Here is a 57671-nt window from a genome sequence, read left to right as displayed (position 1 = left end):
GCGTCTGGCCAGGCGGTCGATCGTGCGCGTGACTTCGGTGAACTCCTGCGCCAGCTTTTCGAGGCCCTGGCCCTGAATCGGCGGCACGCCCTCGCTGGTGAACAGTTGCGCCTTGTCCAGCGCCTGCTGGATCAGATACTCGTTCAAGTTGGCGTCATCCTTCACATAATGCTCCTGTTTGCCTTTTTTGACCTTGTACAGCGGCGGCTGGGCGATGTAGATGTAGCCTTTTTCGATGATCTCGGGCAGTTGCCGGTAGAAAAAGGTCAGCAGCAGGGTGCGGATGTGCGAGCCGTCCACGTCCGCATCGGTCATGATGATGATGCGGTGGTAGCGCAGTTTTTCCAGGTTGTATTCTTCCTTGCCGATGCCGCAGCCGAGCGCGGTGATCAAGGTGCCGACTTCCTCGGAGGAGATCATCTTGTCGAAGCGTGCCTTTTCGACGTTCAGGATCTTGCCTTTTAAGGGCAGGATAGCCTGAGTGCGGCGGTCGCGGCCCTGTTTGGCGGAGCCGCCTGCGGAGTCCCCTTCGACGAGGAACAGTTCGGACAGGGCGGGGTCCTTTTCCTGGCAGTCGGCCAGTTTTCCGGGGAGTCCCGCGATGTCGAGCGTGGTCTTGCGGCGCGTCATTTCACGGGCCTTACGTGCCGCTTCGCGCGCCCGCGCCGCATCGACGATCTTCATCGTAATCGTTTTTGCGACTTGCGGATTTTCAAGTAAAAATTCCTGTAATTTCTCGTTCATCGCCGATTCGACGATCGGTTTGACTTCGGATGAGACCAGCTTGTCTTTCGTTTGCGAGGAAAACTTCGGGTCCGGCACCTTGACCGACAATACCGCGGTCAAGCCTTCGCGGGCGTCGTCGCCGGTCGTCGCGACCTTTTCCTTCTTCGCGAGTCCGCTGGTTTCTATGTATTGATTGATCGTGCGGGTCAGGGCACTGCGAAATCCGGCCAGATGGCTGCCGCCGTCGCGTTGCGGGATGTTGTTCGTGTAGCAGAATACGTTTTCCTGATACGAATCGTTCCACTGCATCGCCACTTCAACCGCTACGCCGTCTTTTTCGGTCACGAAATGAAAGACTTCCGGGAACAGCGGGGTTTTGTTCTTGTTCAGATGCTCGACAAAGGCCGAGATGCCGCCTTCGAACTCGAACACGTCGCGCTTGTCGCTGCGTTCGTCCTCGAGGATGATGCGCACCCCGGAATTCAGGAACGACAGTTCGCGCAGGCGTTTGGCCAGGATGTCGTAATGAAACTCGACATCGGCAAAGGTCTGCGCGCTCGGTTTGAACTTGATCTTGGTGCCGGTACCTTCGGCCGGGCCGGCCGCGGCGAGCGGCGCGACCGGTTCGCCCATCTTATAGGTTTGTTTGTGCAGTTTGCCGTTCTTGCGGATTTCGAGTTCCAGCTCTTCGGACAAGGCATTCACGACCGAAACCCCGACGCCGTGCAGGCCGCCCGAGACCTTGTAGGCGTTGTCGTCGAATTTGCCGCCCGCATGCAGCACGGTCATGATCACTTCCGCAGCCGAGCGGCCTTCTTCTTCATGAATGTCGACCGGAATGCCGCGGCCGTCGTCCTTGACCGACACGAAGCCGTTGTTGTGAATGACCACATGCACTTCCTTGCAATAGCCGGCCAACGCCTCGTCGATCGAGTTGTCCACGACCTCGAAAACCATGTGATGCAGGCCGGTGCCGTCATCGGTGTCGCCGATGTACATGCCGGGGCGCTTTCTGACCGCGTCGAGCCCCTTCAACACCTGGATGTTGGTGCTATCGTACTGATCCTTAATGTTTTCCTGACCGTTTTCTTGACTCATCTTTGTACCTGCTTCTGGTTTTTCGTATGTTTCACATGGAACAATCGGCCGGATTGATCCTGCCATGTTCCACATGGAACATTTTATGGTTGTGACTGGTGGATAAATCGCCAAAATCGTTTGGCGAGGTGGCGGTAATGAAGGCCTGGCACTGCATGCCGGTTAAATACTCCAATACCTTGGCGCGATTCGCCACATCGAGTTCGGCGGCAAAATCATCGAAGAGGATGCAGGCCGCGTCCTGCTCGGTTAAGTTTAATCGCTGGACCTGCGCGAGCTTCAGGCTGATGACCAATAGTTTCAGCTGGCCGCGTGAAACAATGTCCCTTGCGGGCAGGCGGTCCAGGGTCAACAGCAGATCGGCGCGGTGTGGGCCGCTTTGCGTGAAACCGTAGCGCAAGTCTTTCTCGGCGTCGGCGGTCAAGGCGTGCAGCAGGGATTCGCTGTCGTCCCAGCCGGGCGACAAAGACAGCGTCATCGAAGGAAGGCCCAGCAACTGGCCGGCGATGCTCTGAAAAACAGGGATAAAAGCCTCCAGATAGCGGCGCCGGCAATCAGTGACTATTGTACCGTAATACGATAACTCCTGGCTCCATACTTTCAGGTGCTCGGGCTGGCGGTTTTTCAGCAAGGCATTGCGCTGGGCGAGGGCCTTTTTATAGTGGCGCCAGGCCGGCAAAAAGGCCGGATCGTGATGAAAAACGCCCCAGTCCAGAAACTCCCGGCGCGCCTGGGGGCCGCCATCGAGAAGCTCGTAACTCTTCGGGTAGATCAACTGCAACGGCAGGGCATAGGCGAGGCTCGATTTGTTCGGCAGCGTCTGTTGGTTGATGCGAATCTCGCAAGCCTTGTTGTCGAGCCTGACGCCGACGTGCTGGTGCGCGCCGCCCGCGAACACGGTTTGCGCGGTAACCAACAAATGATCGTGGGAGAAATGAATGACGGGTTTGATGGAGGAGGAGCGGAACGAGCGGGCGCGGCCGAGCAGGAAAATGGCCTCCAGCAGGGCGCTTTTGCCGGAGGCATTGGCGCCGTAGATGAAGTTCAGCGTCGGCGCGGGATACAGGGTGGCGTGTTGGATATTTCTGACCGAAGCAATATCCAGTCTTGTTACTGTCATTGCGCGCGCATCATAACCGCATCGGCATCACGATGAATTTGTAAGTCTGCTGTTCGGGTTCGTTGATGAAGCAACTGCTCAGGTTTGAGGCGATCGTCAATTCGGCGGTATCCGCGTCGAGATTCGATACCGCGTCGAGCATGTATTGCGCATTGAACGAGATGCTGAATTCATCGCCGCCGTAGGTGATCGGCAGTTCTTCCTCGGCTTCCTCGTGTTCGGGGTTGTGCGCGTTGATGTGGAGCAGGTCCGCCGCGAAGCGGAAGGTCACGCCGCGAAATTTTTCATTGGCCAGAATCGAGGCGCGGGTCAGCGCTTCGCGGAGCAGCGGTTTTTGAATCGCCAGCGGGGGCAGGAAGGCTTGCTGAAAGACCTTGCCGAAGTCGGGATATTTGGAATCGACCAATTTCGCCGAAAACACGCTGTTATGCACCGCAACCTTGATATGGTTGCTCGAAAAACTGACCTGGAGCTGGGCGTCGCTGTCGTCGAGCAGGCGCGACAATTCCTGTACGCCTTTGCGCGGTACGATGATACGCGCTTCGAGGCCGGTCGGCGTTTCGAGTGCGTCTTCGTAAATCGCCAGGCGGTGGCCGTCCGATGCGACCAGTTTGAGCGCATTGTTCGAGATATGCAGCAGCAGGCCATTCAGGTAATAGCGCACATCCTGGTTGGCCATGCAGAACATCGTTTTTTCGAGCGCTTTTTTGAGCTTGCCCGCGCCGATCTGAAAACTGTTCTCCATCTGCGATTCGGCGAATTCGGGATAGTTTTCGGCCGGCAGGCAGGACAACGAAAAGCGGCTGCGCGAGGTGGCCAGTTTGACCATGTCGTCATGTTGCTCGATGCGTATCTCGGTATTCGGCGGCAACAGGCGGCAAATGTCGAGGAATTTGCGGGCGGGCAGGGTGATCGCGCCGGGTTGGGCGCCGATCACGGCCAGCCGGGAAACGATCTGGATTTCAAGATCGGTGCCGGTCAGGGTCAGCGTGTCCGCATCGATTACCATCAGCACGTTCGAAAGAATCGGCATCGTCTGCTTTTTTTCGATCACGCTGACGATTTGTTGCAAAGGAGGGAGCAGGGTGTCTCGATTGATACTGAATTTCATAGGCGAAGGCAAATAAAAGGGCAGTGGTAGATGTTACAGGCTCAAAAGGTACTCTTTAATAGATTAAGAAGCGATATCGAGTGTCAAAGGTGGCAATCGCGGCTCAAATCCTTGTGTTGCCGCATTGTCCACAAAAAACACGAAAGGCACGAAAAATTTCATAACTCAATCCGGTCAGTCGTTGCTTTCGGATAATGGTCAAAGTTGAGCGGCAAGCTCAGATGCTTTCTGTCGCTTCCTGGTAATTCAGCGCTGCGCCTTATGCGCTCACGGTACAGCGAAAAGCGCTTTTATTTCAACAAGGATGGCGGCGTAACAGGTTTTGTAACCGCCTTCTTTGCACCCAATTTCCTTATACATTTTTTCGTGCTTTTTGAGTTTTTCGTGGATATTTAATCGCGCGTAACATCAGTTACATAATTTTGGCACGCCCCGACACGCAAAGATCAATGCGACAAGGACCGCAACAGGTTCGCATAATCTTCCGCGACCTTGACGTCCGATTCTTTCAGCTCGACGATGCGTTTGCAGGCATTGATCACGGTCGTATGGTCGCGGCCGCCGAAGGCCTCGCCGATCTCGGGCAGGCTGTGCGAAGTCAGCTCGCGGGCGAGGCTCATCGCGATTTGCCGGGGCCGGGTAACCGACTGGCGGCGGTTTTTCGAGGACAGATCGGCAATCCGGATCTTGTAATAGTCGGCGACCGTTTTCTGGATGTTGTCGATATTGACCAGCTTGTCCTGCAGCGAAATCAGGTCGTGCAAAGCCTCCTTGGTGAACTCGACGGTGATCTTCTGGCCGGTGAACTGCGCATTCGCGATCACGCGCCGCAGCGCGCCTTCCAGGTCGCGCACATTGGACGGAATCCTTTTCGCGATGAAAAACGCGACTTCCTGCGGCAGTTCGACATGCGCGATGTCCGCCTTTTTCATCAGAATCGCGGCGCGGGTTTCCATGTCGGGCGGCTCGATCGACACCGGCAGCCCCCAGCCGAAACGCGATTTCAGGCGGTCTTCGAGGCCGTCGATCTCCTTCGGGTATTTGTCGCAAGTCAATACGACCTGGTGTTTCTTTTCGAGCAGGGTATTGAAGGTGTGGAAGAATTCTTCCTGCGAACGCTCCTTGCCGGCAAAAAACTGAATGTCGTCGATCAGCAGCACATCGAGGCCGCGGTAATATTCCTTGAAACTGTTGATCTGGTTTTGCTGCAAGGCCTTGACCATGTCCTGCACGAATTTTTCCGAATGCAGGTAGACGATCGAGGCGGCCGGATTCTTTTGCAGCACCGCGTTGCCGATCGCGTGCATCAAGTGCGTCTTGCCGAGGCCGGAACTGCCGTAGATCAGCAAAGGATTGTAGGCCTTGCCGATATTCTCGGCAACCTGGGTCGAGGCCGCGCGCGCGAGCTGGTTCGATTTACCTTCGACAAAATTGTCGAAGGTGAAGGATTTGTTCAGGAAGTTGGGATGCTGTTTTTTGGTTTCCGCAGGTTGCAGGTTTTTTACCGCGGCCGGCGCTTCCGGTTTTTTCGAGCCGATTTCGAGAACCAGCGTGATCGAGCCTTCCGCGAACTGATGGATCGTTTCCTCGATCTTCGCGAAATGATGTTCCTTGATCCAGTCGAGCACAAAACGGTTAGGGGCCAACAATCTGATCCGTCCTTCGCTCTCGACGGCCTGCAACGGCCGAATCCAGGTGCTGAAATCTGAGCTGGAAATTTCGTTTTCAAGCTTGGCGAGACAGTTGCTCCAAATCGAACTCATGAGGTTTTTGATAAAGATAAGATGGTAAAACAAATAAGACAGGGGCCTGTCATCGGGTTAATGCAATAAAAACAAAGCGTAATAGAATTGACAGGTTAAGCGGATTATTCTATCATCCTAAGGCTTTTTTATCTGTATTTCTTAAAATTATTTCGATCGGGCAACACTAATGAAAAGAACATATCAACCTAGCAAAATTAAACGTGTAAGAACCCACGGCTTTCGCGCCAGAATGGCAACCGTCGGTGGCCGCAAGGTCCTCAGCGCGCGCAGAGCGAAAGGCCGCGCCAAATTGACAGTGTAGTCGGCAACCGGGTGACTGAGAACAGTTTAAGTTTTCCTTCAGCGTTGCGTCTGAACAAGCCGGATGATTACAAAAAAGTTTTTGCCAAACCGGTAAAGTCCGGCGACCAATATTTTACCTTATTAGCCATCAGGAATGATCTCGATCATCCCCGGCTGGGTTTGGCAATCGCCAAGAAACAAATTAAAAAGGCCGTGCACCGGAACGCGATCAAACGGGCTGTCAGGGAAAATTTCAGAATGCGGCAGCATAGTTTGGGCAGTATGGATATCGTGGTGCTGGCGCGCAGGGAAGCGATCGACGCACCCTTGGAGACATTGAGTCATTCCTTGGAAAAGCATTGGTCAAGACTGGTATCCCGATGCGCTTCGTGCTCATAGCGGTCATCAAGTTTTACAAATACTTCATAAGTCCCCTGCTTGGAAATCGATGCCGGTTTTATCCAAGCTGCTCAACTTATGCCATCGAAGCGCTTCGTCTCCACGGTTTCATGGCTGGCTCCTACCTCACCCTGCGCAGACTATTGAAATGCCACCCTTTCCACGAGGGCGGCATTGACCCCGTCCCGGAAAAATTTGGTAATAATAAGAATGGATAATATAAGATTTCTTCTCATCTTTAGCTTTGGCCTGCTGGTCTTCATGCTGTACCAGCAATGGCAGATCGATTACGGCCCGAAACCGGCCGTGCCGGCGGCGGTAGAAAGCGCCGCGGCGACCCTCAAAGAAGACTTGCCGACCGTGAACGGCGAGGCGGCTTCTGCGGCTGCAAATGCGCCGGCGCAGGCCAGCGCGGCCGCTGTAGCGAGCGCGCCCGCCGCCACCAAGACCGTCAGGATCAAAACCGACGTGCTGGCGCTCGAAATCGACCTCGTGGGCGGCACGATCCAGAACCTGGACCTGCTCGCTTACCCGGTTCAGCAAAGCAATACGATCGTCGATGCGGCGCGCCGTTTGATCGGCTTCGAAGCGGAAACGATCGACCGCAGCCCGGTGCGCCTCTTCAATGCCGCACAGGATAAATACTTTATCGCGCAAAGCGGCCTGATCTCCAGCCCCGGCTCCGCTTCGGCGGCGAACCATCTGACCGTCTTTACGAGCGCCCAGGACAGCTATACGCTGCAAGACGGGCAGGACAGCCTGACCGTGCCGTTGACCTGGACCGACAGCAACGGTCTGACCGTGACCAAGGCGTTTACTTTTACGCGCGGCAGCTACGAAATCAAACTCGCGCAAAAGATAGACAACGCGTCCGCCCAACCCTGGAATGGGAGACAGTACAGCCAGTTGCTCAGAACGCCGATCAAGGAAAACAGCGGCAGTGCGCTGGCCGGCGGCATGCGCGCCTATAACGGCGGCGTGGTCTACACCGAAAAAGAGAAATATCAAAAGATCGATTTCGACGACATGCGGGAAGAAGTGCTCGACGCCAGCACCAAGGGCGGCTGGGCGGCGTTCATCCAGCATTATTTCGCCTCGGCCTGGGTTCCGCCTGCCGAGCAGGACAATCATTTCTACACCAAATGGCTGCAGCAAGACGACCGTTATGTGATCGGCTCGTATTCGCCGGCGGTGACCGTGCCGGCAAACGGCTCGGCAAATCTGACCGCGAGCCTGTATGCCGGTCCGAAGATTCAGCCGGTGATGGAAAAGGTCGCCAAAGGCTTGGAATTGACCGTCGATTACAGCGTGCTGACTTTCATCGGCAAGCCGATCTACTCGTTGTTGAACTGGATTCACAGTTTCACCCACAACTGGGGCCTCGCGATCATCGGCGTGACCTTCTGTATCAAACTGTTGATGTTCCCGCTGACCCAGGCCAGTTTCCGCTCGATGGCGAAGCTGCGCAAGGTGCAGCCGCGCCTGAAAGAACTGCAAGAGCGCTTCGCGGACGACCGCATGCGCCTGAACCAGGAAATGATGGCGCTGTACAAGAAGGAGCAGGTCAATCCGCTCGGCGGCTGCTTGCCGCTGTTGTTGCAGATTCCGGTGTTCATGTGTCTGTACTGGGTACTCGGCGAAACGGTCGAATTCCGGCAGGCGCCGTTCGCGCTCTGGTTGCAGGATTTGTCGGTGCAGGATCCTTTCTACATCCTGCCTCTGATCATGGGCGTCACGATGAAGATCCAGCAGGGTCTGAACCCGGCCCCGGTCGATCCGGTGCAGGCGAAGGTGATCAAACTGTTTCCGATCGTCTTCACGATCTTCTTCCTGTTCTTCCCGGCGGGTCTGGTGCTGTACTGGGTGGTCAACAATACCTTGTCGATCTGCCAACAAATGTACATCACCAAGCAAATCGAAAAAGCAGGGCTTGCATCATAAGTGCAAATCGACTTTAAAGACACCATCGCTGCGATTGCGACACCGCCGGGCAACGGCGGTGTCGGCATCGTCCGCATTTCCGGCAGTCTCGTCAGCGAGATTGCCAGTCATCTGCTCGCCAAACCCCTGACGCCGCGACTGGCGCAATACACCCCCTTCCTGGATGCCGACCGGACCCTCATCGATTCCGGCATCGCGCTGTATTTTCCGGGCCCCCATTCCTATACCGGCGAAGACGTGCTCGAACTTCAGGGCCACGGCGGCTCGGTCGTGCTCGACATGGTGCTGCGCCGCGTGCTGTCTCTCGGTGTTCGGGTCGCAAATCCCGGCGAATTCACCGAACGCGCGTTTTTGAACAACAAGCTCGATCTGGCCCAGGCCGAAGCGGTCGCCGACCTGATCGAAAGCAGCACCGAGCAATCGGCGCGTTCCGCGCAAATGTCGATGCAGGGCGTCTTCTCGACGCTGATCAACGACCTGGTCGAAGAATTGACGGAGCTGCGCACCTATGTCGAGGCCGCGATCGATTTCGTCGAGGAAGAAATCGATTTTCTGAGCGACGGCGTCGTCGAGAACCGTATCACCGCCTTACTCGGCCGGATCGAGCAAATCCAGCAGACCGCGAAGCAGGGGCGCCTGCTCCGCGACGGCATGACGGTCGTATTGGCCGGCAAACCGAACGCCGGAAAATCGAGCCTGTTGAATGCACTGGCCGGCTTCGAGGCAGCGATCGTGACCGACATCGCCGGCACCACCCGTGACGTGCTCCGCGAAAGGATACAACTGGACGGCATGCCGCTGCACATCATCGATACCGCGGGGCTTCGGGATAGCGACAATCCGGTCGAGCAGGAAGGCATCCGCCGCGCTCACGCCGAAATCCGCAAGGCCGACCTGATCCTGCTGTTGATCGACGCCCGCGACCCGGATGACGAAGCGATCCGGCAAACCCTGCCGGACAACATCCCGATCACCGAAGTCTACAATAAGATCGACCTGCTCGGCCGCGCGCCGGAAATGATCGAAACGGCCGCCGGCACGCAAATTTATCTGTCGATAAAAACGGGCGAAGGCATGGATTTCCTGGTCCGCCACCTCAAACAAAGCGTCGGTTTCAACGACCGGGCCGAACACGTCTTCATCGCCCGTCGCCGCCACCTCGAAGCGCTTAGCCAGGGCCACGCCTTCGTCGAAAGCGCGCTCTACCAACTGCAAGCCAACCACGCCGGCGAACTGGTCGCCGAAGACCTGAGACAGGCGCAAAACGCCTTGGCCGAAATCACCGGGCAATTTACGTCCGATGATTTGCTTGGCAAGATTTTTTCCAGTTTCTGCATCGGAAAATAAGCATCCTTTTGCAGGACATTCCAGCTACGCTGTTAGAATGACCTGCAAATCAACCTGGAAATCAAGAACCGGAGTGAAAGGATGAATCAGCAACAAAAGCAAATACTGCTCGATCTGGCGAAAAACTCGATCCTTCACGGCCTGCAATCCGGCAAGCCGTTGACGGTTGATCCGTCCGCTTTGCCATCGGAATTGCTGGAGCCGCGCGCGACCTTCGTGACCCTGCATAAAGATCACGAATTGAGAGGCTGCATCGGCACGCTGAAGGCGGTGCGGCCGCTGGCCGAAGATATTGCCGAAAATGCGTTTGCGGCCGCGTTCAGGGATTACCGCTTTCCGCCGTTGACCGCCGACGAGTTCGAGCAGCTGGAAATTCATTTGTCGATCCTGACGCCGCCCGCGCCGATCGCGTTCAGTTCGGAAGAGGATTTGCTCAGGCAGCTTCGGCCCGGCGTGGACGGCTTGATCATCGAGGAAGGCCCGCGGCGCGGGACTTTCCTGCCGTCGGTCTGGGAACTCTTGCCCGATGCGCGGCAGTTTCTTCGGCATCTGAAGCAAAAGGCGGGGCTGCCGGCGGATTATTGGTCGGATACCGTGCGGGTATATCGTTATCAGGCAGAAGGGATTGGTTGATTTGTAAAAGTCTGAGTTTGATCTGACATGTTCAGAAATAGGGTTAGAATTTACACTGTAACAAGGAAAGGCTCACTAAAATTGATCGGCTCATATCGGCTAAAACCAGTCTGTAAGAAGTTTCTAATGTATATCTGATGAAACTTCGAAAGCGTATAACGCCTACGGTGATGCCGCCGCCCCTAAAAATCCATTGAATCCATCTTCTGGTAGCAACTCAGATTTGTTGGGTTGAATCTTCCATTCGCGGAAAGATTCGTCAAACATTGGCTTAAAGTCAGTGCTGTAGCGTTCAACCCAGTCCCTTTTGGCAGTGGCAACATCAAACTTAACTAGTTGGCATGTTGAAAGCCACTTTTGAAGGTTTTCCTGATTTTTTAACCGCGCCGATATTGGCTGCAGACCGCCAACAAAACCGCCAAAATAAGTATCTCCAATATTAATAGATAGATAATAGACTTTATTAGGTGCCAACTCAGTCTCGATAAACCTAAATCTCAGCTTAGGAATACTCCCCACTGATCCTGTCCCTGCAATGAATGAGAGACCGAGGGTATGCTTGCCAGCAGAAGTTTCGTAAATATGGCATAAATTACTCCCTTGTCCCGCAGAGATCATCTCTTCACCATCATATAGTTGATACGGTACTTGAATAAAAGCTCCTGCGGGGCGGACTAAGACTAAATAAGTTTTATTAGTAATATTACTACTATTAACAACCGAAGAATATAAATCCGGAGTAATTTTAAAAGGAGGTAAAGCTACTGAACATCCTGATATAGAAAAAGCAACTCCAGCGACAGTAAATGCTGCAACAAACACTCTAAGTAATCTGCGAATTTGCATCTTCATCTTTTGGTTTGAATTGGATGGCGCGGCCAACTTCACTTAGTAATTGGTTTCTGAAAATCATGCCTGATTGGTTAATTCTTGGCATAAACCAAGTTTAAAGGTCGACAAGCTCGGTTAAAACGCTTTACTATCCATTAAGATGACAGAATACCGTAATTTTAATGAATCTCGTTTAAACAAAATTCAGCCCCATTGCTGTGGTTGTAGAAGACTCCCGGCTAGCAACTCCATCGTCAGCCGGGAATTTTTTTCATGAGCTTTTGGCCTTCATCATGGGCAACGCCTCAAGCGTTATTCGTCTCCTTAGAATCCGGTTACGGCAAACCAAACATCACCTTCAGCAGAGTCACCATTTAGAATCATGACGACCGGTGCTAAACAGGGGGATGGGAAATTTTCAAGCTGAACTTTTATATTAGCATTGCCCTTGCCAATAGGTTTGTGGACAGGAATGGGATCGGTAATAACGTTAGAGAAAGGGATGTCTGTAGTGCTGTCGGGAGCCGTCTGACAACTTAGTAGTGCCCGAAAATGGTCTTCATCATTGGGACTTCCGTTACCAAAAATGAGTCCCTTAATGTTAATAATAAGCTTGCCGTCTGAAAACAATTTCCCATCGACAGATTTGGCAATTTTCCATGATTGATAATCGCCGAGAACATCCCGGACCTTAGGATCGGAATCAAGAGGGCCATTCCCAGGAGGATTAGCATCAGGGGGAGGGGTTGACAAGAATGGGGCATCCACACCAAACATAGATTTAAAGTGCAGAATAATTTTTGCCCCCTTAGGGTGATCTTCAGATTTTGCGGAACTCGCTGCTAAAGCTGGTATTGCCAATATAGACAGTATTAGGACAAGGCTGTATTTTCTAAACATAACAACTTCCTCGCGCATTTGATGGATAATAATTGTTTACGAACTTTTTGCATTTCCCTTGTATGAGTTAATAAACAGTGGTCCCCCTTACTCTCTTTCTCTTGTCTCGGTAAAACCCGGTGTGCGTCTTATGCTCCATATGGCTACACAGGTATAGATTCCTTAAACTGTTAAAAAGGTTCAATAGAATGCTAGGCTAGACCACATTTTCCTGCTAATAAAGGCGAGATAATGCAATGATTGCAACAATTGAGCAGATGTTATTTTGATCATCCCGCAGGTAGAAACCATGCGCGGCTGATTTCTCCATGCACCTGATCGAGTGCGATCTGCACTTGGTCGATGAAGTTATGCAGCGGCGCGCATTTCATTTTTTCGACCTGCGTCGACAGAATTTGGGTCTTGATTTGATACAAAATGCGGACCGCCGGTTCGTGGTTCGGCAGGGTCTTCAGGCTGCGTTCTATGTTGCACAGGTTATGCCGGATCGAGCGCGGAAAATCCTGGCTTTGAAATAAAAAGATCAGCACGTCGCCGCGCCGGACCCGGGCCTGCATGCTGCGGCGGTACATTTGATACGCGCTGAGGGATTTCAGCAGGCTGACCCACTGAATCGTTTCGAACGGGCGCAGTTCGGTATCGATGGGCAAGAGGCCGTCCGTGCGCACATCGATGATGCGCGAGGTCATATCGGCGCGTTCGATATTGCGGCCGAGCAGCAGGAAGTGATAGCCCTGGTCGTGGTTCATCGTGCCCGCGAGCATCCCGTTCAGCGTTTGCGAATTGAGGATGATGCGTTTCAGATACTCGTGCCGCCCGCGTTGGGACAGGCCTTCGTTGAGCTGCTCGCCGGCGTCGAGATGGTGTTTGTTGATCAGTTCCCAGGCTTCGCGCGGCAGATAGTCGCGGATCGTGCGCGCGTTTTCGCGCGCCGCGCGCAAGGAACTCAGGATAGAGCTGGGATTTCTCTCGCAGCCGATCATGAATCTGACGACTTCCTTTTCGCTGTAACCGGGATGCTGCCGTTCGAACAGTTCGCGCGCGCCGGCCATCGCGACCAAAGGCTCCCATGCCGGCGTGATGCCGCGCGGCAGGTCGAGATGCAGCGCGGCGTTGGCGGCCAACAGGCGGGCGGTGTTTTCGGCGCGTTCCAGATAACGCGCCAGCCAGTAAATATTTTCAGCGACTCGCGATAACATCTTTTTGCTCCATATCGATCGGTACGATCCAGGTATCCTTGCTGCCGCCTCCCTGCGACGAATTGACGACCAATGAACCTTTACGCAGCGCGACGCGGGTCAGGCCGCCCATCGTGACTTGCTGTTGTTCGGCGCTCAAGATGAACGGGCGCAGATCGACGTGGCGCGGCTCCACCTGTTTCTCGACGATGGTCGGCACGGTCGAAAGCCCGAGCACCGGCTGCGCGATGTAGTTGCGCGGGTCTGCCTTCAGTCGCCTCGCGAATTCCTCGCGCTCTGCCTTGGTCGAGGCGCTGCCCACCAGCATGCCGTAGCCGCCCGATTCGTTGGCCGGTTTGACTACCCGGTTTTCGAGGTTGGCCAGGGTGTCGGCGAGCGCCTCGGGCTCCATGCAGCGCCAGGTCGGCACGTTCGGCAGGATCGGTTTTTCGCCGAGATAGAATTCGATGATGTCCGGCACATACGAATAGACCACCTTGTCGTCGGCGACTCCCGCGCCGGGCGCGTTCGCGAGCGCGACCTTGCCGGCCTTCCAGGCGCGCACTAGCCCCGGCACGCCGAGCATCGAGTCGGAGTGAAAGGCTTCCGGGTCGAGAAACAGGTCGTCGACTCGGCGGTAGATCACGTCGACGCGGGCCGGGCCGCCGACCGTGCGCATGTACACGCAGTCGTCGCGGTCCACATACAGATCGCGGCCTTCGACCAGCTCGCAGCCCATCTGCTGGGCGAGGTAGCTGTGCTCGAAATAGGCCGAGTTGTAGATGCCCGGCGTCAACACGACCACTTCCGGGTATTCGATGTCGCGCGGCGACAGCGCGGCCAGCGTGTCGTAAAGCTGCGAGGGATAGTCGTCGACCGGCAGCGGCGCGTAATCCTCGAACAGTTCGGGAAACACGCGCTTGGTGACCAGGCGGTTTTCGAGCATGTACGAGACGCCGGACGGCACCCGCAGGTTGTCTTCGAGCACATAGACCGTGCCGTCACGGTCGCGCACCAGGTCGGAGCCGCAGATATGCGCCCAGATCCCGAAACGGGGCGATATGCCGACGCATTGCGGGCGGAAGTTACTCGAACTGGCCAGGATTTCCTTCGGGATGATGCCGGCCCTGATGACGTCCCGGTCATGGTATAGATCGTCGATGAAGCGGTTCAGCGCCATGACGCGCTGCTTGAGGCCTTCTTCTATCCTGTCCCATTCGGCTTTCGCGATGATGCGCGGCACGATGTCGAACGGCCAGGTGCGGTCGATCGCGTCCTGGGTTTCGTCCGAATAGACCGTAAAGGTGATGCCCATTTCCTTCAACGCCAGATCGGCCGCGGCCTGCCGGGACGCCAGATCGTCAGCGTCCATGCCGGCCAGCAATTTGGCCAGTTGTTCGCCGTGCGGGCGGGGCCGGCCCTGAGGATCGACCAATTCGTCCCAGACCTTATCGGCGTCGTAAGTTTTCCAATCGATGTGTTTCATGCGCCATTCCTCGCTGTTGACTGGCGGTCCAAGATGATTAAGTCCTTAAGTCCAGGGTATAAGGGCATTCGTCGTTGATCTCTTCGCCCGGCACCGCGATCGGCCCCGGCGTATGCCCGTGTGGCCAAAACCGCGCCAGCCGCCGGGCTTCCGCTTCGTTCGCGTTGACCGGAAAGGTTTCATAATTGCGTCCGGCCGGATGCGAAACATGGTAAGTGCAGCCGCCGAGCGCGCGGTCGTTCCTGGTGTCGACCAAATCGAACACCAGAGGCGCATGGCTTGGAAGCGTCGGATGCAGGCCGGACGCCGGCTTCCAGGCCTTGTAGCGCACACCGGCGACCCATTCGTCGCGGCGCGCGGTGCGGCGCAGCGGCACCCTGCGGCCGTTGCAGGTCACCACATGGCGGCCTTCGGTCAAGCCCCGGGCCTTGATTTCGAGACGTTCGACCGACGAATCGACAAAACGGGAGGTGCCAAGCGCTGTAACTTCCTCGCCGAGTACATGCCAAGGCTCGATCGCAAAACGCAGTTCCAATTCCGCATCGCCGATTTGCGCTCTGCCATAGTGCGGGAACCTGAATTCCAAAAACGGCGCCAGCCAGTCCATCGCAAAGCCGAAGCCCCAGCGCTGCAGCGTTTCGATCACATCCTTCAGGTCGCCGGCGACATAATGCGGCAGCAGAAAGCGGTCGTGCAGTTCGGTGCCCCAGCGTACCGGTTCGAGTTCGTACGGATGATCCCAAAAGCGCGCCACTAATGAACGAAGAAGCAACATCTGTACCAGGCTCATTTGATGATGCGGCGGCATTTCGAAAGCCCGGAATTCGACCAGGCCGAGACGGCCGCCCGGGCCGTCCGGCGAATACAGCTTGTCGATGCAGAATTCGGCGCGGTGGGTATTGCCGGTCATGTCGGTCAACAGGTTGCGCAGCACCCGATCGACCAGCCAGGGGTTAGGGGAGGGATGTTGCGCAAGCTGCTTGAGCGCGATCGACAATTCATACAGCGAATCGTCGCGCGCCTCGTCGACGCGCGGCGCCTGTGAGGTCGGACCGACGAACAGCCCCGAAAACAGATACGACAGGCCGGGATGATGCTGCCAAAAGCGCAGCAGGCTGGACAGCAGGTGCGGCCGGCGCAAAAATGGCGAGTCGGCGGCGGTATGGCCGCCCAGGGTCACATGATTGCCGCCGCCGGTGCCGGTATGGCGGCCGTCGAGCATGAATTTTTCGGCGCCGAGGCGTGCGAGTCGCGCTTCCTCGTACAAACTCTCGGTCAGTGCGGACAATTCCGCCCAATCGGCCGATGGCGGCACATTCACCTCGATTACGCCGGGGTCCGGGGTGATGTTGAAGCGCTTCAGGCGTTCGTCGCGCGGCGGCTCGTAGCCTTCCAGCAGGATCGGGATGTTCAGGTCGGCCGCGGTATTTTCGACCGCGGCGATCAGACGCAGCCAGTGCGTAAGGTCGGTCAGCGGCGGCAGAAACACATGCAGCCGGTTGTCGCGCATTTCGACGCAGAGTGCGGTGCGGATCAGGTGGCTCTCCCCCTCCTGATGGTTCGCATCCGCAAAACCTTGCGCGCTGATGCCCTGATGTGGCGCGTTTGCACCAGCGCGGTGCGCAAAACGGCTTTGTAATTCGCCGTGACCGGCGGGCAGCGGAGACTTTGGTGCGAAAGGGTCGATCGGGATCAACTGCTGGCGCAAGTCTTCCGGCTCCCACCATAAACTTTCCAGCGGCAGCCGGTAACCCATCGGCGAATCGCCGGGCAACAGAAACATGTGTTCGCGGCGGAAATTCCAGCGGGACGAGCGCCAGCCGTCTGTGCCGTAATCCCAGGCGATCGGCAGGGCGTAGCCCACCACATAATCCGTGCCCAAGCCTTGCTGGAATATCTTCCGGAGGCGCGCGCGCTCGAGCGGGTCGCGAAGCTTAGAACACTGCACATCCACATTGGCCGGCAGGCTGCCTTCTTTCCAGAGATAGTAGATGCCGTCCTCGAAGCCCGGCACCGCAAAGTGACCCGGAACGCCGAGGAAGCCGGCGAGGCGCTTGATAAAACGCTTCGATACATTGCCCTGGTTGTGCAGGCGATCGTGATAGGAAGCGAGCAGGGCAGGATTGCGCCACACCGGTACGCCGTCCGCGCGCCAGAACACACCCAGCGCCCAACGCGGCAGTTGCTCGCCCGGATACCATTTGCCCTGACCGTGATGCAGCACGCCGCCCTCGGCCCAGCGCTGATAGAGCCGGCGCAGCAGATCCTCGGCGCGTTCGCGCTTGTGTTCGCCGAGCGCTTCGGTGTTCCACTGCGGCGAGTCCATGTCGTCGATCGAGACGAAGGTCGGTTCGCCGCCCTGGGTCAGGCGCACGTTGCCGAGGTTTAACAACGCGTCGACTTCGCCGCCCAGTTGCTGGATCCGCGCCCATTGTTCGGCGCTGTAGGGTTTGGTCACGCGCGGGTCTTCGTGGATGCGGGTCACCCGGTTTTCGAAATGAAAGGTCACCTCGCATTTGCCGACCGCGCCGGTGATCGGCGCCGCGCTGACCGGATCGGGCGTGCAGGACAAGGGAATATGGCCTTCGCCGGCGAACAGGCCGGAGGTCGGATCGATGCCGACCCAGCCCGCGCCGGGCAGGTAGACCTCGGTCCAGGCATGCAGGTCGGTGAAATCCTGCGCCGGCCCCGACGGGCCGTCCAGGCTCTTCTGATCGGCGCTCAACTGCACCAGATAGCCCGACACGAAGCGCGCGGCCAGTCCCAGATGGCGCATGATCTGCACCAAAAGCCAGGCGCTGTCGCGGCAGGAGCCGGTGCCGAGTAAAAGCGTTTCCTCGCAGTCCTGGATGCCGGGTTCCATCCGCAGGGTATAGCCGATGTCCTGTTGCAGGCGGCTGTTCAGCGCGACGATGAAGTTGACCGTATTGTCCGGCCGCTTCGGTACGGCTTGCAGCCATTTTTGCAGCCGTGGACCCGATTCCTTGATTTCGAAATAGGGCGCCAGTTCCTTGGCCAGCTGGTCTTCGTATTTGAATGGAAAGCTGTCGGCGTATTCCTCGATGAAAAAATCGAACGGATTGACCGTGACCAACTCGGCGACCAGATCGACTTCGACCGACAGTTTTTGCGTGGTTTCGGGAAACACGTAGCGGGCGACATAATTGCCGAAAGGGTCCTGCTGCCAGTTTACGAAATGCTTGGCGGGTTCGACTTTCAAAGAGTAATGGTGCACCGGCGTGCGCGTATGCGGGGCCGGGCGCAGGCGGACCAGATGCGGCGACAGCGTGGTCGGGCGGTCGTATTCGTAAACGGTCAGGTGATGGATCGCAATCTTGAGAGACATGGACGTACTCGAAATAGGCCTGTTGAAAGGCAAGCGTCGGCACCGGCATCGGCGCGCGTTTTGCCGTTGTACAAAATTACCAAGCAATAATTGCACCAATACAAAACGGCAGCTCGCGTGCGAAGCAGAAATCAGCTTGGCAACCGCTGAAGACATTGCGATGGCAGGAAAAAGATCGCTTTAAACCAAGCCATCTTCTAAAATGGTGCTGTTTGATTTCAGGATTATCGAGGGAATTGCAATGACGTATTGTGTGGGCCTGTTGCTTAACGACGGTTTGGTGTTCGCGTCCGATTCACGCACGAACGCCGGCGTCGATTATGTAACTTCGTTCAGCAAACTGCATATCTTTACGCCGGCCCCGGACCGCTTCTTCGTGCTGTTGTCGGCGGGCAATCTGGCGACCACGCAGGGGGTGTTGAACCGTATTGTGCGCGATCTGGAATATCCTTCGGAAAGGGGAAGCCTGTTGACCGCCCGCTATTTATTCGAAGCCGCCGACTACATCGGCAAAGTCAGCCAGGAAACGCAACGGGAGCATGGGCCGGCCTTGCAGTCGTCCGGCGTCAGCGTCGAGACCACGTTGATTTTGGGCGGGCAAATACAGGGGCAGAATCCGGGCTTGCTGTTGATCTATCCCCAAGGCAACTATTTCGAGGCGACGCCCGAGACGCCGTATTTGCAGATCGGTGAAACCAAATACGGCAAGCCGGTACTGGACCGCGCGGTCGGCGCGTTGACCGGCCTGGAGGAAGGCGCGCGGCTGTTGCTGGTGTCGCTCGATGCGACCTCGCGTTCGAATGCCGCGGTCGGTCCGCCGTTCGAGGTGGCGATCTACCGGCGCGACGACATGAAGATCAGCCATCATCTGAAGCTGGCCGCCAACGATCCGTATCTGACGCGCTTGCAGCAGCGCTGGAACGAAGGGCTTTGCGCCACGCTGCATAGCCTTCCGGCATTCGACTGGGAAGCGCCGGCGGAATTATTGTAGAGGATGTGCTCTGCCTAAGACGCCTGTTCGGAGTCTTTCTGCTTCCCGGCGTTTACGTTGGGAATCGGGTTTTTCCAGGTAGACCCATTTAACCAGTCTTTGAGTCTCTCCATAAAAAAAGCCGCACTGTCACAAAACAGTGCGGCTTTTGCTTGTCTATCACCCACTTTAGGATCGTTGGTTTGGCTTGGGGATGAAACCAAACCTAACGAGCCTGATATAGCCGTTACCAATCGAGTTGGACACGCGTTTCAATAACATCCAGATCCGAGTTATTAAAGGCTTTACTGCGAGCATTTGCAACGTCGAAGGTATTTATATCCAGCGCATGAACATAGTCAGCCATCACGCGGACATGCGAGTTAGGATACCAGTTGATGCCGAACTTCGCGGTCTGGGCTTTTCCACCATGAATCGGGCCACTATTCAGGTCGATCGAATCGTAACCTGCGGCAAGTTCCCATGCGCCCCAGCCGCCTTTCATATCAAAGTTATGATTAGGCTTTATCCGATCCCAGGCGCCGGTTTTGGCTTTGTAAGCGCGCGACTCACCGGTTAAGAAATAGGTTCCATAGGCGTAGAAACCGTCGAGAGCATCACCGCTATAGCCTTTACCTGAAACATTCGTGGCAATATATTCGCTTTGTACGGAAAAAGGTCCGTAAACCACAGCGGTTTCTGCGCCAAAGCGGGTAAGATGATCTGCTTCACGCCAAGTCGCTGTCCCCCGGGTGCCTGAAGTCAAGTTGCCCGTATTCAATATATTGGTTCGGTCTACGTTATTATCCAGGCCGCGGGCGAACGAAATACCGCCGTTGCTAAAGTTGCCATTAGCTAAGTAATTGTTGTTCACATTAATATACGATCCTGAGGCTCCCACATGCCAGAATTTGGTTTTGCTTTCCATCCAAGGCAGACCGCTGACGCGCCCGTTGACTTCCCAATTGGTATCGCCGGAGCCGCCAGAACGATTGACACCGCCATTGGGGTTGGTTCCGTTAAAGGTCGCACTGTTGCTGGCACCGTTGTTGCCGACGGGTTCGGTTTGCAGCGATGTGGCGACCTGCCAGCGCTCGGCCGAGTAATTGGCGCCAATACCCACTTTATAGGTATTGAGGTCGTCGACAAAGGCATTGGTGATCATGTTACGTTCGATGAACGTAATGTAGCGGTTACTGGTCGCTTCTTCCAAGCTGAACGGCTCTTTAAAGGCGCCGAATTTAACCGAAAACGGCTTGGAAAAATTATAACGGATGAACGCATCGGTAACCCCGGCAGCAGTCGTGCCGTTGCCCCGAGTGAAATCGTACTCAAACTTATAATCGGTATTTTTGAAAAAAGTACCTTCAATGCCCAGACGCGCGCGACGAAGAGTTACGCCATCATTCAAATCATTCGACGTATTTGCTCCGGTAGCAGGGGCGACATTATTGTTAAAATTAGTCTGCGAATCCACCTGCATGCGTCCGTTAATGCCGGCGGTAAAATTGCCATCCTTGGTTGCAAAATGTATCCCGTCATCGAGTTTGACATGAACCGATTCAGGCGCCGAAGCTTCCTTGGCATGTTCTTCGAGTGCCTTGATTTGGTTGTCTTTTAGTTCCAATTCTTCGCGAATGGATGCGATTTCCGCAGCGTTGCGCGATGGCTCAGCTGTTTTCGCGGAGGCATCCTCGACTCTTTCGAACGAGCCCATTTTTTGCCGGTGCGGACCGGGTTCGGCATAAATCTGTTTGGTTTTGACATCGACGTAAAGATCGATCGCAAAAGCAGATGAAGAGGCTCCGGCGCCGAGGACTGTTGCCACGGCCAAAGTCAGTTTGGAAATGTTCATGCGTTGCTCACAGTGATGATAGAAACTGCGGCAAGGATAGGGAATTCAAGTGACAGAAAAATGACAGAATTGTTACGAAATGATGACAGCGCAACAAATCAGTGGGATCGAAGCGAATTTACAACAGGCGGTCAGAAATCCGGGAAAGGATAATTGAAATATGCGGCTTAGTAACTATGTTAGATTGATCGATTCATGGTTGGCCTACTCAACAAGTATTGAAAAACATACCTTTAGAAGAATAGAGTCGAGTTTCGATGTGAGGCAGGTGCTTCGGTGCAACAACGCTTAGGCTCATACACAACAATGCAACGAGTAGCTCATGGCCGATGGTTTCGCTAAGCGGGGCAATGTTGGGGCCATCAGCCAAGTCTTTCCTGGATATGGCCCTCTGTCTTTAACTTTTTTATTGCGATTGTGGCTGCTGTAGCGACAAACGATTCACCGCGTCGATGTCGTGCTCGGCCTCCTTGATCGCTCGCGACAGTTCCGCGCGCTGTTTGTCCAGCACTAGCCATTCGATTTGCCGGTGCAGGTAGGCGTCCTTGTTTTTGGTCACTTCGACGCGCAGTTCCAGTTCCTTGATCTCGGCTTGCAACTGCATTTCCTTCAGGCGGGTCTGATGCTCGATGCGCTCGGCCTCGAGCTGTTCCTCGTATTTTTGTTGTTCCTGCTGCAATATTTCCTGCGCCTTGTATTCGGCCTGCAGTTCCCTTTCTTTCAATATCGCTTCATGTTCGAGCTTTTTGGCGTGTAGTTGCAGTTCCAGCTCTTGCTGGCGCGCCTGCTGCTCGATTTCATATTTCAGCGCGGCGGCCTGTTCGATGCTTTGCAGATGCTTTTCGTGGTTGATTTTTTCTTCGTGCAGTTTGGCCTCGATCGCAAACTGATCGGCGTTTTGTTTTTCCTGGGCGGCCAGCAATAGGCGTTGGTTTTCGCTTTCTAAGGCCAGCTTTTGCTGCTGCAAGGCATTCAGTTGATTCAGATGCTCCAGGCGCTCCTTTTCGAGCATTTGTTCCTGACGGGTCTTCTCGCGCGCCTGTTTTTCGCGGAACTCGAAATTTTTTTCGAGGATGCTCAGATAAACGGCCTCCTGGGTGAAGCGACCGTCGAGGCCCTGGCTGGCTTCGAGGTCGGCGAAGGAGGGGGTGAGGGAGCAAATCGCGCGGCATTTGATGTATTTGACGGCCAGCGCTTCGTTGATCGTGCGTTCGATCTGTTTTTCGGTCGCGGTCAGGCCGGTTTCTATCCAGTTGCCGTTACGCAGGTTCCTGAGTTCGGCGTCGACGGTGGTCTTGATCAAGCCTTCGTAGCCGGTTTTGATATGCGCGTTGATGTTCGAGAGTGTATCCAGATTGCGTTCGGCATAGCCGAAGGTCGCCTGGAAATGGATCGTCAACTGGGCCTCGATCGTGCAAAGCCCTCCGTAAAGCGTAGTCGAAACCTTGAGCGGCCATTCGGCGACCGGCAGCGAATAAACCTGATGGTAGAAGCGCGGAAAAAATTTCGCCGGATAGGCGAACAGCTTGTAATAAGGTCCGAGCTTGGACAGGACGACGCGGCTCTCGCCGTCGAAGCTGGGATCCCAGATTTCGTCTTCGACCTCGTCTGGGAATGTCTGCGGGGCGAGCCCGGCCAGCCAGGCGTCCAGCAGGGCTTGTTTATTCGTCATCGGACACCTCCAGCGCGACTTGTTGGCTCGCCGCCGGCAAAGCCTGTTGCGCCTTCAGCGCGCGCAGTTGGGCGCTCATCCGCTCGGCGATCAAGGGATACAGATTCGGCGCAAATTCGACCGATTTGGCGTCGATCTTGCGCAGGAAACCGCGGCTCAACAAGAAGCCGACCGCGAACATCCGCGACCAGTCCGAATAACGCCGGGCTTTCTCGATTTCGGACTTTTCGATCACCATCTCGAGTTCGTCGTTTTCGTTGATCCTAAACTCGGTAAACTGGCGCAGGCATTCGAACACTAGTTCCTGCTCGCGCTCGCTCAATGGGCCCGGCGCGGTAAATTCCAGGCGGTAGGACAAAAACACGGTAAAAAAGTCCGCCATCGACGCGCACAGGAAGGCAAACAGCGAAAAGTCCTGCCACATCGCAAACGACGGCGTGATGCCTTGCACTACTTCCGCGTAAGTCATCAGAACCGGCATATCCGGCGCAATCACGCCGCTATTGGTCGCCATCTGGTTGAATTTGATCGAGACTTCCTGCAGGCTGGAAACGATTTTCCGGTAACGTGCTTCCGCATCGGGCGCCTTGATGTTCCACTCGGTCAGGCCGTTTTGCAGCACGCGGATATCCTGATTCAGTTTCTCGAAGTTTTGCACGACCTGCGCGGCTTCCTTTTTTTTGGTCTCGAAAACTTCTTTTTGATAACGGAAAAACGGCCCCTGGCCGATCATGTTTTTCTGCGTTTGCGGGGCGTCCGGGTGAGTTCCATAATAAGCCTGCGTTACGCTTGTAGACGCCTTGTCGAGTTCTTGCTGCTGCAGTTTCAAGACCTGGGTCTTGGTATCGGCGACGCTTTTCAGATAGGCGTTCACATCGGCGCGGATTTTGTTCAGTCGGTCGATTTGTATCGTTTCCTTCTGCGAAATTTCATAGAACTTGAAATAAGAGAAGGTGATCGAGGCCGAAACCGCGACCAGCAGCGACACGAGTACGGCGAAAAAACGGAATTTATTGGCTTTCCAGTGGATGCCGGCGATTTCCAGCGAACTGATCACGATGATCGACTGGATCGCAACTGTGATGATCAGCGCAATCCAGGAGACGATGAAATGCGACAAGCCGTAAAAGGTGGTGAAGCCCGTCGCCATACTCAGCATCAACACAATCGGAATGGTCCATACTCTCAGGCCGGCAATAAACAGCGTCTGAATGCTGTTGATGATGCCGCCGATGCCGCCGAAATTGTGTGGTTTGCTTAGTCTATTGATGTCCATGGTTGCCAGATTGGGGATGAGTCGCGCGAAAAATCCCTCGGAATGGAGAAGGCGCCGATGCTTGAAATGAAACGCAGTCTATTTGATTTATAAGGAAAATGCAATTGGCGGCGTAGGGCCGCCGCCAAGGATTCGGGTAAAAAAACGCACGCTTTGCGTTTTACTGTCGCGGCCTGAGTGGATCGCTTTTCAGCGATCTTCCTGCGTGTGCGGGCATTCCCGCCCGGTCAGCGCATTATAAATTTTGACGTACAGGATCGAGGCGGACAACAGCAGGGTGACCGCATTCGCCGCGATGATCGCCGGATTGTGCAGAAAAAGGCCATAGATCAGCCAAAGCGACACGCCGAGCGTAAAGATGCCGTACATCGACAGCGACAGCGCGGCGGTATCGCGGGTTCGGATGGTCAGAATCGCCTGCGGCAGGAACGAAGCGGTCGTCAATAGCGCGGCGACATAGCCGATCAAATCAGGCAGGGCGGGCATGCCGGGGTCTCCCGTGTTGCTTGGGAGACCTGCCGGGTTTTCTTAACTGGCAGGTCTTTATCACGTTAAACGGCTTTGCCATGCCGCGCCGGCACATCGCGGCGGGTGGCGCCGGTGTAGAGTTGTCTCGGCCGGCCGATTTTTTGCTCGGGATCGGCGATCATTTCGTCCCAGTGCGAAATCCAGCCGACCGTGCGGCCCATCGCAAAGATTGCGGTAAACATGCGGCTCGGGATGCCGAGCGCATGCAGCACGATGCCGGAATAGAAATCGACGTTCGGATACAATTTTTTCTCGATGAAATATTCGTCTTCGAGTGCGATGCGCTCGAGCTCCAGCGCCAGTTTGAACAAAGGATCGTCCTGCAAGCCCAGTTCGTTGAGGACTTCATGGCAGGTTTCGCGCATCAGTTTGGCGCGCGGATCGATGTTTTTATAGACACGGTGGCCGAAGCCCATCAGCCGGAACGGATCGCTTTTGTCCTTCGCTTTGTTGATATAAATGCCGATCCGGGAAACATCCTTGATTTCCTCAAGCATCTGCAGCACCGCCTCGTTCGCGCCGCCGTGCGCCGCGCCCCACAGGCAGGCGATGCCGGCGGTGATGCAGGCGAACGGGTTCGCGCCGCTGGAGCCGGCTAGGCGGACCGTCGAGGTCGAGGCGTTTTGTTCGTGGTCGGCGTGCAGAATCAGGATCCGATCGAGCGCCCTGACCAGTATCGGATTCGGCACGAATTCATCGCAGGGCGTCGACAGCATCATGCGCATGAAGTTTTCGACATAGCTGAGCTTGTTTTGCGGATACAAAAACGGCGAGCCGGTGCTGTATTTGTGGCACATCGCCACGATCGTCGGCACCTTCGCCAAAAGCCGGATCGCGCACATTTCGCGGTCGCTTTTCGAGCGAATATCCAGCGCGTCATGATAAAACGCGGACAGCGCGCCGACGACGCCGACCATGATCGCCATCGGGTGCGCATCGCGGCGGAAACCCTTGAAAAAGTTGGTCAACTGGTCGTGCACCATCGTGTGCATCGTGATGTTGCGTTCGAACTGCTGCAATTGGTCGTAGTTCGGCAGTTCGCCTTCCAGCAACAGATAGCACACTTCCAGGAAGGTGCATTGCGCGGCCAATTGCTCGATCGGATAACCGCGGTACAGCAGGACGCCCGCTTCGCCGTCGATATAGGTAATCGCGGAACGGCAACTGGCGGTCGAGGTAAAGCCGGGATCGTAGGTGAACATGCCGCCCTGCTTGTACAGGGATTGGACGTCCAGCACATCGGGACCCATGGTGCCGGACAACACCGGCAATGTACACAGTGGCTCGGATTCGGGAGTGGATAGGACGATAGCGCTGGGCTTGCTCATGATGGTCAATCTCGGTTGTGGCGCCGATGCGGCGTGTCTTAGTGTCGATTTCGGATGCAATTACTCGGGATTGGCGTTAACAATCGCCTGTCTCGCCAATTCGGTGACTTTCGCCCAGTCTTTCGCATTAAGAGCGTCCTGGGGGGCGAGCCATGAACCGCCGACGCAGGCGACATTGGGTAATTTGAGGTAGGCCTGATAATTTTCGGGCGAGATGCCGCCGGTCGGGCAAAAAGTCGCCTGCGGGAAGGGGCCCGCAATCGATTTCAGCATCGGTATGCCGCCCGCGGCTTCGGCCGGGAAAAATTTGAAATGATCCAGGCCGTATTCCATGCCGAGCATCAGTTCGGACAAGGTCGCAATGCCGGGAATCAGCGCGATGTTGCCTTTCACAGCCGCATCCAGCAGGGAGGCGGTAATGCCGGGGCTGATCGCGAATAGCGCGCCGGCGTCGGCCGCGGCTTGCAATTGCTGAGGGTTCGCAATCGTGCCGGCACCGACGATCGCGCCTTCGACTTCCCGGCTGATCCTGTTGATCGCCTCGAGCGCGACCGGTGTGCGCAAGGTAATTTCCAGCACGCGAATGCCGCCCGCGACCAAGGCTTTCGCCAACGGCACCGCGTCGTCAAGATTTTTGATGACCATGACCGGCATCACGGGGCCGGCTGTCAAGACTTCGTTAGGCTGAATTTTCCAGTGCTGATTTGCCATGTGTTCGTATGAAATTGGGATGATAATGTCAGTCTTCCATGACATCAAGGGTTTAAAAAACGTCCGGAACAAGGCTCCAGGCTATTGATTTTCGGCGGGAAAAGCGGCCATTTCCTCATTTGGCGGAGACGGGCTCGGCGCCGGCAAGGGTGAAACTCTCCACCAAAATCATGATTTTAATATCTGTAACATTGTATCGAGCGGTGGGCAAATGTCAAAAAAGGAAAAAACAGGCCCATGAATTCAATACAATAGTGTCGATTGGCTATTGGATCGGGGCGGGCTGCGCTTTTTTGCGACCGTCCGCTACCTTATCGCCTTCGGCTGGCGCGGCAACGAAAATCAGCAATACGCCCGCCGCCATCGTCGCCGCCAGCAGCGGCAGCGCCAGCTTGAAATCGCCGGTCGCGGTCTTCAGCCAGGCGACGATAGAGGGGCCCGCAAAGCCGCCCAGATTGCCGATCGAATTGATCAGCGCCAGGCCCGACGCCTTGGCCGGGCCTTCTTTCAACAAGGTGTGCGGCAGCGTCCAGAACGGCGCGAGAATGCTCCAGATGCCGGCCGCCGCGATCGTGATCGCGCCTATCGCCAGGACCGGCGATTCGAGATAGGGGCTCAGCGCGAACGCCACGGCCGCCACCCAGGCGCAGACCACGATGTGCCAGCGCCGCTCGCGTGTCCTGTCCGAGTGCGCGCCGACCAGCACCATCACGATCACGGTCGCGAGATAGGGCAGGCCGGTCAACAGCGCGGTGCGTACGTTGTCGAGTCCCGACCAGGCTTGGATCAACTGCGGCAGCCACAGGCTGATGCTGTAATAATTGATCACCACCGCAAAATAGATCAGCGCCAGCAGCCAGACCTTCGGGTGGCGCAGCGCCTGGCCCAGATCGGCGGCATGATGGTGCGAGTCGGCCCGCTGTTCGGCGGCCAGCGTCCGTTCGAGCCAGGCCTTCTCTTCCGCATTGAGCCACGTTGCCTTGGCGGGACGGTCGGTCAGCCAGAAATACAGCATGAAACCGAACAGCACCGAAGGCGCGCCCTCGGCCAGAAACAGCCATTGCCAGCCTTGCAGTCCGAAGGCGCCGTCCATGCCGAGCAAGAGTCCTGCCAGCGGCGCGCCGAGCACGCCGGAGGCCGCGGTCGCTGTGATCAGCAAGGCGCCGTACTTGGCCCTGACCGGCGCCGGAAACCAGTAGCTGAAATATAAGATCATGCCCGGAAACGAGCCGGCTTCGGCGACGCCGAGCAGAAAGCGCAGCACGTAAAAGCCTTGCGGCGTTTCGATGGTGACCATCGCGCAGCAAATCAGTCCCCAGGTGATCATGATCCGGGTCAGCCACAATTTCGCGCCGACTTTTTCGAGGATCAGGTTGCTCGGTATCTCGAACAGCATGTAGCCGATAAAAAAGATGCCCGCACCGAAGCCGTAGACCGCATCGCTGAACTGCAGCGCATCCTTCATCTGCAATTGGGCGAAACCCACGCACAGGCGATCGAGATAGGCCAGGACATAGATGATGTAGAGCGGCGGCAGCAGGCGCCAGGCCAGTTTGCGGTACAGATGAGTTTCGTTGATAGGCATGATCACAAGGGGGTTGTCGGCTGTGGCCGGAAGCTCTGAGATTATAAACGTAAAAAACGCGCGGCAGCGCCGAATCGTGACGCCAATGTCGCGTATAGGGTAAAATCAAAGACCGAACTCTTTTCCTGCCGAAACGCCGCTATGTACAAACAGTATTTTCATTTTGCGGAATTACCGTTTTCGATAGCCCCCGATCCGCATTTCATGTATATGAGCCGCCGCCATCAGGAAGGCTTGGCGCATCTGCTCTACGGCATTACCGTCGGCGGCGGCTTTGTCGCCCTGACCGGCGAAGTCGGCACCGGCAAGACGACCCTGTGCCATTGCCTGTTGAAAGAGCTGCCGGATACTATCGACATCGCGCTGATCTTGAACCCGAAGCTGAACGCGATCGAACTGTTGGCGGCTATCTGCGACGAGCTGGGCATCGCCTATGACAAACAACAACAGACGCTGAAACAGTTGGTCGATGCGTTGAATCATTATCTGCTCGCCAAGCATGCCGCCGGGCGGCGCACCGTGTTGCTGCTCGACGAAGCGCAAAACCTGAGCCTGGAAGTGCTCGAACAGATTCGCCTGTTGACCAATCTGGAAACCAGCAAAACCAAATTGCTGCAAATCATCCTGGTCGGCCAGCCCGAATTGAAACAGATGCTCAAACGCCAGGATCTCAGGCAGCTCAATCAAAGGATTACCGCGCGCTATCATTTGCTGCCGTTGTCGTTTGTCGAGACCCGCGCCTATATCCGCCACCGCCTGCGGGTTTGCGGTGGCGATCCCGATCTGTTCAAGGACCGGGCGATCCGCAAGATTTATAAACTGTCGGGCGGGATTCCCAGAATCATCAACATCCTGTGCGACCGCGCCCTGCTTGGCGCTTATGCCGGCAACGCCCCGCAGGTGACGCCCGGCATGGTCAATACCGCCGCGCAGGAAACGCTCGCGCCGGCCGAGACAAAACTGCGGAGGCTGGGCTTGGCGCTGGGCGTGCTGCTCGGCGGCATCGCGCTTGGCGCTTATTATTACGCCCCGGATCGTTTCGCGGCGGTCAGGAGCCGGCTTGTTGAGCCTCGCCGGGTCGAAACCGTCGCGGCAAAGCCTCTGCCGGTCATGACTGAAACCGTAGCGGCCGCGCCGAAGATCAAACCGCTGCCGCCGCAGCCCAAGCCGCCTCAATTTGCCGAATGGGTGGCCGATCCGCGTTCTACGCTGCAATTGGGCTTCGCGAATGCGTTCAAAGCGCTCGGCAAAACGCCGCCTTCGGCCGCGACTGTCGATTGCGAAACGGTAAAGACCGCCGGGGTGTTATGCCAGCTCGGCAAGGCCAGCTGGAAGGAATTGCTGGCGATGAAGCGGCCGGCCATTCTGGAATTTGTGCTCCTGAACGAAGAAAAGCGCTATGCGCTGTTGACCGGCATCCAGCAAGGCAAACCGGTGTTGGCTGCAAGCGATCAGCATGATTTTGCGCTGGCCGATGTGTTGAATCATTGGAACGGCTATTATTTATTGTTATGGGAGCCGCCGGGGGCGGATTCGCGAACGATTTTTCCGGGGCAAATGTCTGATAGAGTCGTCTGGCTTCGCCAACAAATGGCCGCTTTCGACGGACTGGATCCGCCGGTGCCCGTGCCGCAAAAATTCGATCAGGACCTGAAGGCGCGCGTGATTAAATTCCAACACCTGCATCACCTGGCCGAAGACGGCGCGGTGGGCGCCCAAACCCTGTTTTATCTCGATAATTTGACCGAGGCGCCGAACAAGCCTCACCTGAATCTAACCGATTAACGCCATGTCTTATATTCTCAACGCCTTACGTAAGTCGGAGCAGGAACGGCAAGCCAAGCAGCCGGAAACCGTCACCGAACAAGTGCTGATGCCGCCGCCGCAAAAAAGCCGGAAAACCGCCTTGCTGATCGGCGGGCTGCTGGCCGTCAATCTACTGGCCTTGCCTTTGCTGGTCTGGTATCTGAAAAATGCCGATGAGGCGCCGGTCAAACCGCAGGCCGCCGCGCAGCCGGTGCAGGCAAAAGCCGCGCAAATGCCGCCGCTGCCGGTTGCCGTTGAATCATCCGATGACGAGGATGATTTTGAGCAAGACGGGGAGGAAGTGCCAGAAGCTGCGGAAGATGAGCCGGATAGACCGGCGGTTGCGGCAAACGCAAAATCGCCTTCGATCGAAGAATTGGCCGCGGCAAAACAGGCCGAGGAGCAGAAAGCGGCGAGAGCTGCGCAAGAAGATAAAAAGGCGCCCGCCGTTCAGACCGCTCAAGCGCGCCCTGCTGCCGCAATCAGTCCACAGGAACAACTCAGGCAGAAAATCCAATCCAGACGCGCCCAGCGTCTGTTGCTGGCGGAAAACGCGAACAGTCTCGATGAACAGGAAGATGACGAACCGGAAGCCAAGACCGAGGCGGCGCGGGCAAGCAAGACAGATGACGCGCCGGCAGCCAAGCCGGAAATCCCCTCATTCAAGGATTTGCCCTATGATTTTCGCAGCTCCGTGCCGAAGATGACGATCAATGTCTTTATGTACGACAACAAGCCCGAGGATCGCTTCGTCGTGTTGAATATGACCAAATACAAGGCCGGCCAGACGACCAAGGATGCGGTCGAAATCAAGGAAATTCGCGCCGACGGCGTGGTCGCGAGTTACGGAGGCAAGGTTTTTCGTATCGAGCGGCCTTGAAAACACAAACAGTTTGAGCCTTTCACGACTCACACTTTCCTCTTGGGGTTTCCACGTCTTGTGTGGAAGCCCTACCAAGGGCGCTCCGGGTCACGAGCCGCGGAACGCTCATCGTTTTACATCAGGACGTTATTCCGGCAGGTATGACGCAAGCGGCTAAAGTCCTCGCCGATACACCAAATCCAACCCCTTTCTGCAAAGACTGATCGAGCCATAGTAAGGTTTGATGGCAGGATAGTCGTTCTTTAAATTTGATAACAAATGAGAATCATTTGTAATCGCAAAATTGTTTGTACTATAATCCTAGGGAATTGAATTTTTGGGGGTTAGTGATGATCGAGCGAAAAATTTTGTTGAAGGGAAGTGCTTTAGTCGTGCTGGCGGCGTTGAATGCGCCGGCCGAAGCGCTGCAAAAACCGCAAACGATGGAGGAAATGTGGAAAATCATCGAGGCGCAGCAAAAGCAGATCGATGAAATGAAGACCGCGATGGCGGAGACGGCCAAGAAGCAGGAGGCTCCGGCTCCGCAAGGCAACGTCAAAACACTGGAGCGCAAGACCGATATTTTGAGTCAGGAAGTCGAAAAGCTGCGCACCAATCTGGTGATCCCGGAAGAACCCAAGTACAAGAGCGCCTATGGCCTGGGTCCTGCCGCTTCGAAGGTCTATCAGGTCGGCAAGGGCTTGTCGATCGGCGGCTACGGCGAAGCGATCTATCAGGCCAATGTCGGCGAGAAAGGCGACAACAAAGACAACGCCGATCTTGAACGGATGGTGCTTTATGCCGGCTACAAGTTTACCGACCGCATCCTCTTCAATAGTGAACTGGAGTTCGAGCACGCCACGACCGGTGAGGGTGATGAAGAGAAGGGCGAAGTCTCGGTCGAATTTGCCGCCTTGGACTTCTTTTTACACAAAATGGCCAATGTCCGCGCCGGCTTAGTGCTGATGCCAATGGGCTTCATCAACCAGATTCACGAACCTCCATTCTTCTTCGGTAACCACCGTCCAGAAGTCGAGCAAAGGATTATCCCTTCAACTTGGCGGGAAGTGGGATTGGGGTTGTTCGGTCAACTCACGGACGACCTGGCTTATACAGCCTACGCCGTCAATGGTTTGGATGCGTCCGGCTTCAGTTCTGACGGTATCCGCGAAGGCCGCGGCGGCGGCAGCCAGGCTAAAGCCGAAAACTTCGGTTTTGTCGGCCGTTTCGACTACACGCCGAAGGCTGTGCCGGGCGTCATGGTCGGCGGCTCCGCCTATTTTGGCAAGTCAGGCCAGAACCAGACCTTTGCCGGCCAAAAACCGGATGTCTTTACGCAATTGTACGAAGGCCATTTGCAATGGAAATACCGTGGGTTTGAATTCCGCACATTGGGATCGTGGGGGCATGTCGGTGATGCCGATCTGTTGAGCCTGGATTCCCGATTGAACAACATCAACGCGAAAACTCCGGAAAATGCGCAAATCATCGGCGCCGAGAGTTTCGGCTGGTATACGGAAGCAGGCTATGACGTTTTGCCTTGGATATTCAAGGATACAACACAATATCTCGCGCCATTCGTCCGTTATGAACGTCTGGATACGATAGCCAAAGCGCCGAACGGCTTTCCGGATGACCCGACCAAAGACTGGCAAATTTACCAGGTGGGCTTGCAGTACAAGCCGATTCCGAATGTCGTGATCAAGGCCGATTACCGGAATCGTGTCGCCAAACAAGGGCCGCTTTCTGACGACTTCAATTTGGGCTTCGGCTTCATTTTCTAGGTCTGAGCCAATCGCCCTGTCGCAGTATGATATGATATGGAATGATATCACTGACGCGTTGCGAAGATTTGCATGCCATGGCGCGATAATGTAAATCTTCGCAGCAAATGCCGAAATCCTGTTTTATAGTTCGGCTTTGTGGGGCCGTTGCCTATATCAGCCGCCAGCATTCGATTTTCCGCTTATCCGGATTGCCGAATGCTGGCGGTTTGTTTTTCTTGATGTTGGAGAGTCAAAATGAAAGTAATCAGACAGAGAGGAGAATTTCTACTCTTTTTATTTCTGATGACGGTGGTAACGCAGAGCTTCGCGACAATTTTCTACAGTAAAAACGAAGCGCTTGAACTGGCATTTGGCAAAGACAAGCAAGTCGAATTGTTATCGCTTTTTCCCGACGAGAATCAGACGGCTAAAATTCAGGAACTGGCCAAGGTCAAACTCGAATCGGGCCTGTTCACGTTCTATGTCGGCAAGGCGCAGGACAAAATCTTGGGCTATGCCGCGATCGAAACGATTACAGTCAGAACCAAGCCGGAAACGCTGATGATCGTGCTGACGCCGGAAGGCGAGCTGCGCAACGTCTACACGCTCGCCTTCCACGAACCCCCGGAATACATGCCGCCGGAGCGCTGGTTCGAGCAGCTGTACAAGCGCCCGCTCGCGGAGATGGATTTCAGCAAGGGCGTGGACGGCATCAGCGGCGCGACGTTGAGCACGCGCGCCGGTCTCAGCAGCGTTCGCAAGGTGATGGCGATGTATCAGGTCATGATCAAGGATCAAAAGCCATAGCCATGCGTTATTTCGTAACCGGCGAACAGCACCGGAAATCCCTTCTCAATGCGCTGGTGCTGATGTTTCTGGGCTATATCGTGCTGCTGTGGTTCAGCAACGGCCTGATGTATTTTCACCGGATGGATCTGACGCCGGAGTCGGTCAAACTCTACTACTTAGGCTCCGAAGAACAATTCAAGCCGCCGCGCAGCTATGAGGGCATGCTCGAAGTCTCGCATTTCCACCTGTTTTCGATGGGCATGCTGGTCGTGACCCTGACCCACCTGATGCTGATGACCGATTTTTCGATACGGCTCAAAATCTGGATCAGCGGCTTGACCTATGTTTCCGCAATCGCCGATGAAGCGGGCGGCTGGCTGGTCCGCTTCGTGCATCCGCACTTCGCCTATTTCAAGATCGGGGCATTTTTGCTGCTGGAGTCTTCGCTGGCCGCGTTGTTGATAGTCGTGATCTTTTCGATGATCCGCGCGCGCGCCAGGATGCACCAAAGCCATCCCGGTTAACCATCTATTAACCGCATTTGCTATCGGCTATGATAAACTTTTGCCGAACCTAACACTCACGGAAAACACATTGATGAAAGCAAATATCGGATTGATCGGCCTCGCGGTGATGGGCCAAAACCTGGTGTTGAACATGAACGACCACGGCTTCAAGGTCGCGGTGTATAACCGCACCACCAGCACGGTCGATGAATTTCTGGCAGGCCCCGCGAAGGGCACGCAGGTGGTCGGCACGCATTCGCTCGAAGCGCTCGTCGACAGTCTCGAAACGCCGCGCATCGTGATGCTGATGGTCAAGGCCGGCGACGTGGTCGATCAATATATCGAAAAACTGCTGCCGCTGCTGGCTCCGGGCGACATCATCGTCGACGGCGGCAATTCGCTGTTTACCGACACCAACCGCCGCACCCAGTACCTCGCGGAAAAGGGACTCAATTTCATCGGCACCGGCGTGTCCGGCGGCGAGGAAGGCGCGCGCAACGGACCTTCGATCATGCCCGGCGGCAACAAGGCGGCCTGGGCGGCGGTCAAGCCGATCTTTCAGGCGATCAGCGCGAAGGTCGGCGGCGAACCTTGCTGCGAGTGGGTCGGCGACAACGGCGCGGGTCACTATGTCAAGATGGTGCACAACGGCATCGAATACGGCGACATGCAGCTGATCTGCGAAGCCTATCAATTGCTGTCCGAAGGACTCGGACTTTCCGCGGACGAATTGCACGAAATCTTCGCCGAATGGAACCGCGGCGAACTGAGTTCGTATCTGATCGAAATCACCGCGAACATCCTGGCTTATAAGGACGCAGACGGCCAGCCGCTGCTGGAAAAAATATTGGATACCGCCGGCCAAAAAGGCACCGGCAAATGGACCGGCATCAATGCGCTGGACCTCGGCATTCCGTTGACGCTGATCGGCGAGTCGGTCTTTGCCCGCTGTCTGTCCGCGCAAAAGGACGAACGCGTCAAGGCCGCGAAGATTCTGCCGAAGCAGCCGAGCCAATTCAGCGGCGACAAGCAGGCGATGATCGCTGCGGTCCGCGACGCCTTGTATGCGGCGAAGATCATTTCCTATGCGCAGGGTTTCCGTCTGATGCGGGAAGCGTCGAAGGAATACAAACTGGCGCTGAATTATGGCGAAATCGCGCTGATGTGGCGCGGCGGCTGCATCATCCGTAGCCAGTTCCTGAACGACATCAAACAGGCCTACAACAAAAATCCGGATCTCGAAAACCTGTTGCTCGACGATTTCTTCACCGCCGAGATGAAGAAGGCCGAAGCCGGCTGGCGCAAGGCGGTCATTCTGGGCATCGAACTCGGCATTCCGACCCCGGCGTTCTCCTCCGCCCTGGCTTACTTCGACGGCTACCGCACCGAACGGTTGCCGGCGAATCTGTTGCAGGCGCAGCGCGACTATTTCGGCGCACATACCTACGAGCGGGTCGACCAGCCCAGAGGCCAGTTCTTCCATACCGACTGGACCGGACAGGGCGGCAAGGTCGCTTCGTCTACTTACAACGTATAACCGTAAGCGTTCCCGCGCTCCGGCACGGGAACGCAGGTTGCACCGCTGCGGCGGTGCGTGACGTAGTCAGTAGCCCGGATGAAACGCAGTGGGGGCAGAACCACCGGCCTTCCCGGATTCCGCTGCGCTGCATCCGGGCTACACACTATAATCTTGCGCCTTTAACCCTATCGACTCCCCCATGAACGCCGAACCCTGTACCTACGTTATCTTTGGCGCCACCGGCAACCTCTCCCGAATCAAGCTGATGCCGGCGCTCTATCATCTCGATGTCGCGAAACAATTGCCCGAAGGCACCCGCATCGTCGCGGTCGGCCGGAGGCCCTGGGACCAGCAGAAATGGCTGGCCGAAGTCAGGGACATGATCCAGACCAAGGTCAAGGCCGATTTCGACGAAAGCGTCTTCCAGAGTTTCAGCCAGCGCCTTTACTATCATCAGGCCGACATCCAGAAGCCCGAAGACTACAAGGCATTGGCCGATCTTTTGAACGGCAAGCAACCCTTTTCGCGGAACATCGCATTTTATCTGTCGATCAGCCCGTCCGATTTCGGCACCGTGCTCGAACAATTGAGCGTTAACCAGTTGTTTGACGAAGAACTGGGCTGGCGGCGGGTGATCATCGAAAAGCCGTTCGGCTACGACCTGGACAGCGCGCAGGCCCTGCAAAAACGCATCAGCCATTATCTGAGCGAGGAACAGATTTACCGGATCGATCACTATCTCGGCAAGGGCATGGTGCAGAACGTGCTGGTGTTCCGCTTCGCGAACGTGATGCTGGAACCCTTGTGGAACCGTAATTACATCGACCACATCCAGATCACCCATTCGGAGGAGATCGGCATCGACAGCCGCGGCGACTACTATAACGGCGCCGGCGCCTTGCGCGACATGCTGCAAAGCCATCTCTTGCAACTGTTGACCCTGGTCGCGATGGAGCCGCCGGTGTCGATGGAAGCCGAGGCGCTGCGCGATGAAAAGGTCAAGGTATTGAAATCGATCCGGCCGATTCCGAAAGAAGCGGTGCACGCCCATGCCCATCGCGGCCAGTACGCGGCCGGCACCAGCAAGGGCGAAAAGGTCAAGGGCTACCTGCAGGAAGACAACATCCCGGCGGACAGCGTGACCGAAACCTATGCCTCGATGAAGCTTTACATCGACAACTGGCGCTGGCGCGGCGTGCCGTTCTATATGCGCACCGGCAAACGCATGGCGAAGGCGCAGTCGACCATCTCGATCTGCTTCCGCCATCCGCCTCTGCAATTTTTCCGCGGCACCAACGTGAACTGCATGAGCCCTAACTGGGTGCTGCTCGGCATTCAACCCGACGAATGCATCAAGATCGAAATGACCGTGAAGGAGCCGGGCCTCGAAATGGACACCCGCTCGACCACGCTGGATGCGAGTTTCCGCAATCATGACGAAAAGGCGATCGACGCTTATGAAGACCTGCTGCTCGATGTGCTGAAGGGCGACCGTTCGCTGTTCCTGCGCTTCGACGAGGTCGAGCACGCCTGGCGCATCGTCGATCCGATCCTGCAAACCTGGGCGGTCGAGCGCGATTATATCGCGACCTATCCTGCCGGTTCGTGGGGACCGGAAGACAGCCGCCTGTTCGACAAAGACAGCCAATTTTGGCGCAGTTCATTGACCCCGGAGTGTAAATAAATGCAAAAAAACGCCAACTGGCGGATCTTCGCGACCGCCGATCAGGTGGCCGAAGCCGCTTGTGAACAAATCATGACGGCGGCCGAAGAGGCGATCGCCGAACGCGGCCGCTTCAAACTGGTACTGGCCGGCGGCACCACGCCGGAAAAGGTCTATCGCTTGCTCGGCAAGGCCGAAACCGACTGGTCGAAATGGTATATCTATTATGGCGATGAACGCTGTCTGCCGGCCGATCACCCGGATCGCAACAGCATGATCGCGGAAAATTCATTGCTGGCGCAGGCGCCGATTCCGCTAGCACAGATCTTCACGATTCCGGCCGAACTCGGGCCTGAAGCGGGAGCCCTGCAATACCGGCAAACGGTCGCCGACGCCTTGCCGTTCGACATGGTGCTGCTCGGCATGGGTGAAGACGGCCATACCGCCAGCCTGTTCCCCGGCCACGTACACAACCCCGATGAGCTGACGCATCCGGTTTACAATTCGCCGAAGCCGCCGCCCGAGCGCGTTTCGGTCAGCGCCAAGGCGTTGAGCGACACCCGCCAATTGATCTTTTTGGTCACCGGAAAAAACAAACAGGAGCCGGTCAAACAATGGCGCGAAGGCGTGGCTTTGCCGGTCGCCACGATCGAACCGGCCCATCCGGTCGATATCTATATCGACAGCGACGCCCTGCCGTACTGACGTTTTCCGAACGCCGGCGTATCCCGACTGCGCCGGCGCTTTTTCCTTCCGACTCTCTGTAATAGAATAAGCGCCCGAAGGACGCGTTGATCCGATCAAAGCCTCCTCGACTAACAAGCTTTTTCAATAATTATTATAAGAAGGTTCATTTATGTGTTGGAGTGGGGAAGCGTCGGGCGTGCTGGCCGCCGCCGGATTGAGCACCGCGGCTTATGTCGCTTACAAGGGGGAATCGAAGGAATTGTGGATTCCGTTGACTTATTTTGCGTTGATGGAATTGTTGCAGGCCGGGACCTATGTCTATATCGACCTGTGCGGCAATCCGAAAAATCAGATACTCACGATGTTCGGCTATATTCACGTGGCGTTCCAGCCGTTTTTCGTGAATATGGTCGCGATGTACTTCATCCCGGAAAGCGTCAAACTGAAAATTCGCACGACCGTCTATGCGATTTGCGCGATCGGCTCGCTGACGATGTTGGTCAAGATGTACCCGTTCGACTGGGCAGGGCATTGCGTGATCGGCACCGAAGGCTTTTGCGGCACCGGCGTCTGCTCGGTTTCCGGCGATTGGCATATCGCCTGGCAAATGCCGCTGAACGGCCTGTTGTCCGGCCCGCAAGACTGGTTGTTCGGTTTCGACTGGGGTTTGCATGCGCTGACCTATATCCTGGTCTCGTTCTATATGCCGGCCTTGTACGGGTCCTGGCGCTTCGTCGGTTTCCATTACCTGATCGGGCCGTGGATTTCGGACGTCACCACGTCCGATCCGAACGAATATGCCGCGGTCTGGTGCCTGTTTTCGATCGCGCTCTGCGTCTCGGTGATCAAAACCCCGATCCGCAAACACTTGCACGTGAAGAACTGGTTTTTCTATAACCGCTGCACGCAGCCGGAATTGCGTCCGTTAGAGCAGACTTCGTAGTGAACGGCGCCGAGAGTTCCCAAGGCGTTTCTTGGGGCTCTCGAGCGGTTGTGGAAATCATATTAAATTCCCATCCTGAAGGTTTGCCGGGCTTGGCGAACCCGTCGATCATTCCTGTCTCTTTATTTGTTTCTGGTGCGATGAATATCCCGTCCGGCATCAGGGCATCAATTTTATCCAATCATGTCAATGCACCTATAAGGTCAATGCGACGTTGTTCGGCGAGCTGTTGCCGTAGGGCCTGAAAGAATCAACGCGATCGGTTAGTAGAAAAACTCCGTGTTAATCGCTACAAACTAGGCATTCTTACCAATTGCTTCATGCGGAATTTCCTGCACACAATAGAGGCGCGTTTTTTCAAACGCAGATTCTGCATGCGGGTAGAGTTGTATGCAGAAAATTCTTAATGTTAGAATCAAGTATCCCGGCGCAAATTGAATTCAGGTGAAATCGTATGATCAAGGGTCTTGTAAAATCGATGCTCGTTGCTCCGCTGCTGTTTGCAAATCAGTTATCTGCATCACCCGCCGGTACGCTGGATAAAAGTTTTGGCGGCGATGGTTTGGTGACGACGGCCGCCGGTACTTCGCTCTCCTCTGCTGAGGACGTGATTCTGCTGCCGAAGGATAAAAAACTGCTCGTCGTCGGCCGCAGTAATGATGGGGTCGGCGCCTTTGATCGATTTGCTCTCGCGCGGTATGATTTGAGTAATGGCGCTCTCGATACGACATTTGGCGGAGATGGTATCGTCAACACGGCGGTAGGCAGTGGAAACGCGGCCGCTTTCGCGGGCATCCAACAAGCAGACAATCAATTGGTCGTGGTAGGGCAGGCGTTAAATTCGAAACAGGATGTTCTACAACGAACCAACGATTTTGCTGTGGTGCGCTATAACCCTGACGGTACCTTGGACGCCGGTTTCGGTGATAAAGGGATCGTGCTGACGCCGCCTCATTCGACGGAGGCCGCAGATGTGTTTGAGGACGGCGCTCATGCGGTCGTCGAAACGCCGGTGGATCATAAGTTGGTCGTGGCGGGCTTCAGCGGCACGGCAACCGACAGCGATTTTGCGCTGGTGCGTTATAACGTCGACGGTTCGATCGATACGAGTTTTAGCCCAAATGTTCCCCAGGGCAAGGTCACAACAGATTTTGGCAACAATAAGAACGATGTTGTTTTTTCTATGCTTCAGCAGGCTGACGGCAAGCTCTTTGTGGCCGGTTTCAGCAATAATGGCACAAGCGATGATTTTGCGGTCGCGCGCTATAACCCTGACGGGACTCTCGACACCACTTTTGATCCGTCTGGCATAGCCGGCATACAAAGAACTTCGCTAAGCAGCGGCGATGATCACGGTCTTTCGGTGATTCAACAAACGGACGGTAAATACGTGGTTGCCGGCTACAGCACGACGAGCGGCGATGAGGATATTGCGCTGGTGCGTTATCTCCCCGATGGCAAATTGGATACCAGTTTTAGCGGCGACGGTAAGGTCGTCACTTCGATTGGTACAAGAAATGACCGGGCTTATCAGGTCATGCAATTGCCCGACGGCAAATTGCTGGTGGCCGGCTATACGCAGGTGGGAGTCAATGACTTTGATTTTGTGCAGGTGCGCTACAATCGAGACGGCAGCCTGGATACCACTTTCAGCGGAGACGGCAAACTCAGCACAAGTTTCGGTGCCGGTTCAGACCAGGCTTTTGCGGCCGTGCAGCAGCCGGAGGATGAGCGTATCGTGTTGGCGGGAGCGGCCGAAGTCAGAGACAATTTGGTCAGCCAGCGACGATTTGCGCTGGCGCGTTATCTTCCCGGCGACCTGGACGACGATGGGGTGCTCGATTACAAGGATAACTGCCCGACGGTAAAAAATCCTCCTCCAATAGCAGGAGATCCCCAGGTTGATCAAGATAAGGATGGCATTGGCGACGCCTGCGATGATGACAGGGACGGCGATGGCGTGCCCAATGACAAGGATGCTTTCCCGGATAATAAGGATGAATCGAATGACAACGACGGCGATGGCATAGGCGATAATGCCGATCCGGATGACGATAATGACGGTGTATTGGATGTAAATGATCCTTTCCCCCTCGATACGAATTTATTGAATCGATTTAGCGGCGAAAACAAAAGCGATTTTCTTGGCTATAGTGTCGCGAATGCCGGCGATATCATCGATAGCGATAATTTCGAGAAGGACGGTTTCGACGATCTGATTATCGGAGTGCCTCGCTATGACAAAAAAGAAGGCAAAAAGACCTTGAACAATGCCGGTTTGGTGTATGTGAATTCCGGTAATTTTGAAGATCAAGGCAGGCGGATTGAATTTGTCGGCGAGGCGGCAGGCGATCAGTTCGGCAGCGCGGTAGCAGGCGGAGGCGATGTCAACGGTGACAATATCCCAGACATCCTCGTGGGCGCACCCAAAGCCGATGTGGTTGGCGGCGACGGAAAGAAACGCAAGGATGCCGGGATTGCGGTGGTTTTTTCGGGAGCTAACGGCACAAAGTTATTCAGCCTCGAAGGCGAGGCGGCAGGCGATAATTTGGGCATGGCAGTCGCATTTGTGGAGGATATCGATGCCGACGGCAGGGATGAGATTATCGTGGGCGCGCCGAAGGCGGATGGAGTCGACAGCAACGGCAAGAAAATAAAAGATGCGGGTTCGGCGTCTGTTTATTCTTACAAGGAAGGCGGGATTGCCCACGTGCATACGTTCGAGGGCGAAAGCAAGGGCGATCTATTTGGCTCCAGCGTCGCTTCGAATGATGTCGACAAGGACGGCAAGGCGGACGCGATCATCGGGGCTTACCGAGCCGACGCCAGCAACAGCAGCGGTAAAAAGCTGCGTGATGCGGGCCGTGTCTATATTTATGCCTTGAGCGGTGATTTTTTGGAGATCTTTCGCCAAAATGGAGAACAGGGCGGTAGCCGGCTCGGCTTCGCGGTGGCCGGTGCGGATGTTAATGGCGATGGCTTTGCGGATGTGTTGGCAGGCGCGCCCGGAGAAAATCTAGTTGAGGCAAACAAAACCTACAAGGATGCTGGTTCCGTGAGTGTCTATTCGGGGCAATCCAAGTCCCGGTTGTACAGTGTTCACAATAAAGCCTTACAGAAGGGCGCGCTGTTTGGCAGCGCTGTCGGCGATGCCGGTATTTTTCCGAACAATGTTGGACACAATTTCATCGTCGGTGCCTATAAACATGATCCTGTCGTCAAAGGCAAAAAGCTGACGAATGCGGGCAGGGCGTCTTTACATCGCGGTTGCGACGGAGAAGAAGTGCTGACTTTTGATGGTCACAACAAGAATAATTTTTTCGGTTTTGCGGTCAGCGGAAGCGGCGATCATAATGCCGATGGTTTCCCCGACATGATCATAGGCGGATATCAGGATGATCCGGTGGTCAATGACAAAAAAATCAGTAACGCCGGAGTCGTGGAACTGTTGACCGGGAGCAGCACGAGTGTGCCTTGTTCGCCATAACCCTACAGATTTACCGAAGCGGACTTCAAGTCGATCATAAATGCATCGATGACCTGCCGGTTGACATGCGGCATCACGACCGCATGCGCGTAGTCCTGCGGTTGGCGTTCTATCTCTAGATGCATCGTGGCCAGCGAGTATTTTTTGACGATCCGGTCGCCGGGATTTTTGAAATAAATCGTATTGGAAAGCGCGTTCGCGCGCACCGCATCCAGCTTGGGAAACTGAGACTGCATTTGTTGCAGAAAATAATCCGTATTTTGCAGCATCGCTTGCGCGTCTTCGGTCATCTGTGCCATCGCTTCCGGTGTTGAAAAGAAATAAAATTCCGCCGGTTTGACACTATCCCGCGAACAGGTGATCGTGCCCGGCACATGGTGGATGTATTCGGGATTATGAATTCGGGTGAACAGCGCATTGAACTCGTCGAAATGGCTCTGCGTGGTGATGAACAGGCCGGCGGGCGCGGGAAAGCCTAAAAATTTGTGGCAGGAAACCGCGATCGAATCGTAGCGCGGCGCCGGCTTGCCCGGCAAACGGTAGGCGACTTCATCGGCATGGGGGGTAAAGGGCAGATAGCCGCCGAACAGCGCCGCATCCAGATGCACATAGCTCGGATGGCCTTGCAAGGCGTCCTGAATACGGTCGATCGAATCGACCGCGCCTTTGAAGGTGGTGCCGATCGTCGCGATTACCAAAGCCGGCTGCGATCGATTGGCGGCGAGCTTTTGCGCGAGATCGTTTGGGTCCATTCCGCCGTCCGGCAGCGTGTCGACAAACACCGTTTCAAGCCCGAGCAAGTCGCGCAAAATTTGCACCGAGTAATGCGCTTCCTTCGTGAAATAGGCTTTCGGAAGACGGCCGGTGCGGCCTTTCAGAATCGTCCGGCCCATGTACATGCCGTGCATGTTGCTGTCGGTGCCGCTGTGCGAAAGGAAACCCCAGGTGTCATCGCTTGGAAATGCATAGCGCTTGCCGAAGCGCTGGATCACTTCGCGTTCAAAGTCGTGCGTGTTGTAAGGGATCGGGCTTTCCTTGAACGGATTGCCGACATTGTTGAACGCAAACATGCCGATGCCCGCTTCGTTGAGCTGTTTGCGCCAGGCAAAAAAAGCCTCGGGCGGCGTGTTCATGTTGATCGGGTAGCCCAGCAGGTTATTTTTCAGCTTCGCGAGCTGCATCCGGTCGGTCAGCGGTAGCCGTTTCAGCGCGGCGACATCATCCTCGCTCGGCAACAAATTCAGATTCGCCGGCCGGCAGCCTGCGGCGATTGCGAGCATGCCGGCGCCGCCATAGCCTAAAAAACGTCGTCTGGAGAGCATCATCCTATTATCGTTTTTGAAATTTATTCAATGATGTATTTGGGGGCCGAGAAACCGCCTTCTCGGCATCAGCATTTGGCAAATGTTCATTACCCAATATAAACGATAGGCCTCCATTATGTAAGCGTCGCGGCTTTTCTACAACCGTCGAAGCTTGCCAAACAGAAACCTTGTTCAGCGCATCGGCACGCTGTAACGTTTTGCGCCCCAACTGCCGGGTTTTTCGCCAAAGACCCCTGCGCATTTTGTGCCGCAAAACTTGCAATTGCCGGCGGCGTCAAGATTCCAGTCCGACAACACATACCAGTCCCGTCCGATCAATAATTTGCCGCAGCCGTGACAATAAGTGCTTTCGGCCAGTTTGTCGTGCACATTGCCGACATAGGCGTAGCGAACGCCATTGTTGATCGCGATCTGCCGAGCCTTCAAGAGCGAATGGCGCGGTGTGGGTGGTTTGTCGAGCATCTTCCAGTCGGGGTGAAAGGCGGTGAAATGCATCGGCACGTTCGGCCCGAGGTTTTCGACGACCCATTGCGTCATCGCTTCGAGTTCCGGTACCGAATCGTTTTCGTCCGGAATGATCAAGGTCGTCAACTCCAGCCAGACCGAGGTTTCGTGCTTGATGTACTTCAGCGTGTCGAGCACCGGTTGCAGATGACCGCCGGTAATCTGGTGATAAAAACGCTCGCTGAAGGCCTTAAGGTCGATATTGGCCGCATCCATCCATTGATAGAATTCGGCGCGCGGTTCCGGCGTCACATAGCCGGCCGAAACCGCGACCGATTTCAAACCGAGATTGCGGCAGGCCTTTGCGGTATCGATCGCATACTCGTGGAAGATGACCGGATCGTTATAGGTATAGGCGACGCTGGCGCAGCCCTGGTCGAGCGCGGTCTGCGCGATTGCCTCGGGCGAGGCTTTGCTCATCAGGGTATCCATTTCGCGCGATTTGCTGATGTCCCAGTTCTGGCAAAATTTGCAGGCCAGGTTGCAGCCGGCGGTGCCGAAAGAAAACACCGGCGTGCCGGGCAAAAAATGATTCAACGGCTTTTTTTCGATCGGATCGATCGCAAAGCCGCTGGAGCGTCCGTAGCTGGTCATCACGACCTGATGATCCAGGTTTTGCCGGACAAAACACAGGCCGCGCTGGCCATCATGCAGTTTGCAAAAGCGCGGACAGGCATCGCATTGCACCCGGCCGTCCTCAAGAACGTGCCAGTACCGGGTGCGGACGGTATCGGGGGAAACAAATTCGGTCATCGCCATTCTCCAGGAACCATTAAAATTTCGATTGGTCATTAGAGGTTAGAATAATAATATCAACCTGCGGGATTGCTGACGGGTTGAACGTGCGATTTGGCTTGATTTTGATGAGAAGGCAACAATATGAATAGAGAACCCGCTGTAGCAGGAAGCTTTTATCCTGCAGAACCCCAGCAACTGCATCTGCTGCTCGATCAATATCTTAATGATGCTGAAACCGCGCCGAAAGTTCCCAAGGCGATGATCGTGCCGCATGCAGGCTACATTTATTCGGGGCCGGTGGCCGCTACCGCCTATGCGCGTCTGATCAAGGCTCATGATCAGATTACCCGGGTGGTGCTGATAGGGCCTTCGCACCGGGTCGGTTTTAACGGGCTGGCGGTGACCAATGCGCAAAATTTCATCACGCCGCTCGGCAGTATTGCCGTCGACCAGAAATCGGTCCATAAAATCGTGAAATTGCCTTTTGTCGATTACATGGAACAGGCGCATGCGCAGGAACATAGCCTGGAAGTGCATCTGCCGTTTTTGCAGGAAACGCTGGATGATTTCGTGATCGTGCCGATCGTAACCGGCGAGGCGTCTGCCGAGCAGGTCAGTCAGGTTCTCGATATGCTATGGGGTGGGGAGGAAACGCTGATCGTGATCAGCTCCGATCTGAGCCATTATCACGATTATGCGACGTGTCAGAAGCTCGACAAGGAGACCAGTTCGGCGATTGAAAATCTGCAATACGAAAGTCTGGGCTTCGATTCGGCCTGCGGTCGGGTGGGCGTCAGCGGCCTGTTGAAGCTGGCGCGGGAAAAATCGTTGGTCGTCAAGACCATCGACTTGCGGAATTCCGGCGATACGGCGGGAGATAAAAAAAGGGTCGTCGGTTACGGGGCTTATGTCGTCGAAGTCTAATGCCAAATGGATCGGCGAGGACGTTTTTTAGCCGGCTTCGGCGTAGCGTTGAAAAATCATCTTGCAGAGCGATCAAACCAATCTTTGTCCCGTTGACGGCGAAATCTATCTGGCCAAGGCGTTTTATGCGCCGCCGGAGGCCGACCGGCTGTTTGCGGATTTTTATCGGACACTGGCGTGGCAGGAAGAGGAGATTTTCATCTTCGGCAAATGGTGCAAGGTGCCGCGTCTGATGTGCTGGTATGGCGATCATGATGCCGTTTACCGCTATTCGGGCGTGGAACACGCGCCTTTGCCGTGGACGGCCGCATTGTCCGCGGTCAAGGCTCGGGTCGAAACAATGAGCTGCTATCCATTCAACAGCGTGCTGGCCAATTTGTACCGCGACGGCCGGGATTCGATGGGGTATCATGCGGATAATGAAAAGGAGCTCGGCTTCAATCCGGTGATTGCCTCCTTGAGCCTCGGCGATGCGCGCCTGTTCCGGCTGCATCATAAAAAGCGCCGTGAAAATCTGGATATTGTGCTGGAGCACGGCGACTTGCTGATCATGGCGGGCGCGTTGCAGCATCATTGGGTGCATGCCTTGCCGAAAACCCGTCAGATCAAGAATCCCCGGATCAACCTGACTTTTCGCAGGATTCTGCCGGCGGATCAGCCGAACTCAAATCTCTAAAAACATTCCTGATTGACGCCGAAAGCCGAGAAGGCAAGCCTTTGCAGTGCTGGAATTGCTTGACCGGAGAAAGGCACGATTGACACTGTCATGCGGGAAAGACATCCTGCACGAAAATAAACGATGCGGAAACAAATGAGTAACAGTAACGACCTGCAACAGCTTCATGAAGACATGCGCGCATGGCGGCAACACATTCACCAACATCCCGAAACCGCCTATGAGGAAGTCGGAACGGCGCATTTTGTCGCCGAAAAATTACAGTCATTCGGTTTGACGGTGCATCAGGGGCTCGGAAAAACCGGCGTGGTCGCGACCTTGTCGGCCGGCGACAGCTCCCGGAAAATTGCGCTGCGCGCCGACATGGACGCCTTGTTCATCGAAGAAAAGAATACGTTTGCGTATAAATCCGCACATCACGGCAAAATGCACGCCTGCGGCCATGACGGCCATACCGCGATGCTGCTCGGCGCGGCCAAATTATTGGCCGAAAAGCCGAATTTCAAAGGCACGGCCGTGTTCATCTTTCAACCGGCCGAAGAAGGCCGCGCCGGCGCGAAGCAGATGATCGATGACGGCTTGTTCGAGCAATTTCCGGTCGACAGGGTCTTCGGCATGCACAATTTCCCGGATATTCCGGTCGGCCATTTCGCGGTCAAGCCGGGGCCGATGATGGCGTCATTCGACTGTTTCGAAATCCGCGTGAAGGGCCGGGCGACCCATGCCGCGATGCCGCATCTGGGGACCGACGCGATCGTCGCGGCCGCGCAAATCATCAATGCGCTGCAAACAATCGTCAGCCGGACGATCGATCCGGCCGATTCGGCGGTGGTCAGTCTCACTCAGGTGCATGCCGGCAATACCTGGAATGCGATTCCGGAAGAGGCGGTCATTCGCGGCACCTTCCGCTGTTTCAAAACCGACGTGCAGCAGGCGATCGGCGAGAAAATCCGCCAAATCGTCGACGGCGTCTGTGCCGCGCTCGGCGTTGCAGCGGAAATTGCCTTCAATCCGGAAAATCCGGGTTACCCGGTTACCTTCAACAGCGAAGCCGAGACGGCCCTCGCAACCGAGGCGGCGATCGCGGTGGCGGGAGCGGAAGGCGTCAATCTTCAGCCCACGCCGTGCATGGGCTCGGAGGATTTTGCGTTCATGTTGCAGCAAAAACCGGGCTGCTACCTCTGGATCGGCAACGGCGCATCGCATAACAGTTGTCTGCTGCATAATCCGCATTATGACTTCAACGATCGGATCTTGCCGGTCGGCGCGGCTTATTGGGTCAAGCTGGTCGAAACGGTGTTGCGGGACGACATCGCGTTCTGATCGCGAAGTGTGTCGGCATCCTATCCTACCTTTGGTCATCAAACTTACATATTTGCCGGCTAATATAAGCCCAACTTTGTAATTCCAGGCTTACAATCCGCCGGCGTTTATGGAACTTTCGCTGCTAACGCTAAATTTGCATACCTATCAGCAGCATCAGAGTGATTGCCCGTTTGATGCGATGCATCGGCATGAGCGGGAGGTGCGGATCATCGCGGAGGCGATTGCGCATCTGCAAATCGATCTGATCTGTTTTCAGGAGGTCGGCGAGTACATGCACGATCCGGTCACGCATCCCTACGGCGAGTCGCCTTCGAATATGGCGTTCCGGATTTGCAGTAAATTGCGCCACTGGGGGCTTTGGTATCACATACATCAGGACTGGAGCCACATCGGTTTTTACCGTTGGCGGGAAGGTACCGCGATCATGAGTCGCTACCCGATGCGGCATAATTATTCGGCCTATGTGTCCCAGGATCGGCGCAAAGACAATTACATGTCGCGCAATGTGACCCTGTCCTGCATCGATGTGCCGTGGTTCGGCTTGCTGCATATCGCGAATGTGCATTTGAGCTGGGCGCATCACGGTTTTTACGAAGAATACGCCAATTTGCGGTGCTTGATCGATTCGCGCCGGCATTTCGGCGCCAGAGGTGATCTGATCGCGGGTGATTTCAACGCGCCCGCAGGCGGTCAGGCGTATCGCCATGTCGTCGGCAATGCCGAGTATGTCGATCAGTTCCATGAACTGCACCCGGAGCGCTTTTATGAGCCGAGTTATCGTGGCCAGATCGAAGGCTGGAAACATCATCCGCCTTGTCGAATCGACTATATCTTCAAGCGTAATGGTCATCCGTTGCGGATCGAGTCGATGGATATGATTTTCAATGATCATTTCTATCCGGCCGTTTCGGATCATTTCGGTTATTTGGCAAGGTATCGGCTGTATTGATGCCGGCGCTCTTGGCTTCGCCAAAAGCTGTCCGCGGCGGAATGGCGTTCGACTTAATACCGAGAAAGCGCCCGTGGCATTTCGCGCAGGCGGACTGTGTCATTTGACACACCGCTCTTTGCCAAATTCGATCTGGGCAGCGGTTTTGCGAAAGGAATGCCAGGGAAGTTGCAAGGAATTATGTGGTACTTGGTCGAAGATCGCACTAAAACGGCCGGTTTTGGCGCCAATCTGAAACAAATGATTGAGCCGCCTAATCGTTTGCAGGCAATCCCGCCTAGCCGTGGGGTACAAGGTTTAGCTATGGCATGGAAAGTGCTTGAGATAATTGTCTCCACGATGGATGGAGTTGCTGAACAATCGCCGGCTCAACCGCGCTGAGCGCTGTGCCTGTTGAAAATGAATTGTGAAGAGGAGGAAAAAAAGTCTTCTTATTGGTTCCGAAAGCCTGAATAACCCTTTGCTTTAGTAATATTTGTTTCTTTTATATCAGCCTTTAGCATGACGTCTTCTGCCGAGTTCTCGGCGGATACCCTGCTGACGATCGGGTAACCGAATGTCGTCAGCGCGACCCTCGGAGCCCCGGCTGGCGCATCGAAGTCGTGTAAACGCTGTTGCAGGTATTGACGGTCCTGACCCCTTGGATCATGACTATACCTTCGATGCGATTACGGCGATCTTCTTGTGGTCGTTCGCGGTTTTCTGTCACTACCTACGGTAGGCAGGCATCGCTCAAGGAGTGATCGGTCTGACATCGCCGTAGCGAATTATCCCGTTTGAGCTATACGAAATGGCCGCATGATGCGGCCATTTTCATTTTGCAGAAGGGGAGATTTTAGCGCCGAGATCAGTCGTTGTCCTTTTTGCGTTCAAACAGCATGTGCGCCATCTTTTTGGCTTTGGTTTTCAGATAATCGAGATTGTCATTGTGGGCCGAAGCAACAATCGGGATCCGACCTGCAACATCGACTCCGAGCTTTTGCAGGCCTTCGATTTTTTTCGGATTGTTCGTGATCAGCTCGATCGATTTGACCTGGAGCGACTCCAGAATCAGCGCGGCAATGTCGTATTCGCGCTCGTCCGCGAGATGGCCCAGGTGAATGTTCGCATCGACCGTATCCAAGCCGGCATCCTGCAAGTTGTAGGCCTGCAGCTTTTTCAACAGGCCGATGCCGCGGCCTTCCTGACGCAGATAAATCAGGATGCCGGCGCCTCTTTCGGCGATCATTTGCATCGCCATGTCGAGCTGTTCGCCGCAGTCGCAGCGCCTCGAACCGAGCACGTCGCCGGTAAAGCACTCGGAATGGATCCGCACCGGGACATGCTCGACGCCGTCGACCTTGCCTCTGACCAGAGCGACATGCTCCTTGTCGTCGAGCGTGTTGCTGTAATAATGCAGGATGAATTCGCCGTGCCGGGTGGGTATCGGCGTTTGCACTAAATCGTCTACTTTTGGCTTCACGTCAGTTATCAATTAAAAAACTCCTTATATTCTACTCAAATCCGGCGCTCAAGATACATTTTCCGGTCATTTGACCGCTACGATCAATTTGATGATGTCGCTGCTACGTTCGTCGACGCGCACCTGGCTGAAGCCGCAGGCCTGCACGTTTTTGACCGTATTGCGGTTGATATTCGCGCCGACCAACGAGACGACCATGGGATTCAACAGATTCATGATGCCGGCCAAGACCGGATTCGCACTGATCACATGTTCCAGCAATATGACCCGGCCACCCGGCTTGCAGACCCGGTGCAATTCCTTCAGGCCCTTCATCGGCGCAGGCACCGAGCAAAACACGAAGGAGGCGACGACCGTATCGAAACTGTTGCTCGCATAATGCAGCGACTGCACATCCATCAGTTCCAGCTCCACATTGACCTGCTTTCTGGCCTTTTTGCGCCGGGCCTGTTCGAGCATTTTCGGGCTGAAATCGATCGCGGTGATTCTGGCGTCGGCAGGATAATAGTCGAAATTCTTGCCGGTGCCGACGCCGACTTCCAGAATGTGTTGACCTTCGACGGATGCCCAAAGTTTTTTCCGCCAACTTCTGAAAAACAGGCCTTCCATCATCGCCTCGATGCCGTCGAAATAGGGCGCGAGCCGGTCGTATCGCTGTTGTATCGTGGCGCTGTCGATTTTCATGAGCTGAACCAATCGGTTGAAAAGTGCCTTTTGGGGCGGAGGTTATTTGCCTTTGGCGATGGGCCGGTTCTTATTGCGGATCCATTCGCTCCACGAGCCGGCATAAAGTTTCGAGCCTTTCAGTCCCGCATGTTCCATGGCCAGTAAATTATGGCAGGCGGTCACGCCGGAGCCGCACATATGCACGATCTGTTCCGGCGATCTATCGCCGATCAGGGTCTCGAATTGTTTACGCAACTGCTCGGGAGGCAGGAATTCGCCGCTGCCGGCGAGATTGGCCTGAAAAGGCCGGTTGACCGCGCCCCTTACGTGCCCCGCTACGGGGTCGATCGGTTCCACTTCGCCGCGGTAACGCTCGGGCGTGCGCGCATCGATCAGGCTAATCGATCTGTCGGCGAGACGGTTTTGGACTTGGCCTGCGGTCAGCCAAAACGATTCTTGCAGGTAGGGCCGGAAGGTCGTCGCTTGAATCACAGGCAGCGCGGTCGTGATCGGATATCCCTTCTTTTGCCACAGCTTGATGCCTCCGTCCAGTACCGCCACCTTGTCATGGCCGAGAGTGCGCAGCAGCCACCAGAGGCGTCCCGCGAAAGCGCCGCCCGCATCGTCGTAAACGACGACCTGGCTCCGGTTGCTGACGCCCCAATTGCCGAGCTTTTGGCTCAAGGCGCGAAAATCGGGTAGGGGATGCCTGCCCTTCTGACTGGTGATCGCGGACGACAAGTCCTTGTCGAGATGGGCATAGCGCGCATTCGGCAGATGCCCGCGGCGGTAATTTTTCGCGCCGAGTTCGGCGTCGGCCAGAGAAAACCGGCAGTCGATGATGATCCAGTCCGGATTGTCGAGCTGCGCCCGTAGCGCATCGGCGCTGATGAGTGTGCTGTAAGACATGATGCTTTATACCTTCAAGATGATTTTACCGATATGTTGGCCGGATTCGAGGCGTGCGTGCGCCTTGCCGGCTTCTTCAAGAGCGAAAACGCCGTCGATGACCGGCTTGATTTTACCCGATGCTAACAAAGGCCAGACCTTTTCGCGCAATTTCCAGGCGATTTGCTGTTTGAAAAGATCGTCCCGTGCGCGCAAGGTCGAACCGGTCAGCGTCAGACGCTTGACCATGATCTGCCAGAGGTCGACCTCCGCCTTGGCGCCGTGCTGGATCGCGATTTGCGCCAGCCGGCCGTCGTTGGCGAGGCACTTTAGGTTTCTGGGCAAATAATCGCCGCCGATCATGTCCAGGATCACGTCGACTCCTTGCTTATCGGTCAAATGCCTGATCTGATCGACAAAATCCTGGTCCTGATAGTTGATCGCGGCATCGGCGCCGAGCTGCCGGCAGAATTCGCATTTGGCATCGGAGCCTGCCGTTACGAAGACCTTGGCGCCGAAGGCTTTGGCCAATTGTATCGCGGTCGTGCCGATGCCGCTGCTGCCGCCGTGGATCAGCAGTGTTTCGCCGGCCGCCAAATGGGCGCGATCGAAAACATTGCTCCAGACCGTAAAAAACGTCTCGGGCAGCGCGGCCGCCTGGATAAAATCGAAACCGTCTGGAACCGGCAGGCAAAGCGCGGCCGAGGCCGGGCAAAATTCGGCGTAACCGCCGCCGGTCACCAGCGCGCAAACCGGTTCGCCGAGGCTCAAATGGCGCACATTGTCGCCCAAGGCGGCGACCGTGCCGGCGATTTCGAGGCCGGGAATGTCCGATGCGCCGGGCGGCGGCGGATAAACGCCGCGGCGCTGCATCGCATCGGGGCGGTTGACGCCGGCGGCGGCAACCCGGATCAGCACCTGGTGCGCCGATAGTGGCGGTATGGGTCTTGCCGTGAGGGCAAGCACCTCGGAGCCGCCGGGCTGAGTGATTTCTATCGCGCGCATAGAGTGAGGCAAGGGCATGTCAGGCGGTTGTCACGAATATCGGGTTGATGTTATCAATGTTTGTGTGTCAGGAAGTATTATATACTCACGCAATTTCAAAGAAATGAACAGTAAGGATTTAAAGCAATGATTCGTGCAGGAATAGTGGGCGGCACCGGCTACACCGGCGTCGAGCTTTTGCGGATTTTAGCCTTGCATCAGGAAGTCGATGTCGCGGTGGTCACCTCGCGCGCGGACGCCGGCGTGCGGGTGGATGCAGTGTATCCGAGCCTCCGCGGCTATGTCGATGCGGTTTTTACCGCGCCCGATGTCGAGGCGCTGGCGGCCTGTGACGTGGTATTTTTTGCGACGCCGAACGGTACGGCGATGCTGATGGCCGAGCAATTGCTGGCGCGCGGCGTCAAGGTGATTGACCTGTCCGCGGATTTCCGCTTGCAGGATGCCAAGGAATGGAGCCAATGGTACGGTATGGAGCACGCCTGTCCCGATCTGATTGGCGAAGCGGTTTACGGCTTGCCCGAAGTCAACCGCGAAGGGATTAAAACCGCACGTTTGATCGCCTGTCCGGGTTGCTACCCGACCTCGGTGCAGCTCGGCTTCTTGCCGCTGCTCGAACAAGGCTTGATCGATGCGGATCATTTGATTGCCGACGTGAAGTCGGGCGTCAGCGGCGCCGGGCGCAAGGCGGAACTGGCGACCTTGATGAGTGAGTGCGGCGAAAGCTTCAAGGCGTATGCGGTGCCGGGGCATCGGCATTTGCCCGAGATACGGCAGGGCTTGCATGCGGCGACCGGCAAGCCGGTTGGATTGACCTTCGTGCCGCATTTGACGCCGATGATCCGCGGCATTCATGCGACCTTATACGGTCGTCTGCAGGCGGACGTGCAGGATTTACAGGCGCTTTATGAACAAAGATACCGCAACGAGGTCTTTGTCGATGTGTTGCCGAATGGCGCGCATGCCGATACCCGCAGCGTGCGCGGCAGCAATCGCTGTCAGATTGCTATCCACCAGCCGCAGGGCGGGAATACGGTGGTGGTCCTGTCGGTAATCGATAATCTGGTCAAAGGTGCGTCGGGCCAGGCGGTGCAGAATATGAACCTGATGTTTGGCCTGGAAGAGGACTTGGGGCTCAGGACGGTGGCCTTATATCCGTGAAGAACTAAAGGCCGGGGGGTACGGCGGAAGATGGAAATCTTGACTCTTCTACTGGGGATAGTCATAATTCCTGCATCCCTCAATTTTTTTAGTGTATTTAAAAGCTTATGGCAAATCCAATTAATTTTACCGACAGTGCGGCCGCGAAAGTCAGCGAGCTGATTGCTGAGGAAGGCAACGACAATCTCAAGTTGCGAGTCTATGTGACCGGCGGCGGCTGCTCCGGTTTCCAATATGGCTTCACGTTCGACGAAGAAGTCAATGAAGACGATACTAGCGTCGTCAATGGCGGCGTGACAGTGCTGATCGATTCGATGAGCATTCAATACCTGCAAGGCGCCGAGGTGGATTACAAAGAGGATGTGAACGGCGCGCAGTTTGTGATTCGCAATCCGAATGCATCGACGACTTGCGGCTGCGGATCGTCGTTTTCCGTATAACGGATCCGTATAACAAAAAAGGGCGGTTTTAACCGCCCTTTTTTATGCCGCCGATAATCGGCTCGGCGTTACTGGTTTCTGGCCAACAAATTGCGAGATTTGGTTTGATAGAGTTTCGCCAGCAGCGGTTTGGTCTGGTCTTTAAATTCGGCCATTTGCTGACTGGCCAAGCGCAGTGGACGTTTGAATTCCAGGGATTCCGGGTTTTGATGCACTCCGTCAATCCGAAACTCGTAATGCAGATGCGGGCCGGTTGCAAGCCCGGTCTGGCCGACATAGCCGATCACTTCGCCCTGCATCACATGATCGCCGTCGTTCAAGCCGCGTTTAAAACCGGAAAGATGGGCGTACAATGTTTCATAGCGGTCGCCGTGTTTGAGGATCAGTACTTGCCCGTATCCGCCTTTTCGGCCCTTGAAAGTGACTTCGCCGTCGCCGGCGGCCTTGACCGGGGTGCCGGTGCGAGCGGCATAATCGACGCCTTTATGCGCGCGAATACGGTTAAGCACCGGATGCCGGCGGTGGGGGTCGAAATGCGAGCTAACCCGTGCGTAATCGACCGGCGTGCTCAAAAATGCCTTGTGTAGGCTGTTGCCTTCGGGCGTGTAATAACTTACATTGCCATCGGCGTCTTCAAAGCGGATGGCGGTCAGGAACTTGCCTCGGCTGACAAATTCGGCGGCATAGATGCGTCCGGCGTTGCCCTCATCGGAGGAATTCTTATAGAGTACGGTGAACTGATCGCCAGGGTTTAAGTTCGATGCAAAATCGATGTCCCAGGCGAAAATACGGGTCAACTCCTCGATCATTTCGTCGGACAGCCCCGCCTTGTGACCCGCGTCGGCAAGGTTCGTTTCGATTACGCCGTAGGCGCCGATCATACCGGAGGATTCGGCCGCCGCGGGCGATTCAAGGTAGCCTGTGCTGCGATGACTCGAAGAAGTACTGTCCGAGGAAATCCGAACGGCTTCGTAATGGGGGCCATCCTGAAGATTGGTTGGGCGAATGTGCAAGCGGCTGTTCGCCAAGGGATATAAGGTAGTTGATATGCGGCTTGGCTCGGGCTCTGCCGGCTCGAGTGCGGCGATATAATCCTGATCTTGCTCTATCTGAGAAGCAGAAGCGATGTGCTGCTGATGGTGCTTTGCCTTCGTAGGCCGGTGCTTGTAGCGCGTGGCGGATAGGGACGATCGGCCGGAAGCAGCGCGGTGGCTCGTCGTCTTACGCGAATGCCCTTTGGAACGCTTGGATGCGTCGGTCGCATACTTCTTAATGGCCAAATGCGAGGTTCTGGCATCGACAGAGGTCGACGTAAGCGCCAGACCCACACTGATCAGCAGGGGGGCGTAAAATTGAATTTTCACGATGAAGAAGATAAGTTATTGAAGTTAAAACAATAAAGTGTCGATTAACTCTATCCTTGTGTCATTGTACGGTTTTTTTTGATATTTGCCAATTATAGGCGGGTATTTTTTTTCTTTATAATACCTATTCCACAATATTAATATAGATTATCTACCTAGTTTCAATGGAGAAATAAGTTGCAAGCGGAAATAGTGGCGGATTTATTAAGAGGGGCGCAAGATGTTCTGCTCGAACAGGACCTGATTAAAAAACTTGAGGAAAAACGGCCTCTTAGAGTGAAGGCAGGGTTCGATCCGACCGCGCCTGATTTGCATCTCGGACATACGGTTCTGATCAACAAACTGAAGCAGTTCCAGGATCACGGGCATGAGGTGCTGTTTCTGATAGGCGACTTTACCGGCATGATCGGGGATCCAACCGGCAAGAATGTCACGCGCAAGCCGTTGACGCGTGACGAAGTGATAGAAAATGCCAAGACGTATGAAGAGCAAATCTTCAAGATTCTCGATCCTGCCAAGACCTTGGTCATGTTCAACTCGAGCTGGATGAATGCGATGTCGCCGGCCGACCTGATTCAGCTGGCCGCCAAGCATACCGTTGCAAGAATGCTCGAACGCGACGATTTCAGCAAGCGCTATAAAGGCGGTCAGCCGATCGCCATCCATGAATTCTTGTATCCGTTGATTCAAGGTTATGACTCGGTCGCGATGAAGGCGGATGTCGAACTGGGTGGAACCGATCAGAAGTTCAACCTGCTTGTCGGTCGGCAGTTGCAGGAGCTTTACGGTCAAAAACCGCAGGTTGTGATCACGATGCCGATTCTGGAAGGCTTGGATGGCGTCAACAAGATGTCCAAATCGTTGAACAACTATATCGGCATTACCGATGCGCCTGATGATATGTTCGGCAAGATCATGTCGATTTCCGATGAATTGATGTGGCGTTATTTTGAATTACTCAGCTTCCGTCCGATGGCTGAAATCAGTCAATGGCGGCAGGAATGCCAGTTGGGCGCCAATCCAAGGGATTACAAGGTATTGCTGGCGCAGGAAATCATCGAACGGTTTCACGATGCCGCGGCGGCGCAAAAGGCGCTCGAAAATTTCGAGGCCAGATTTCAGCGCGGCGCCATGCCCGATGAAATCGAAGAAAAGGAAATCAGGATTCCGGGTGACCGTTACGGCATCGCCAACATATTGAAAGACGCGGGCCTGACCGGCAGTACTTCCGAAGCGATCAGGATGATCAATCAGGGCGGGGTAAAGATCGATGGCGAGAAAGTTTCTGATGCCAAGCTGGAGATTGCAGTGGACACGAATCATGTCTATCAGGTGGGCAAAAGAAAATTCATGAAGGTCAAATTGTCCAAATAACCATGAACACGGTCCGGCGGCAGCAGGTTTATCTTGAAAAAACAAGCTGTTGCCGGAGTATGGGGTTGAGTATTGGCAAAAGTTGTAACAAAGATATAACAAAACGCTTGCGAAGTCAGGGAAAGTGCGTATAATGCGCCTCTCTTTCGGCGGTGACGCCGGAAGGCGGAAGGAAGTGAGGCGGGTTTCGCAAGAAACCAAAACGGAAGTATTGACAAATTGATTGAGCGGGATATAATAGTCGGCTCATCAAGCTTCAGGCAGGAAGCCTGGTTCATCCTGAACAGGGTGTTCGAAAAAGGAAGTCGAAAAAAGAGTTTGACAAGTTATAAAAAGTCTTTATAATAGTCCGACTCAACGGGGCGAAAGTCCTAGCTCTTTAACAAGACGATCAAAATAATTTGTGTGGGTGCTTGTGGTGAATGTCATGCATTATGAAACATTCGACACAAGAACTTACGTTAATTCAAGTAATTTACGTTTAATTCTGTAGTCGAGCCAAGATTGGCCACATCTTACAGTGGCAAACAAGATTGAACTGAAGAGTTTGATCATGGCTCAGATTGAACGCTGGCGGTATGCTTAACACATGCAAGTCGAACGGTAACAGGCCTTCGGGCGCTGACGAGTGGCGGACGGGTGCGTAACGCGTAGGAATCTGCCTGTTAGTGGGGGACAACGTGGGGAAACTCACGCTAATACCGCATACGCCCTACGGGGGAAAGCGGGGGATCTTCGGACCTCGCGCTAACAGA

At 55.4% G+C, this 57671-nt stretch carries 48 protein-coding genes and 1 rRNA gene (2 of these 49 cut by a window edge); 26 read left to right on the top strand and 23 right to left on the bottom strand.

Annotated features, from left to right (window positions below):
* The 4 genes from gyrB to dnaA all read right to left on the bottom strand — a co-directional run.
* Positions 1–1824 carry the 5' portion of a DNA topoisomerase (ATP-hydrolyzing) subunit B gene (gene gyrB / locus ACEPPP_RS10200; protein ID WP_374086352.1) on the bottom strand. The gene continues 609 nt to the left of window position 1, outside the view, so only the first 1824 of its 2433 coding nucleotides appear in the window; it begins with the start codon at positions 1822–1824; its stop codon lies beyond the left edge, outside the window.
* Between the two features lie 31 nt (positions 1825–1855).
* Positions 1856–2944, bottom strand: a complete 1089-nt coding sequence (gene recF, locus ACEPPP_RS10195) for a DNA replication/repair protein RecF (protein WP_374086350.1) — start codon at positions 2942–2944, stop codon at positions 1856–1858.
* Between the two features lie 10 nt (positions 2945–2954).
* Positions 2955–4055: a DNA polymerase III subunit beta gene (gene dnaN / locus ACEPPP_RS10190; protein WP_374086348.1), complete on the bottom strand. Its 1101-nt coding sequence runs from the start codon at positions 4053–4055 to the stop codon at positions 2955–2957.
* 446 nt (positions 4056–4501) lie between these two features.
* Positions 4502–5818: a chromosomal replication initiator protein DnaA gene (dnaA, locus tag ACEPPP_RS10185; protein ID WP_374086347.1), complete on the bottom strand. Its 1317-nt coding sequence runs from the start codon at positions 5816–5818 to the stop codon at positions 4502–4504.
* Between the two features lie 169 nt (positions 5819–5987).
* Here dnaA and rpmH point away from each other — a divergent pair, with 169 nt between their 5' ends.
* The 6 genes from rpmH (at position 5988) to amrA (ending at position 10423) form a co-directional block, all read left to right on the top strand.
* Positions 5988–6122, top strand: coding sequence for a 50S ribosomal protein L34 (rpmH, locus tag ACEPPP_RS10180; RefSeq protein ID WP_374086346.1), 135 nt, complete (start codon positions 5988–5990; stop codon positions 6120–6122).
* Positions 6123–6133: 11 nt separating this feature from the next.
* Positions 6134–6502: a ribonuclease P protein component gene (gene rnpA, locus ACEPPP_RS10175; protein WP_374086345.1), complete on the top strand. Its 369-nt coding sequence runs from the start codon at positions 6134–6136 to the stop codon at positions 6500–6502.
* On the top strand, positions 6484–6720 hold the full coding sequence (gene yidD / locus ACEPPP_RS10170; RefSeq protein ID WP_374086342.1) for a membrane protein insertion efficiency factor YidD: 237 nt from the start codon (positions 6484–6486) through the stop codon (positions 6718–6720). The genes rnpA and yidD overlap by 19 nt, the downstream gene beginning before the upstream one ends.
* Positions 6713–8443: a membrane protein insertase YidC gene (yidC, locus tag ACEPPP_RS10165; protein WP_374086340.1), complete on the top strand. Its 1731-nt coding sequence runs from the start codon at positions 6713–6715 to the stop codon at positions 8441–8443. The genes yidD and yidC overlap by 8 nt, the downstream gene beginning before the upstream one ends.
* Positions 8444–9790 (top strand): tRNA uridine-5-carboxymethylaminomethyl(34) synthesis GTPase MnmE, encoded by a 1347-nt coding sequence (mnmE, locus tag ACEPPP_RS10160; RefSeq protein ID WP_374086338.1) that lies wholly within the window; start codon positions 8444–8446, stop codon positions 9788–9790.
* 81 nt (positions 9791–9871) lie between these two features.
* Complete coding sequence (amrA, locus tag ACEPPP_RS10155) at positions 9872–10423, top strand: AmmeMemoRadiSam system protein A (protein WP_374086336.1); 552 nt, start codon at positions 9872–9874, stop codon at positions 10421–10423.
* Positions 10424–10585: 162 nt separating this feature from the next.
* On the opposite strand, the gene ACEPPP_RS10150 is transcribed toward amrA, so the two are convergent.
* The 5 genes from ACEPPP_RS10150 to ACEPPP_RS10130 form a co-directional block, all read right to left on the bottom strand.
* Entirely contained in the window at positions 10586–11269 is a 684-nt protein-coding gene (locus tag ACEPPP_RS10150) for a hypothetical protein (RefSeq protein ID WP_374086335.1), read from the bottom strand.
* Positions 11270–11578: 309 nt separating this feature from the next.
* Entirely contained in the window at positions 11579–12154 is a 576-nt protein-coding gene (locus ACEPPP_RS10145) for a hypothetical protein (protein WP_374086334.1), read from the bottom strand.
* Between the two features lie 269 nt (positions 12155–12423).
* Entirely contained in the window at positions 12424–13353 is a 930-nt protein-coding gene (locus ACEPPP_RS10140; RefSeq protein WP_374086332.1) for an alpha-E domain-containing protein, read from the bottom strand.
* Positions 13334–14818, bottom strand: a complete 1485-nt coding sequence (locus ACEPPP_RS10135) for a circularly permuted type 2 ATP-grasp protein (RefSeq protein WP_374086330.1) — start codon at positions 14816–14818, stop codon at positions 13334–13336. Before ACEPPP_RS10135 ends, ACEPPP_RS10140 begins: the two co-directional genes overlap by 20 nt.
* Before the next feature lie 37 nt (positions 14819–14855).
* Entirely contained in the window at positions 14856–18164 is a 3309-nt protein-coding gene (locus ACEPPP_RS10130) for a DUF2126 domain-containing protein (protein ID WP_374086328.1), read from the bottom strand.
* Positions 18165–18405: 241 nt separating this feature from the next.
* Between ACEPPP_RS10130 and ACEPPP_RS10125 the strand changes: the two genes are divergently transcribed.
* Complete coding sequence (locus tag ACEPPP_RS10125; RefSeq protein WP_374086326.1) at positions 18406–19155, top strand: 20S proteasome subunit A/B; 750 nt, start codon at positions 18406–18408, stop codon at positions 19153–19155.
* A 226-nt stretch (positions 19156–19381) separates the two neighbouring features.
* Here the strand turns inward: ACEPPP_RS10125 and ACEPPP_RS10120 are convergent, their stop codons facing one another.
* The 7 genes from ACEPPP_RS10120 to ACEPPP_RS10090 all read right to left on the bottom strand — a co-directional run bounded on the left by ACEPPP_RS10120 (position 19382) and on the right by ACEPPP_RS10090 (position 28089).
* Entirely contained in the window at positions 19382–20989 is a 1608-nt protein-coding gene (locus ACEPPP_RS10120; protein ID WP_374086325.1) for an OprO/OprP family phosphate-selective porin, read from the bottom strand.
* 406 nt (positions 20990–21395) lie between these two features.
* The gene (locus ACEPPP_RS10115; protein ID WP_374086323.1) at positions 21396–22661 is read right to left on the bottom strand and encodes a hypothetical protein; all 1266 of its coding nucleotides are present in this window, start codon (positions 22659–22661) and stop codon (positions 21396–21398) included.
* Entirely contained in the window at positions 22651–23937 is a 1287-nt protein-coding gene (locus tag ACEPPP_RS10110; RefSeq protein WP_374086322.1) for a hypothetical protein, read from the bottom strand. The genes ACEPPP_RS10115 and ACEPPP_RS10110 overlap by 11 nt, the downstream gene beginning before the upstream one ends.
* Positions 23938–24126: 189 nt before the next feature.
* Complete coding sequence (locus ACEPPP_RS10105) at positions 24127–24423, bottom strand: SemiSWEET family sugar transporter (protein ID WP_374086321.1); 297 nt, start codon at positions 24421–24423, stop codon at positions 24127–24129.
* Between the two features lie 65 nt (positions 24424–24488).
* The gene (gene gltA / locus ACEPPP_RS10100; protein ID WP_374086320.1) at positions 24489–25793 is read right to left on the bottom strand and encodes a citrate synthase; all 1305 of its coding nucleotides are present in this window, start codon (positions 25791–25793) and stop codon (positions 24489–24491) included.
* Positions 25794–25853: 60 nt separating this feature from the next.
* On the bottom strand, positions 25854–26504 hold the full coding sequence (locus ACEPPP_RS10095) for a bifunctional 4-hydroxy-2-oxoglutarate aldolase/2-dehydro-3-deoxy-phosphogluconate aldolase (protein WP_374086318.1): 651 nt from the start codon (positions 26502–26504) through the stop codon (positions 25854–25856).
* Between the two features lie 265 nt (positions 26505–26769).
* Positions 26770–28089, bottom strand: coding sequence for an MFS transporter (locus ACEPPP_RS10090; protein ID WP_374086317.1), 1320 nt, complete (start codon positions 28087–28089; stop codon positions 26770–26772).
* A 141-nt stretch (positions 28090–28230) separates the two neighbouring features.
* Between ACEPPP_RS10090 and ACEPPP_RS10085 the strand changes: the two genes are divergently transcribed.
* The 10 genes from ACEPPP_RS10085 (at position 28231) to ACEPPP_RS10040 (ending at position 42117) form a co-directional block, all read left to right on the top strand.
* Positions 28231–29874, top strand: a complete 1644-nt coding sequence (locus ACEPPP_RS10085) for an AAA family ATPase (RefSeq protein WP_374086316.1) — start codon at positions 28231–28233, stop codon at positions 29872–29874.
* Between the two features lie 4 nt (positions 29875–29878).
* Positions 29879–30775, top strand: coding sequence for a general secretion pathway protein GspB (locus tag ACEPPP_RS10080; protein WP_374086312.1), 897 nt, complete (start codon positions 29879–29881; stop codon positions 30773–30775).
* Positions 30776–31107: 332 nt separating this feature from the next.
* Entirely contained in the window at positions 31108–32541 is a 1434-nt protein-coding gene (locus ACEPPP_RS10075; protein ID WP_374086311.1) for a hypothetical protein, read from the top strand.
* 237 nt (positions 32542–32778) lie between these two features.
* Entirely contained in the window at positions 32779–33330 is a 552-nt protein-coding gene (locus tag ACEPPP_RS10070) for an FMN-binding protein (protein ID WP_374086309.1), read from the top strand.
* 2 nt (positions 33331–33332) lie between these two features.
* Positions 33333–33836, top strand: a complete 504-nt coding sequence (locus tag ACEPPP_RS10065; protein ID WP_374086308.1) for a hypothetical protein — start codon at positions 33333–33335, stop codon at positions 33834–33836.
* Between the two features lie 73 nt (positions 33837–33909).
* A complete protein-coding gene (gene gnd, locus ACEPPP_RS10060) occupies positions 33910–35355 on the top strand; it encodes a decarboxylating NADP(+)-dependent phosphogluconate dehydrogenase (protein WP_374086307.1) in 1446 nt (481 codons plus the stop codon).
* A 181-nt stretch (positions 35356–35536) separates the two neighbouring features.
* Positions 35537–37021, top strand: a complete 1485-nt coding sequence (zwf, locus tag ACEPPP_RS10055) for a glucose-6-phosphate dehydrogenase (protein ID WP_374086306.1) — start codon at positions 35537–35539, stop codon at positions 37019–37021.
* A complete protein-coding gene (gene pgl / locus ACEPPP_RS10050) occupies positions 37022–37705 on the top strand; it encodes a 6-phosphogluconolactonase (protein WP_374086304.1) in 684 nt (227 codons plus the stop codon). It abuts the gene before it with no gap.
* A 151-nt stretch (positions 37706–37856) separates the two neighbouring features.
* Positions 37857–38630, top strand: a complete 774-nt coding sequence (locus tag ACEPPP_RS10045) for a DUF5765 domain-containing protein (protein ID WP_374086302.1) — start codon at positions 37857–37859, stop codon at positions 38628–38630.
* Between the two features lie 454 nt (positions 38631–39084).
* Positions 39085–42117: a thrombospondin type 3 repeat-containing protein gene (locus ACEPPP_RS10040; protein WP_374086300.1), complete on the top strand. Its 3033-nt coding sequence runs from the start codon at positions 39085–39087 to the stop codon at positions 42115–42117.
* A 2-nt stretch (positions 42118–42119) separates the two neighbouring features.
* Here ACEPPP_RS10040 and ACEPPP_RS10035 read toward each other — a convergent pair whose 3' ends face one another.
* Together ACEPPP_RS10035 and amrS are read right to left on the bottom strand one after the other, a co-directional pair.
* Positions 42120–43442 (bottom strand): pyridoxal-dependent decarboxylase, encoded by a 1323-nt coding sequence (locus ACEPPP_RS10035; RefSeq protein WP_374086298.1) that lies wholly within the window; start codon positions 43440–43442, stop codon positions 42120–42122.
* 171 nt (positions 43443–43613) lie between these two features.
* The gene (gene amrS, locus ACEPPP_RS10030) at positions 43614–44699 is read right to left on the bottom strand and encodes an AmmeMemoRadiSam system radical SAM enzyme (RefSeq protein WP_374086296.1); all 1086 of its coding nucleotides are present in this window, start codon (positions 44697–44699) and stop codon (positions 43614–43616) included.
* A gap of 126 nt (positions 44700–44825) precedes the next feature.
* On the opposite strand from amrS, the gene amrB reads away from it, so the two are divergent.
* The 5 genes from amrB to ACEPPP_RS10005 all read left to right on the top strand — a co-directional run bounded on the left by amrB (position 44826) and on the right by ACEPPP_RS10005 (position 48940).
* Positions 44826–45608, top strand: coding sequence for an AmmeMemoRadiSam system protein B (gene amrB / locus ACEPPP_RS10025; RefSeq protein WP_374086294.1), 783 nt, complete (start codon positions 44826–44828; stop codon positions 45606–45608).
* Between the two features lie 61 nt (positions 45609–45669).
* Positions 45670–46284 carry an alpha-ketoglutarate-dependent dioxygenase AlkB gene (locus ACEPPP_RS10020; protein WP_374086292.1) on the top strand — a complete coding sequence of 205 codons (615 nt, stop codon included), beginning with the start codon at positions 45670–45672 and terminating at the stop codon, positions 46282–46284.
* Between the two features lie 135 nt (positions 46285–46419).
* Positions 46420–47607: a M20 aminoacylase family protein gene (locus tag ACEPPP_RS10015; protein WP_374086290.1), complete on the top strand. Its 1188-nt coding sequence runs from the start codon at positions 46420–46422 to the stop codon at positions 47605–47607.
* A 109-nt stretch (positions 47608–47716) separates the two neighbouring features.
* Positions 47717–48559 (top strand): endonuclease/exonuclease/phosphatase family protein, encoded by an 843-nt coding sequence (locus tag ACEPPP_RS10010; protein ID WP_374086289.1) that lies wholly within the window; start codon positions 47717–47719, stop codon positions 48557–48559.
* Positions 48560–48655: 96 nt separating this feature from the next.
* A complete protein-coding gene (locus ACEPPP_RS10005) occupies positions 48656–48940 on the top strand; it encodes a hypothetical protein (RefSeq protein WP_374086287.1) in 285 nt (94 codons plus the stop codon).
* 466 nt (positions 48941–49406) lie between these two features.
* Here the strand turns inward: ACEPPP_RS10005 and ribA are convergent, their stop codons facing one another.
* From ribA to ACEPPP_RS09985, 4 genes are all read right to left on the bottom strand, one after another.
* Positions 49407–50021: a GTP cyclohydrolase II gene (gene ribA / locus ACEPPP_RS10000; RefSeq protein WP_374086285.1), complete on the bottom strand. Its 615-nt coding sequence runs from the start codon at positions 50019–50021 to the stop codon at positions 49407–49409.
* A gap of 66 nt (positions 50022–50087) precedes the next feature.
* Entirely contained in the window at positions 50088–50705 is a 618-nt protein-coding gene (locus ACEPPP_RS09995; RefSeq protein WP_374086283.1) for a class I SAM-dependent methyltransferase, read from the bottom strand.
* 42 nt (positions 50706–50747) lie between these two features.
* Positions 50748–51596, bottom strand: coding sequence for a sulfurtransferase (locus tag ACEPPP_RS09990; RefSeq protein ID WP_374086281.1), 849 nt, complete (start codon positions 51594–51596; stop codon positions 50748–50750).
* Between the two features lie 6 nt (positions 51597–51602).
* Complete coding sequence (locus ACEPPP_RS09985; RefSeq protein ID WP_374086279.1) at positions 51603–52580, bottom strand: NAD(P)H-quinone oxidoreductase; 978 nt, start codon at positions 52578–52580, stop codon at positions 51603–51605.
* 126 nt (positions 52581–52706) lie between these two features.
* Here ACEPPP_RS09985 and argC point away from each other — a divergent pair, with 126 nt between their 5' ends.
* Positions 52707–53738 carry an N-acetyl-gamma-glutamyl-phosphate reductase gene (gene argC / locus ACEPPP_RS09980; RefSeq protein ID WP_374086277.1) on the top strand — a complete coding sequence of 344 codons (1032 nt, stop codon included), beginning with the start codon at positions 52707–52709 and terminating at the stop codon, positions 53736–53738.
* A 107-nt stretch (positions 53739–53845) separates the two neighbouring features.
* The gene (erpA, locus tag ACEPPP_RS09975) at positions 53846–54178 is read left to right on the top strand and encodes an iron-sulfur cluster insertion protein ErpA (RefSeq protein ID WP_374086275.1); all 333 of its coding nucleotides are present in this window, start codon (positions 53846–53848) and stop codon (positions 54176–54178) included.
* 68 nt (positions 54179–54246) lie between these two features.
* Here erpA and ACEPPP_RS09970 read toward each other — a convergent pair whose 3' ends face one another.
* Entirely contained in the window at positions 54247–55542 is a 1296-nt protein-coding gene (locus ACEPPP_RS09970; RefSeq protein WP_374086273.1) for a peptidoglycan DD-metalloendopeptidase family protein, read from the bottom strand.
* 177 nt (positions 55543–55719) lie between these two features.
* Here ACEPPP_RS09970 and tyrS point away from each other — a divergent pair, with 177 nt between their 5' ends.
* Together tyrS and ACEPPP_RS09960 are read left to right on the top strand one after the other, a co-directional pair.
* Positions 55720–56916 (top strand): tyrosine--tRNA ligase, encoded by a 1197-nt coding sequence (tyrS, locus tag ACEPPP_RS09965; RefSeq protein WP_374086272.1) that lies wholly within the window; start codon positions 55720–55722, stop codon positions 56914–56916.
* A 535-nt stretch (positions 56917–57451) separates the two neighbouring features.
* Positions 57452–57671, top strand: a 16S ribosomal RNA gene (locus ACEPPP_RS09960); it runs 1315 nt beyond the window's last position.

Origin of the sequence: Methylomicrobium lacus (assembly GCF_041897535.1) — a bacterium.
Lineage (GTDB): Bacteria > Pseudomonadota > Gammaproteobacteria > Methylococcales > Methylomonadaceae > Methylomicrobium > Methylomicrobium lacus_A.
The sequence above is the reverse complement of the archived record's forward strand: the minus strand, read 5'-3'. Positions and strand labels throughout refer to the sequence as shown.

Excerpts from the sequence above, each read along its gene's own strand:
- recF (WP_374086350.1), bottom strand. The coding sequence starts at position 2,944 with ATGACAGTAACAAGACTGGATATTGCTTCGGTCAGAAATATCCAACAC.
- dnaN (WP_374086348.1), bottom strand. The coding sequence starts at position 4,055 with ATGAAATTCAGTATCAATCGAGACACCCTGCTCCCTCCTTTGCAACAA.
- dnaA (WP_374086347.1), bottom strand. The coding sequence starts at position 5,818 with ATGAGTTCGATTTGGAGCAACTGTCTCGCCAAGCTTGAAAACGAAATT.
- rpmH (WP_374086346.1), top strand. The coding sequence starts at position 5,988 with ATGAAAAGAACATATCAACCTAGCAAAATTAAACGTGTAAGAACCCAC.
- yidD (WP_374086342.1), top strand. The coding sequence starts at position 6,484 with ATGCGCTTCGTGCTCATAGCGGTCATCAAGTTTTACAAATACTTCATA.
- yidC (WP_374086340.1), top strand. The coding sequence starts at position 6,713 with ATGGATAATATAAGATTTCTTCTCATCTTTAGCTTTGGCCTGCTGGTC.
- amrA (WP_374086336.1), top strand. The coding sequence starts at position 9,872 with ATGAATCAGCAACAAAAGCAAATACTGCTCGATCTGGCGAAAAACTCG.
- ACEPPP_RS10150 (WP_374086335.1), bottom strand. The coding sequence starts at position 11,269 with ATGCAAATTCGCAGATTACTTAGAGTGTTTGTTGCAGCATTTACTGTC.
- ACEPPP_RS10145 (WP_374086334.1), bottom strand. The coding sequence starts at position 12,154 with ATGTTTAGAAAATACAGCCTTGTCCTAATACTGTCTATATTGGCAATA.
- ACEPPP_RS10140 (WP_374086332.1), bottom strand. The coding sequence starts at position 13,353 with ATGTTATCGCGAGTCGCTGAAAATATTTACTGGCTGGCGCGTTATCTG.
- ACEPPP_RS10135 (WP_374086330.1), bottom strand. The coding sequence starts at position 14,818 with ATGAAACACATCGATTGGAAAACTTACGACGCCGATAAGGTCTGGGAC.
- ACEPPP_RS10130 (WP_374086328.1), bottom strand. The coding sequence starts at position 18,164 with ATGTCTCTCAAGATTGCGATCCATCACCTGACCGTTTACGAATACGAC.
- ACEPPP_RS10125 (WP_374086326.1), top strand. The coding sequence starts at position 18,406 with ATGACGTATTGTGTGGGCCTGTTGCTTAACGACGGTTTGGTGTTCGCG.
- ACEPPP_RS10120 (WP_374086325.1), bottom strand. The coding sequence starts at position 20,989 with ATGAACATTTCCAAACTGACTTTGGCCGTGGCAACAGTCCTCGGCGCC.
- ACEPPP_RS10115 (WP_374086323.1), bottom strand. The coding sequence starts at position 22,661 with ATGACGAATAAACAAGCCCTGCTGGACGCCTGGCTGGCCGGGCTCGCC.
- ACEPPP_RS10110 (WP_374086322.1), bottom strand. The coding sequence starts at position 23,937 with ATGGACATCAATAGACTAAGCAAACCACACAATTTCGGCGGCATCGGC.
- ACEPPP_RS10105 (WP_374086321.1), bottom strand. The coding sequence starts at position 24,423 with ATGCCCGCCCTGCCTGATTTGATCGGCTATGTCGCCGCGCTATTGACG.
- gltA (WP_374086320.1), bottom strand. The coding sequence starts at position 25,793 with ATGAGCAAGCCCAGCGCTATCGTCCTATCCACTCCCGAATCCGAGCCA.
- ACEPPP_RS10095 (WP_374086318.1), bottom strand. The coding sequence starts at position 26,504 with ATGGCAAATCAGCACTGGAAAATTCAGCCTAACGAAGTCTTGACAGCC.
- ACEPPP_RS10090 (WP_374086317.1), bottom strand. The coding sequence starts at position 28,089 with ATGCCTATCAACGAAACTCATCTGTACCGCAAACTGGCCTGGCGCCTG.
- ACEPPP_RS10085 (WP_374086316.1), top strand. The coding sequence starts at position 28,231 with ATGTACAAACAGTATTTTCATTTTGCGGAATTACCGTTTTCGATAGCC.
- ACEPPP_RS10080 (WP_374086312.1), top strand. The coding sequence starts at position 29,879 with ATGTCTTATATTCTCAACGCCTTACGTAAGTCGGAGCAGGAACGGCAA.
- ACEPPP_RS10075 (WP_374086311.1), top strand. The coding sequence starts at position 31,108 with ATGATCGAGCGAAAAATTTTGTTGAAGGGAAGTGCTTTAGTCGTGCTG.
- ACEPPP_RS10070 (WP_374086309.1), top strand. The coding sequence starts at position 32,779 with ATGAAAGTAATCAGACAGAGAGGAGAATTTCTACTCTTTTTATTTCTG.
- ACEPPP_RS10065 (WP_374086308.1), top strand. The coding sequence starts at position 33,333 with ATGCGTTATTTCGTAACCGGCGAACAGCACCGGAAATCCCTTCTCAAT.
- gnd (WP_374086307.1), top strand. The coding sequence starts at position 33,910 with ATGAAAGCAAATATCGGATTGATCGGCCTCGCGGTGATGGGCCAAAAC.
- zwf (WP_374086306.1), top strand. The coding sequence starts at position 35,537 with ATGAACGCCGAACCCTGTACCTACGTTATCTTTGGCGCCACCGGCAAC.
- pgl (WP_374086304.1), top strand. The coding sequence starts at position 37,022 with ATGCAAAAAAACGCCAACTGGCGGATCTTCGCGACCGCCGATCAGGTG.
- ACEPPP_RS10045 (WP_374086302.1), top strand. The coding sequence starts at position 37,857 with ATGTGTTGGAGTGGGGAAGCGTCGGGCGTGCTGGCCGCCGCCGGATTG.
- ACEPPP_RS10040 (WP_374086300.1), top strand. The coding sequence starts at position 39,085 with ATGATCAAGGGTCTTGTAAAATCGATGCTCGTTGCTCCGCTGCTGTTT.
- ACEPPP_RS10035 (WP_374086298.1), bottom strand. The coding sequence starts at position 43,442 with ATGATGCTCTCCAGACGACGTTTTTTAGGCTATGGCGGCGCCGGCATG.
- amrS (WP_374086296.1), bottom strand. The coding sequence starts at position 44,699 with ATGACCGAATTTGTTTCCCCCGATACCGTCCGCACCCGGTACTGGCAC.
- amrB (WP_374086294.1), top strand. The coding sequence starts at position 44,826 with ATGAATAGAGAACCCGCTGTAGCAGGAAGCTTTTATCCTGCAGAACCC.
- ACEPPP_RS10015 (WP_374086290.1), top strand. The coding sequence starts at position 46,420 with ATGAGTAACAGTAACGACCTGCAACAGCTTCATGAAGACATGCGCGCA.
- ACEPPP_RS10010 (WP_374086289.1), top strand. The coding sequence starts at position 47,717 with ATGGAACTTTCGCTGCTAACGCTAAATTTGCATACCTATCAGCAGCAT.
- ACEPPP_RS09995 (WP_374086283.1), bottom strand. The coding sequence starts at position 50,705 with ATGAAAATCGACAGCGCCACGATACAACAGCGATACGACCGGCTCGCG.
- ACEPPP_RS09990 (WP_374086281.1), bottom strand. The coding sequence starts at position 51,596 with ATGTCTTACAGCACACTCATCAGCGCCGATGCGCTACGGGCGCAGCTC.
- ACEPPP_RS09985 (WP_374086279.1), bottom strand. The coding sequence starts at position 52,580 with ATGCGCGCGATAGAAATCACTCAGCCCGGCGGCTCCGAGGTGCTTGCC.
- argC (WP_374086277.1), top strand. The coding sequence starts at position 52,707 with ATGATTCGTGCAGGAATAGTGGGCGGCACCGGCTACACCGGCGTCGAG.
- erpA (WP_374086275.1), top strand. The coding sequence starts at position 53,846 with ATGGCAAATCCAATTAATTTTACCGACAGTGCGGCCGCGAAAGTCAGC.